The organism is Rhizobium sp. P1_E6, from assembly GCF_056405875.1.
Map to the genome: position 1 here is coordinate 56,086 of NZ_JBFUBG010000013.1, position 48,672 is coordinate 104,757.

Here is a 48,672-nt window from a genome sequence, read left to right on the forward strand (position 1 = left end):
GGATACCGTCAGCGCCGAGCTTTCCGGCCATGCTCTTTGTCAGGCCGACCACTGCGGCTTTGGCCGCAGCATAGGCGGGGAAAACGCCCATGTTCAATTTGAAGGCGATAGACGACATGTTGATGATCGCCCCGCCGCCGGCCGCCCGCATCGAAGGTACAACTGCCTGCGAGGTGAAGAAGACATGCCGAAGGTTGACTGCCTGGTTATTGTCCCAATAGTCCTCGGTCACATCGTCGAATTCGTGCCTGTCGTCCCAGGCTGCATTGTTGATAAGCACCCGGATCGGCCCGGACTTTTCGACAACCGCGTTCACCGTGCGCCTGATGGCGTCGATATCGCGCAGGTCCGTGTGGTAGAAGCTGACCGGATGCGCATTCTCGCGGGAAAGCCGCCCAGCCAGTTCCCGGCTTTCAGCCTCGGCGATGTCGAGGAAGGAAACCTTCGCGCCCTGCCTTGCGAAACCCTCGACGAGGGCAGCACCGATGCCGGAACCGCCGCCGCTCACCAGCACCGTGCGGTCCTTGAATTCGGGGAATTGTGCAGACATAGCGCTCACCGTTTCTCCTCCCGGCATGCTGTGAATTCCATTATTTGGAACTTAATTTGACTATATGGAATTATCCGATTAGGCTGCCGTTCCTGTCAAGGGCGGGAAAGGCGATGATATCAAGCGGCGACAGCATGGCGCAGGCAGATGACGAAAGCATGTTGCGCGACACCGGCACGCCGCGTGACACCGGCACGCTCGGCAAGCTGATGGTGCTGCTCGATCTCGTCACCCATGCCGATGCTCCCTTGCGCTTCACCGATATCCTCGCGCTTGCCAACCAGCCGCGCGGCACACTGCACCGCCAGCTCGGTCATCTCTTGGAGGAGGGACTTCTCGAGCTCGATGCCGAGGGGCGTTATGCGCCCGGCCTGCGGTTGCTCGACTTTGCCTCACGAAGCTGGGCGCGCAACGAATTCCGCCTGATTGCCGCGCCGCATCTCGCCGCCCTCCATCGGAGGACCGGTGAGACCGTCCATCTCGGCGTGCTGCGCGGCTCCTCCATCATCTACCTCGACAAGGTCGAAGGGCACCAGCCGGTGCGCATGTATTCACAGATCGGCAATGCTTCGCCCTGCTATTGCACCGGTGTCGGCAAAGCTGCCCTTTCAATTCTGCCATCAGACAAACTCCGCGAATTGCTTCCGAGCCTGCGCTTCACCCGCTTCACTCCGGCGACGCATGTGAACGCTGAAACCCTGCTGGTAGAGATCGGCGAAATCGCCTCAGCCGGTCATGCTTTCGACCGGGAGGAGCATGAGGCGGGTATCTGCTGTGTCGCCGCTCCCATCTGGTCGGACGACGGCTCCTTCATCGGTGGGGTTTCTGTCACCGGTCCAGCTTACCGCCTGTCGATGGAACTTCTTCACGAATGGGCCGTTCCGGTTCAGGTGACAGCACGGAAAATCATAGACGAAATGCGCATCCGCCTCGGGCCGAGGCGTTGAAACCGATTTGACCCCGGGCAATTGCTGGACGTCGTATACATAGCATGCTTATGATGAGTGCGTTATTGAGATTTGACGGCGAATCACGCCAACTGGGGTCGTCCGCGAAATCATCGACAAATCACCGGCCGACCGCGCTGCGCGCCGAGGCTGATCCTATTGATCTGACGGGCGTTGTGTAACCCACCCTGTACCTGACCTCCCAAACAGGCTGCCAGCGGTTTACCCAAAGCCCGGTTCGAAGGCGAAAAAATCTGATGGCAAGCTTACCGCAAACTTCGGTGGAAGACGCCTATGTCCAGGAGGTCGCCAGTCTAAAGACGCAGTTCGACATCTTCCGCTTCATGAAGCGGGTGACGGAGGCCTATCGGGGCCGGGCCTTCATGGTTCTGAACCTGCCCCCGATCACCTCCTTCGACCTCCAGGGCAATACGATCATCACGAGCTGGCCGGCCGAACTGCTGTCCATCTATGATCAGGAGGGACTGATGATGAACAGTCCGGTCCTGCGACGGCTGCGCACCTCGACCTTACCTTTCTTCCACGACACGGCACGGGCCAACTGGCCGCGCGACGACGGTAAGTCGGGCCTCGTGGCAACCCTTTTCGAACGCTTCAAGATGATGCGCTGCGCCTATTTTCCGACCCACGAACCGTCTGGCGCGCGCGGCGCGGTCTCCTTCGCCGGCGATCGCGAACCTTATACGCCTGCCGAGATGCGCGAACTCAGCTACATCGCCATCCACGTCTTCGACCGGCTCGCCGAGATCCGCAATCTCGATACGCGCATGACCGATACACTGACCGACCGCGAGATCGATTGCCTCAACTGGACCGCAGCAGGAAAGACGAGCGCCGAGATAGCCGAAATCCTCGAACTCTCGGAACACACGGTCAATCACTATCTGAACCGCGCTACCAAGAAGCTTGATACGGTCAACCGCACGCAGGCGGTCGCCAAGGCGCTGCGCATCGGCCTTATCAAGTAGCTCCATTAGTGGCTCCGGATTAGTAGGCATGCCGGCCTAAAATAACGTCAGTAGCTGCCATCGTGCTCAATATGTGAGCGCCATTCCCTTTGCAGGCGGTCCCGGACTGACAATTATCATCTTTATCACCGGATTCCGCAGTTGGCATGCTTCGTGCATCATTACCTGCAGAGGTCCAGAGGGGACTTTAACAGCGCCAGTTCAATGGTGCGACCGACACGCCGCCGTCTGATGTCGTTGCCGCTTTTCTCCCGGCTCTACGATGTTGGCGGCGGTTGTTGCGTTTAGGCAACCGCCTTTAGCCGCTGTTCCGAAACCGGACGATTTCTTTCGATTTTTTCTGGCGTTTTTTTCCGCTTGCTCTACTTCGCCCCGAATTGCGCCGGTTCTCGGGGAGCCGTTGCGGCCATCAGGGCGAAAGCCCGGCGGACTTGGTGGCCGCAACGGAGAGAGAACCCGTTGCCTTTCCTTAAATATGAGATGTGCCTGCCACTCGATTTTGTTTGGCGAAGCTGCCGGCCTCCACTATTTACTGACAAGGAAAAGCAGTGAGGGTGGTATGACCGAGGTCACCAAGGAACAGGTTCTGGAAACGCTGAAGACCGTGCGCGGGCCGGATCTGGAGCACAATATTGTCGAACTCGGCATGATCTCCGACGTCTTCATTTCCGACGGCAAGGTCTATTTCTCCATCACCGTGCCGGCCGAACGCGCCAAGGAGCTGGAGCCGCTGCGGCTCGCCGCCGAGCGTGTCATCAAGGAAATGCCGGGTGTGAAAGGTGCGCTTGTGGCGCTGACGGCAGACAAGAAGGCCGCCGCAAATGCACCTGCAGCGCGCCCCGCACCGCAGGCTGACCATAGCCATCACGGCCACTCCCATGCCCCCCAGCAACAGCCGCCGCGCACGGCCAAGATCGGCGTTCCCGGCATCGGCTCCATTATCGCCGTCGCATCGGGCAAGGGCGGCGTCGGCAAGTCGACAACTGCGGTCAATCTGGCACTCGGCCTCCTTGCGAATGGTTTGCGCGTCGGCATCCTCGATGCCGATATCTACGGCCCTTCCATGCCGCGCCTCCTGAAGATATCCGGCCGCCCGACGCAGATCGATGGCCGCATCATCAATCCGATGGAAAATTACGGCCTCAAGGTCATGTCCATGGGCTTCCTCGTCGATGAGGAAACCGCGATGATCTGGCGCGGGCCGATGGTTCAGTCGGCGCTGCTGCAGATGCTGCGAGAAGTCGCCTGGGGTGAGCTTGACGTTCTCGTCGTCGACATGCCGCCCGGCACCGGCGATGCCCAGCTCACCATGGCCCAGCAGGTGCCGCTCGCCGGCGCCGTGATTGTCTCCACGCCGCAGGATCTGGCGCTGATCGATGCCCGCAAGGGCCTCAACATGTTCCGCAAGGTCGAAGTGCCGGTTCTAGGCATCGTCGAGAACATGAGCTATTTCGTCGCACCAGATACCGGCACGCGCTACGATATCTTCGGCCACGGCGGTGCACGCAAGGAAGCCGAGCGCATCGGCGTGCCCTTCCTCGGCGAAGTGCCGCTGACGATGAACATCCGTGAGACTTCGGATGCCGGAACGCCGCTCGTTGCCTCCGATCCGAACGGCATCGTGGCCGGAATCTACCGTGCTATCGCCGCCAAGGTCTGGGAACAGGTCGGCGAAAAACCGCTGCGCGCCGCACCTGCGATCATCTTCGAATAGTGCGAATCACAAGCCGGTCACCTCAAATTGTGGGCGAAATGAGATGAATAGGCGCCGTTCACGTAAGATGTCTTGATTATTTTCAGGCTTTGCTTCATATGCCGCCGGCGTCATGATGGCGCGTCTGCGAATGCTCTATGGTGGCCGCCTGTCGATGAAGGTTCCGGCCTCTCTGCATGTTCAGAGTTGACTTGTCGATCGAAGGATTGGTGACTGCGATGCGGTGGAGCAACCCGGCCGGAAAGGCCGGATATGGCCGGAGTTGTATGAACTTTCTTTATCCGCTTCCGTTACGGTCGATGACGAGCGCCCCGGGCGTATCCCTGCTCGCGCCTATATGGCGCCGGAGATGCGGACTGTGATTACCGCATACTGTTCCAACTGCAAGTCKGTCGAGCTTCGTGATCTGGCGAACCCTCCGGAGTTTCCGGCGGATGTGGTATGGATCGACATGATCGAGCCGACTCGCGAGGAGGAACTCCATGTCGAAAAGATCCTTGGCATCGAAGTGCCGACCAGGGACGATCTCAGGGCAATCGAGCCGTCGGCACGCCTCTACGTCGAAAATAATGCCGTCTACATGACCGCTTCGCTGATATGGAAAGCGGAAACGGAAGCCCCGACCCTGACGGATGTGGCCTTCATTCTCGCGGGCGGCAAGCTGGTAACCATCCGTTACGCCCATCCGAAATCCTTCGCGCTCTTCATCGCCGCCCTGCATCGCATACCCGAGCAATGGCGCAGCGGCGCGGCCCTTCTTGCCAAGCTGCTGGAAACGATTGTCGACCGTACGGCAGAAGTGCTGGAAGTCTCGATTTCCCGGCTGGATATCCTGTCGGTCCACGTCTTCGGCGACCGTGCCAAGAAGGTGCGCAAGCCCTCGAACTACCTCGAAGAGAAACTGAAGGACATTGCCGGCCATCACCGGATGATCAGCAAGCTGCGCGACAGTCTCGGTTCGCTCTCGCGCCTTCTCACCTTCTTCTACACGATCCCTGCCGTGCAGCACGACCAGGAGACCAAGGAACTCTGCCGCACCGTTTCGCGCGATATCCAGTCCCTTTCGGAACATGCTTCCTTCGTCGCCGGCAACATCACCTTCCTGCTCGACGCCTCGCTCGGCCTCATCAACATTGAGCAGAACGCCATCATCAAGATTTTTTCGATCGCTTCTGTCGTGTTCTTGCCGCCGACGCTGGTCGCCTCCATCTACGGCATGAATTTCGAGTTCATGCCGGAGTTGCACCTGACCGCGGGTTATCCTTACTCGCTGGGCCTTATGGTGATCTCCGCCGTCATTCCCTTCTTCTTTTTCCGCTGGAAAGGCTGGCTCTGAGGAGCCTGTAATTGCTTCATGTCTGAAGAAAGCCATTCTCAAGAACGCAACCTCACGCCGCGCAAGCTCTTTTATCTCGCGCTAGGCTCCGTAGGTGTCGTTTACGGGGATATCGGCACGAGCCCGCTTTACGCGTTCCGCGAAGCGCTGAAGCCGGTTGCTCATGATGGTCTTACCCGTTTCGAGGTGATCAGCCTCATTTCCCTGATGATCTGGGCGCTGACCATCATCGTCACCATCAAATACGTGCTCTTCCTGTTGCGCGCCGACAACGACGGCGAAGGCGGCACGCTGTCGCTGCTCGCCCTGCTGATGAAAACCGCCAATGGCCACACCGCGCTCTTGATGCTGCTCGGCCTCATGGGCGCGGCGMTCTTTCTTGGCGACGCCATGATCACCCCGGCGCTCTCGGTTCTGTCAGCGGTCGAAGGTATCAAGCTCGTCACGCCGCAGCTGTCGGAATATATCGTGCCCATATCGGTAGCAATTCTGGCACTGCTCTTCGTCGTGCAGTCGCATGGCACGGGGGCGGTCGCGCGATTCTTCGGCCCCATCACGGCGCTTTGGTTCCTCGTCATGGCCGCCGCCGGTATCGCTCATATCTCCGATGACTACGGCATCCTCGCCGCCTTCAACCCCTATTATGCAATCAGCTTCCTGCTACACGAGGGTTTCTATGGCGTCGTCGTTCTCGGTGCCGTCTTCCTGACCGTCACCGGCGCGGAAGCCCTCTATGCAGATCTCGGCCACTTCGGCCGCCGCCCGATCCAGTGGGCATGGTTCGCGCTGGTCTTCCCGTCGCTGACGCTGAACTATTTGGGGCAGGGCGCGCTTGTTCTGGGCAATCCGATGACGATGTCCGATCCCTTCTACCTCATGTATCCGAAGTGGGCGCTACTGCCGGTGGTCATCCTCGCGACCTGCGCGACGATCATCGCCAGCCAAGCCGTCATCACCGGCGCCTTCTCGCTCGTACGTCAGGGAATCAACCTCGGCTTCCTGCCGCGCATGGAAATTCTCTTCACGTCTGAGACCAATACCGGGCAGATCTTCGTGCCTTCGGTCAACGCGGTGCTGTTCTTCGGCGTCATCTTCCTCGTGCTCGGCTTCAAGACCTCGGATTCTCTGGCGACCGCCTACGGCATCTCGGTCACCGGCGCGATGGTCGTCACTTCAATCATGGCCTTCGAATTCGTCCGCGTCCGTTGGAACTGGTCGCTTCCGGTTGCCATCATCGCGCTGCTGCCGCTGGTCATTCTCGAGCTGATCTTCTTGGGCGCCAACCTCCTGAAGATCCATGATGGCGGCTACATCCCGATCATGATTGCGACCGCTTTCACCGTCATCATGTGGACCTGGCGTCGCGGCACGGCGATCCTGACGGAAAAGACCCGTCATACGGATATTCCGCTTGCCTCCTTCGTCAGCTCCATCGAGCGCAAGAGCGAGCATTCGCCGGCCCATGTTCCGGGCACCGCGATCTTCCTGACCAGCGATCCGGATTCCGCACCCGCCGCATTGCTGCACAATCTCAAGCACAATCACGTGCTCCATGACCGCAACGTCATCCTGACGATCCGCACGGTCAACAAACCGCGTGTCTCGCCGCAGGAGCGCTACAAGGTCGAGCAGATCTCCGAGCGTTTCTCGCGTGTAGAACTGCTCTTCGGCTTCATGGAATCGCAGAATGTCTCGCAGGCGCTGGCGGCATTGCGCAAGACGGGCCTGAAGTTCGACATTATGACGACGTCCTTCTATCTCGGCCGCCGCAAGCTGGTGCCCGATGCCAAGTCCGGCATGCCATACTGGCAGGACCGCCTTTACATCGCGCTCGCCAACGCTGCCGCCAACCCCTCCGACTACTTCCGCCTGCCGGCCAACCGCGTGGTGGAATTGGGTTCGCACGTCATTATTTGATGGGACGGAAGGAGAGGGCGCCATCTTGCCCTCTCCGATTTCTGTGACCGGCATGGGAAGCACCCGGGTGAGGTGGTCCATCTCACGAAAATATCAGCCGCATTAGAACATGCGAAAATCCTCATGGGCATATTCCGGCATGGCTCGTTAACCAGCTATCAAGGTTAATGCGAGATTTTCTTGGGACTGTTCCTGCGTCCCATGCCTGGAGTCCGCGTTGCGTCGAAATGGCCGCTCCCGCAGCAAGCTGCGTCTCTTGCCCCAGAACTGGGTCTCTCCAGCGATTTTCGGCATGGCCGGATGGCTGATCTTCCCGAGCGTTGCTTCTCACGCCGATCTTGCCACTATGCTCGCCGGTCTCGACAATGACGGCGAAAGCTGGCGCATGGTTCTGACCAATTCGCCGGCTGGCTCAATCCACCAGGCTGAACTTGCCTTTGCTGATCCCGCTGCTACCGGCTCGATCGCAGCCGGTGCCGGCATGGTGCTGCCCGACGGCCGCAAGGTTGCCTTCGTTGCTGGTGAGAAGGGCAATGAGGAGACCCCGGACGAGGATCGAGTCAATCGCAATGCCAAGAAGGGGCGTGTCGTCGCCGTGGAAAAGATGCAGCCGCCGAAGGATTTCTCGGCTGGCTCTATCCTTCAGCGCACCAAGCTTCTCTTCCGCCCGGACTTCGATCTCAAGGACAAATCCGCTTTCGTGAAGCCCAAGATCATGGGCAAGGAAATCGAAATCGCCACGGCCTTCTATAAGAAGGAGCCGGTTCCGCAGCAGGACAATGCCATGCCGGCCATGCTGGCAAGCCTCGTGACCAGCAACAAGGCGGATGTGCTGGCGACGGCCTATGCGCCTGCAGCGCCGGATTATTCCCGCCAGTCGCCCTTCGATTCGATCCTGACCGACACGGATGAAGGCCGTTTCGTGCCGCAGATCGGCCCGAAGGACCATGCCTGGGCCGCGAGCGTCCTGCCGCCCGGTGTCTTTTCTGCCGGCGAGCAGCAATGCCTGGCTTCAGGCATCTATTTCGAGGCGCGCGGTGAATCCGTGAAAGGGCAGGCGGCTGTCGCGCAGGTCATCCTCAACCGCGTCCGTAACCCGGCCTATCCCAAGACCATCTGCGGCGTCGTCTATCAGAACGAAGATTGGCGCAACCGCTGCCAGTTTTCCTTCGCCTGCGACAGCATCAAGGACCGTGTGAATTCGCAGTATCACTGGCGCGTCGCCCGCGATGTGGCGATGGCCGTAACCRCCGGCAGGATCTGGCTGCCGCAGGTCGGTTCGGCCACGCATTATCATGCTGTCTACGTCCGGCCGAATTGGGCCGGAAGCATGGAAAAAGTCGGCCGCATCGGCATGCATGTCTTCTATCGCACCTATGGCGGTGGCTGGAGTTGAGGCAAAACGGCCGCTGATTGCCGATTTTTTGCCGTCCGGCGCCGTTCGAAGACGGATTCTTTCGGTGAAATCGGCTCAGAGTGACAAAATTCCGTTTAAGGCTTTGATTTCTTTTGGTTATTTTATGGCTGGACACAAGCTCTCTACGCCTTGACTATGCTAATCCCTAAAACTATGTTGCGCGCGACTTCAGAACGGGCCGGAAGGTTCTTTAACCTTTGCGTCCGTGGTCCGGAAAACCGGGGTAGCGGGATTGCGGGCGACGGGAGCGGAGGAGAGCACGATGGCGGATGACCGCGAAGAAAGTCTTGAGCAGCGCCGTCGGCAGCTGGGAGCGGAACTCGCCTCCAAGCGTGTCGATGACAGGAAAGAAGAGGCAAGAGAGGCGAGCGCCGAGCAGAGCCGTAAAGGTTATGCCCAGGCGATGAAACTCTCCAGCGAATTCATTTCCGCCATCGTTGTCGGTGCTGTGCTCGGCTATCTCTTCGACCATTTTGTTGGCACGACGCCTTGGGGGTTGATTGTTCTTCTGCTTCTTGGATTCTGTGCCGGCGTTTTGAATGTTTTGCGCGCTGCGGGGAAGGTTGCCCAACCCCTTGATCGCCAAAACGCTGATAAATAGGGCCGTCTGGCCCAGTGCAATTTCCGCCTCTCGGGCGGGCCAAAGAGAGAGAGCAACCGGTGTCAAACGATCCGACTCATCAGTTCCAGATCTTCAAGATTGTGCCGATCGAGATCGGCGGGATTGATTTCTCGTTCACCAACGCATCTCTCTTCATGGTGGCTTCGGCTGCCGTCGCTGCTGGCTTCCTTTATTTCTCGACCACGAATCGCGCCATTGTTCCGGGCCGTTCGCAGTCGCTCGCCGAAATGTCCTATGAGTTCATCGCCGGCATGCTGAAGGAAGGCGCAGGCACCAAGGGAATGAAGTTCTTCCCGCTGGTCTTCTCGCTCTTCATGTTCGTGTTGACGGCAAACCTGCTCGGCATGTTCCCGTATTTCTTCACGATTACCAGCCAGATCATCGTCACCTTTGCGCTGGCGATCCTCGTCATCGGCACGGTTCTCGTCTACGGCTTCTATAAGCACGGCTTCCACTTCTTCAATGTTTTCGTGCCCTCGGGCGTGCCGGGCATTTTGTTGCCGCTGGTCGTCTCGATCGAAATCATTTCCTTCCTGTCCCGCCCGATTTCGCTCTCTGTTCGTCTTTTCGCAAACATGCTCGCTGGTCACATCACATTGAAGGTGTTCGCAGGCTTTGTCGCCTCGCTTGGAGCCCTCGGTGCAGTCGGTGTCGGTGGAGCCGTACTTCCTCTCATCATGACCGTCGCCCTGACCGGTCTCGAGTTCCTCGTCGCCTTCCTTCAGGCTTACGTCTTTGCGGTGCTGACTTGCATGTACCTCAATGACGCGATCCATCCGGGCGGGCACTAAGGATAACGACATCGACGTCAAAGGGCGTCAGTCATTCGCCGCAACAACCATTTAAAGGAGTTCAACATGGACGCGGAAGCAGCAAAGTTCATCGGTGCAGGTCTGGCTTGCTTTGGTATGGCCGGTACGGCTCTTGGCCTCGGCAACATCTTCGGCAGCTACCTCTCCGGCGCTCTGCGCAATCCGTCTGCCGCTGACAGCCAGTTCGGCCGTCTGGTATTCGGCTTCGCCGTTACGGAAGCTCTGGGCATCTTCTCGCTGCTCGTCGCTCTTCTCCTCCTCTTCGCCGTTTAATATCGGTGGATTGATGGATCACGGCCTGCGAACAGCGAGCCGTGATCCTTTGCATTTGCAGTACACCTGGAGGTGAGCATGTACTTTGTGACCCCGGCCTACGCTGAAGAGGCACCGGCGGGAACCGCGACGGATGCGCATGCCGCTCCGGCTGCCGGCGAGGTCCATACCGAGACTGGCGTCGCCGAAGGCGGCCACGCACGCGGACCTTTCCCGCCTTTCGATACGTCGACCTATGCATCACAGCTTCTCTGGCTGGTGATCACGTTCGTCATTTTCTACCTGCTCATGCAAAAGGTCATCGCACCGCGCATCGGTGCCATCCTCGAGCAGCGTCACAACCGCATCTCGCAGGATGTCGAAGAAGCCGGCCGCCTGAAGGCGGAAGCTGATGCCGCAGTCGCAACCTATGAAGGCGAACTCGCCGCTGCCCGTTCCAAGGCAAACTCGATCGGCACTGCCGCTCGCGATGCTGCCAAGGTAAAGGCTGAGGGCGATCGTCGCGCGGTCGAAGCAAGCCTGACCGAAAAGCTGAAGGCCGCCGAAGCCCGTATCGCCGACGTGAAGACAAAGGCCTTTGCCGATGTCGGTGCCATCGCCGAAGAAACCGCAGCAGCTGTTGTCGAGCAGCTCATCGGCGGCTCGGTTGCCCAGTCTGATGTCACTGCTGCCGTTGCAGCAGTCAAGAAGGAGGCTTGATCGATGGAATTTGCTTTTGATGCAACTTTCTTCGCCTTCGTTGGCCTCGTTCTCTTCCTGGCGCTGATTGTTTACCTGAAGGTTCCGGGCTTGATGGCGAAGTCGCTTGACGATCGCGCCGACCAGATCCGCAACGAGCTGGCTGAAGCCAAGCGTCTGCGCGAGGAAGCCCAGCACCTGCTCGCCGAATACCAGCGCAAGCGCAAGGAAGCCGAAGCTGAAGCCGCGCACATCGTGGCAGCTGCCGAGCGCGAAGCCGAAATGCTGACCGCTGAAGCGAAGAAGAAAACGGAAGAATTCGTCGCCAATCGCACGGCTCTTTCCGAGCAGAAGATCAAGCAGGCCGAAGCCGACGCAATGAAGGCTGTTCGCTCTGCTGCAGTCGATCTCGCCATCGCAGCCGCTGAATCCGTTATCGGCAAACAGGCTGATGGCAAGGTTCAGTCCGAGCTTTTCGGTCAGGCCGTCGGCGAAGTGAAAACTCGTCTGAACTGAGCTACAGCTCTGATAGGATTGGAAAGCCCCGCTTCGGTGGGGCTTTTTGTTTTTGGCAGATGCTGCGTGATTGGCGTGATGTGTGAGCTTATAATGGCTGCGCCGCGCCGCAAAGAGAGCCGCTCCGTAGGAACCTACCTCAGAAACGCTCTATATGATGCAAATGGTGTCCCGCCCCCTGTGGTTCGCAAAGACGAGGCGGATATCGCACTGGAGTTTACTCCTCCAGCATTCCCCCATTCACGTCTCCCACGACGCCGTCCTTGCGGAGTGGCCGGAAGCTCAGTCGGTGTAGGGTGCACGGCCCGTGCTTCTCGATGCCGGAACGATGCTGCGCCGTGCCATATCCGACATGAGCGGCAAAACCATATTCGGGAAACACCAGATGCGCCCGCGCCATCATTCGGTCGCGCGTAACCTTTGCCACGATGGAGGCGGCCGCGATCGAAACGGATCGCGCGTCACCCTTCACCACGGCCTGCCCAGGGCAGTCGAGCCCTGTCGGCACATCCAGCCCATCCGTCAGCACATAACCTGCCTGTATGGCAAGGCCGCAGATCGCGCGGCGCATGGCGTCAAGGCTTGCCTTGCGGATATCGGTTTCGTCGATGCGTGTGGAGCTGGAGGAGGCGATGGAGACTGTTGCGGTCGCAAGAATTTGGACGAACAACTCCTCGCGCCGCTGCGCCGAAAGCTGCTTGGAATCGTTAAGCCCCTCGGGGATACGCTTGGGATCGAGGATCACGGCTGCAGCAACGACAGGTCCGGCAAGCGGTCCGCGTCCGGCCTCATCTGCGCCCGCGACAGGCCAGTGGCCAGCCTTGCGGGCTTTCAACTCAAGCCGGAAATCCGGCACGAGGGGGACCTCTTCAAAGAGCAGAGGAGAATCGGGTGACGTGCGACGTTTCATGCGGTTGAACCTCGCACGCCAACCCGATTTCCTGCAAGCCCCCGGATCAGGGCGGCGACGGCCGGGGGCGGTCCGGCGGATGGTGCGGTCAGGGCCATCCGCGGGAATTGCGCAAGGCAGAAGACGCAGGGCAGGTCTTCCTTCACGCCTTACGCAAGCTCATAAGCAATTCCAGCAAAAGTGCGCAGCGGTTTCGCGTCCGGAATTGCGTGAAAACAATCAGTCAGAGCAGCGAAAGCTGCACGCCGCTGCCATTGGGCGGCACAAACAAGTCGTCGCGCAGAGCAAGGCTTCGACGGGTCAGCCCAAGCCGCTTTGCCGCCATCTCGAAACGGCGGGCGATCTGCCAGGCATAGGGTCCCGCACCCTTCATGCGCTTGCCGAACTCTGCGTCATAATCCTTGCCGCCGCGCATCGAGCGCACCAGTGACATGACATGGCGATAACGATCAGGGTAATTCTGCAGCAGCCAGTCACGGAACAGCGGGCTCACCTCGAGCGGCAGCCGCAGCAGCACATAGCTCGCTTCTTCAGCACCCGCCGCCTTGGCGGCATCGAGGATGCGTTCCAGCTCGTGGTCGTTGAGCGCGGGGATGACCGGCGCGGCCATCACTGACGTGCGCACGCCAGCTTCGGAAAGCATACGGATCGCCTCCAGCCTGCGCGTCGGTGTCGATGCCCGCGGCTCCATAAGGCGCGCAAGCTTGCGGTCGAGCGTCGTCACCGAAATGCCGACACGAACGAGGTTCTTTGCCGCCATCTCCGTGAGGATATCGAGGTCGCGCAGGATCATCGCCGACTTGGTGACGATCGCCACGGGATGATTGGCCTTGTTCAGCACTTCGAGGAGCTGCCGCATGACGCGCCATTCCTTCTCTATCGGCTGATACGGGTCGGTATTGGTGCCGATCGCGATGACGCGGACCTTATAGCCCGGCTTGGCGAGTTCGCGCTCCAGAAGCTTCGGCGCATCCGGCTTGGCGAAGAGCTTGCTTTCGAAATCCAGCCCTGCCGAAAGACCCATATAAGCATGCGTCGGTCGGGCAAAGCAGTAGATACAGCCATGCTCGCAGCCCCGGTAGGGGTTGATCGATCGGTCAAAGGAAAGATCGGGAGACTCATTGCGGGTGATAGCGGTGCGTGGCTTTTCGATCTGCACTTCGGTCCTGAAGGGCGGCAGTTCTTCCAGGCTCTGCCAGCCGTCGTCGAAGGTCTCGCGCTGCATGGGCTCGAAGCGGCCGCTGGGGTTCAATCCCGCGCCACGACCGCGCCGTCGGTCAACCTCGATGCGCAGCCCGGAGGTCGCGATCATCGCGTCGGCAATATCTGCCGTATTGGCAGGCGCAAATGCGTCCTGCCCTGCAAGGGACTCTGGTCTCATCGGATTCTCCAGCGGCGGAAAACGCTCGATCCCGCTCGTTTTGATGATTAAATTCCTATCCGCAAAACGTGAACAATACAAGAACAAAATGGGGAAAGTCGCGCTGGCAAAATTTTGTGCGGCGCTCTATAAACAGGCAATGTTGACCGTCGTTCTTGAATGCCAGGATCAGGAACCTGAGCTGGCCCAGACTCTATCGGCATTGGTGGCAGGCGCCGTGGAAGGCCTCGTCAGCGATGTGGTCGTGCTCGATCACGGCTCGCGCGACGGCACCTCGCGGGTGGCGGATGCAGCCGGCTGCCGTTTCCATTCGCAGTGGGATATCAAGGATATCATCCGTTCAGCCCGCGGCGAATGGCTGCTCTTCGTCGAGCCGGGTGCGAGGCCGCAAGCGGGGTGGATCGATGAGGTCTCGGAATATGTGGCGTTGAACAAGGTCCCCGCACGCTTTACCGCCTCGCGCGGCTATCGCCGCCCCTTCTTCCAGCGAGTCGGTCGTGTTAGGCCGCCACTGGAACTCGGCCTGCTCATTCCGAAGAAACTTGCCATTTCAGCCGCAACGAGCGGCATGCGCCTTACCGAATTCGTCAAGGCACAGAAGCCGCACCGGCTCTCCAGCGAATTGATTCCCTCGTGGGTCGCCCGCGCTGCGCGGTAGCTGCTGTATTCCTCGACATTGCGAAAAGATGGCGCCCAATAGGGTTTCGCGCTATAATTTGGCTATGGCGCCGCCGAAGCGCCTCGCTTCGTAACGGATGGCCATGGATGCCGGTGAACGGCGGAACAGGTCAGCGAAAATCTCCTCTTCTGCCGGGTTCCCGGCGAAAGGAGGTGCGTCATGCTACGCGATATGGTCCACGGCCTGCTGGCGGTCATGTTGACGATGTTGGTGATCGCGCACCCGCATCCGGCAGCATCGCAGATGATGCGCAGTTGCGCAGGCCGATCCGAGATCGTCAATTTCCTGAACAGCAATTTTGCTGAAAAGCTCACGGCCGTCGGATTGATCGACCAGAACGCCGTTCTTGAGGTATATGCCGCCGAAAGCGGCACCTGGACGCTCGTCGTCACGGATGTTCACGGCATAAGCTGCGTGYTGCTGTCTGGTGACAGCTGGGAAACGATGCCCACCCTGCCGGGCCTTGCGACATAGGGAATGCCGCACTTGTAGCCGGTCTATTTCGTCGCGCCGCGCTTCAGGTGCTCGCCCAGACGCGGCATGATCTCCACGAAATTGCAGGGCATCTGCCGGTAGTCGAGCTGCGCCTTCAAGATGCCGTCCCACGCGTCCTTGCAGGCACCCGGCGAGCCCGGCAGCACGAAGATGAAGGTGGCATTGGCGACACCTGCCGTGGCGCGCGACTGGATCGTCGAAGTGCCGATCTTGTCGTAGGAAATACGATGGAACACGGCCGAAAACCCGTCCATCCGCTTTTCGAAGAGCGGTTCCAGCGCGTCGGGCGTCACGTCGCGACCGGTGAAGCCGGTCCCGCCCGTGGTGATGACGACGTCGATCTCCTTGGCTTCAGTCCAGGCGCGTACGCGTGCGGTGATCCTCTCGCGGTCGTCAGGCACGATATCGCGGTCGACCAATTGATGCCCGGCTTCCGCAATCCGTGCCACCAGCGTATCGCCGGATTTGTCGTCAGCCAGCGTGCGCGTATCCGAAACGGTCAGAACCGCAATGCCGAGGGGTACAAAAGCTCGTTTTTCGTCCAGGCCTGCCATCATGCACCTCCTGCGAAAGTCTCCGTCGACTGGAAATACCAGTCCGGGCGGGCCGCGTGAAGATGCTCAGCGGCGCGCAGCGCAGCAACGGGTGTCTCGAAGATGCCGAAGCAGGTCGCGCCAGAGCCGGACATGCGGGTGAAAAGCGCGCCTTCTGCCGCGAGCATGTCTGAAATCTCCGCGATTTCGGGAACCATTTCCCGTGCTGGCAGCTCAAGATCATTGCGTGTCGCCCGTATGGCTTCCATCCAGTGCGGCGTCTTCATCAGGACCAGCGGAGGATTATTCTTGCTGACAAGCCGCCGGAAGATCTCGGGTGTGGAAACGCCTTTCAGCGGATTGGCGAGCACCATGGCGAAGGAGGGCAGGGCATCGGCCGTCTCTATCTTTTCGCCGATACCGCGTGCGATCAGCGGCGTGCTTTTCAGGCACATCGGCACGTCGGCCCCAAGTTTCAGCGCCAGGGTGGCGATGATTTCGGCCGGTAGCGCCACATCCCACAAGCGCATCAGCCCGCGCAGCGTCGCTGCCGCATCGGCTGAACCGCCACCGATGCCGGAGGCGACTGGCAGGTTCTTCTCCAGATGGATGCGCACGGGCGGAGCACCGCCTGCCGCCTCCCGCAGCAGGTCGCGCGCCTTCAGCACGAGATTGGTGCCGGGATCATCGGCCAGCGCATCGGCGAACTGGCCGGAAAGCGTAAAATCGTCGGCGTCTGCGAGCGCAAAGTTCAGCCGGTCGCCATACCGCGCAAATGTCACCAGCATTTCGAGAAGATGATAGCCATCAGGCCTCTGGCCCGTCACATGCAGGGCCAGATTGATTTTTGCGCAGGCATCTTCGGTAACGGCGAAATCGCCTGTTACGGAAAGCAGTATGCCCGTTTCAGGCATGCGGCCTCAGGATTTCTTGTCGACCGGCGGCGGCGGCACCGGCTGAGGGTCCGGCTGCTTCTTGTCAGCAGCCTTGGAGTCGTCATCCTGGGCCGGCAGGCCGTTGGCGATCTTTTCCTTGATCTTCGGGATCTCGGCCTCCTCGGGTTCGGAGGCGAGAGCGCGGTTCCACTGGTAGACGGCTTCGAGCTTGCGGCCGACACGCCAGTAGGCGTCGCCGAGATGGTTGTTGATCGTCGCGTCGCCTGCCTTGATCTGGGCGGCACGCTCCAGCTCATCGACAGCATCGTCGAAGCGGTTGAGGCGGAAATAGGCCCAGCCGAGCGAGTCGATGATGTAACCGTCGTCAGGGCGCAGCTCGACGGCCTTCTTGATCATCTCAAGACCTTCGTCGAGGTTGCGGTTCATGTCGATCCAGGAATAGCCGAGATAGTTCAGAACCTGCGGCTGGTTGGGATTAAGGTCCAGCGCCTTGCGGAAGCTCGGCTCCGCCTGATCCCACTTCTTCAGCCGCTCATAGGCGATGCCGCGCTGGAAGAAGACGCTCCAGTCGGCGCGGCCCGGCAGCGGTCCAATCACCTCGACGGCCTTGTCATAATTGTCGGCCATCGCCTGATAGTCCTTGGCGTCGGACAGTACGCTGCCATAGGCAAGATAGCTTCTGATATCCTTCGGGTCGGAGACGATCAGCGCTTGCAGATGCTTGCGGGCGTCATCCACCTTGCCGCCCTGGGCCAGCGCCAGGCCGAGCTGCAGTTCGGAGATGCGGCGCATCGGAGAATTCGCCGGCACTTTCTGATAAAGCGCGATGGCGCGGTCCATCTGGCTCTGCTTTTCGGCAATGCCGCCGAGCAATACCAGCGTGTCGGCGCTGTTGGGATCAAGCGCGTTGGCGGTCTGCAGGTAGAGCGAGACGATGTCTTCGGCGCCGTCACGGTTCAGCGCACCGCCGACCGAGAAGAGCACGCCGGCAGCACCTTCTTCGGCGCTCTTGACCTGCTGTTCCTGCTTTTCGCCCTTCTCGATGCTGTCGCGCAAGGCATTCAACGGTGCGTAGTTTGGCAGCAGGTTATCGCCGACCGAGACGGCGTCGAGCGCCTTCTGCTTGTTGCCCTGCGAGGCTTCGAGGCGGGCGAGCGCCATGATGGCGCGCATGAAGGTATCAGGCGCAGTGGCGCCGCCTTCCTTGTCAAGCACGGCATCGTTCAGGTGCTGGCGGGCGGATTTGACGTCGCCATTGACGACTGCGATCGCGCCGGCATTGTAATTCTGGAAGATGCGGACCCAATCCGGCCCCTTCATCTTCTCGACCATGGCGAGCCCTTCCTTGCCGCGGCCTGCGCCGACGCGTGCCCAGGCCAGCAAAAGGTCGTTCATCATGCGGTCGAGATCGTTCGGCCCGTCATATTTCAGGATTGATTCCGCGGTCTTGAATTCGCCGCGGCGCATCGCATCCATGCCGCGCACGATCGTGGTGATGCGCTCGACGGTCGGGTCACCCTTCAGGTCGTTGGCATATTTCACGCCATCCTTGATGTCGCCGTTGAGCAGCAGCGAGATCATCAGGCGCTGACGGATTTCCGGATTGCCCGGCTCGATCTGCAAGGCTTTCTTGTAGAGCTCGATCGCGGTCGGATAGTCGTGATCCACATCGGCCGTGCGGGCAGCGAGGAACGCACCCGAGAAGGTGGAAACGCTGTCCGGATCGAAGGTCACGGTCTTGCCGGCATCATCCGCCTTGGCCGCGTCTTCGGCGTTCACGCCGCCGATTCCGCCGAGCGAAAGGACCGCCGCCAGGGCTGCGCTCGAAAGGAGACGGGTGACAAATCTCTGCCGCATTAGAAAACCTTTCTTCAGGGACGGCCAGCTGAACACGTCGACCGCAAAATCAGTTGCAAACACTGATTCATAACAGGATGGCTTTTTTGAAGCGGCCCTGCAAGAAATTCAGCCCTCGTTCAAGGACGTTTGATTAAAGCGCGCGCGCAAGAGGGCGCGGCGGTTTTGCGATAACGACATACGTCAAGCAAATCCCGGATATCGTGACACGCTTTAGTTCACGCGCTCGATGCAGAAGTCGATGACTTCCATCAGCGCCGATTTCCAGGCACTGTCCGGCAGCGGTGCGAGCGCATCCCGGGCGATCGTGCCGTAATGGACGGCACGCTGGATCGTGTCGTTGAGCGTACCGTATTTGGTGATCAGGCCGAGAGCCTTTTCCAGATTGGCATCGCTGCTGTTGCCGCCTTCGATCGCATCGCGCCAGAAAGCGCGCTCTTCCTGCGTGCCGCGGCGATAGGCGAGGATGACGGGCAGGGTGATCTTGCCCTCGCGGAAGTCGTCGCCGACATTCTTGCCGAGATCGGCCGCCTTGCCGCCGTAGTCCAGCGCATCGTCGACGAGCTGGAAGGCGAGGCCGAGGTTCATGCCGTAGGATTTCAGCGCATTGCGGCCGGACTTGTTGGTCTCGGCAACGATCGGTCCGACTTCGGCAGCGGCCGCAAAGAGGGCTGCCGTCTTGGCGCGGATGACGGAGAGGTAGTCGTCTTCAGTCGTTTCCATGTTCTTGGCAACGGACAGCTGCAGCACCTCGCCCTCGGCGATGACGCAGGCCGCGGAAGAAAGCACGTCGAGCGCTTCCAGCGAGCCGACTTCCACCATCATGCGGAAGGCCTGGCCGAGCAGGAAGTCGCCGACGAGAACGCTTGCCTGGTTGCCCCAGATCGTGCGGGCGGTCGATTTTCCGCGGCGCAGGTCGCTTTCGTCCACGACATCGTCGTGCAGCAGCGTTGCCGTGTGCATGAACTCGACTGATGTGGCGAGCTTGATGTGGTTCTCGCCCTTGTAGCCGAAGAGCGAGGCCGTAGCGAGCGTCAGCATTGGCCGAAGGCGCTTGCCGCCGGAGGAGATAAGATGGTTTGCCACCTCCGGGATCATCTGGACATCGGAGCCGGCCTTAGAAAGGATAAGCTGGTTCACCCGCTCCATATCCGTCTTGGTGAGGTCCACCAGCGGCTTTATGGAAGCCAGTTTGTTTTTGTTTTCTTCAAGCGGTATGACCACGCCCAACGACCCGGACTCCTGTTCATTCGTTGCCTTTGACAATAGAAAGGGGCGATGGAGGCGGCAAGGGGTGAATTGTCGCTGCAAGCAAATTCGGAAGGGAAAATGACGGCAAATGCATGAGCTTATCCGCGCAAACGATCCCGTTCTGCTCTCTTTTGCCGAGAGCCTCATGAAGGATGCGGGAATTGCGTGCTTCATCGCCGATCAGGGCATGAGCGTGCTGGAAGGCTCGCTCGGCATGCTGCCGCGCCGCCTTTTGGTCGACGAGAAGATGGCCGATCAAGCCCGCCGCATCCTGATCGACGCCGGTCTCGGCGACGAACTTCGCGAGCGGAAGTGAAAAGATGACGCAGGCGGCGACCGAAACCATAGATGCCTTCCATCGCGGCCTCTTCCATATCGTCCAGCCCAGGGGCAGGGGACATCGCGCCGGCATGGATGCGATGCTGCTGGCCGCCCTCGTTGCCGATGATCGCCCCGTAAAGGTGGCTGATCTCGGCGCCGGTGCAGGCGCGGCCGGTCTTGCAGTCGCCTCCCGTCTTCCGAAGGCCGAGGTTGTGCTTTTCGAGCGCTCGGCGGAGATGGCAAGCTACGCCCGCCGCAGCATCGAGCTGCCTGACAATGCCCATATGACCGGCCGCGTCTCAGTCGTCGAAGCCGACGTGACGCTGACCGCCAAGGCACGTAACGATGCCGGCCTGATCGACGAGAGCTTCGATCACGTTATGATGAACCCACCTTTCAACGATGCCGGCGACCGCAGGACTCCGGATGCGCTGAAGGCCGAGGCCCATGCCATGACCGATGGTTTGTTCGAAAGCTGGATCCGCACCGCCGGTGCCATCATGGTACCGGGCGGACAACTGTCGCTGATCGCCCGGCCGGAATCGATCGCCGAGATCATCGCCGCCTGCGGCAGGCGGTTCGGCGGCATCGAGATCACCGCCATTCATCCACGTGAAGGCGAGAATGCCGTCCGCATTCTCGTCACGGCGATCAAGGGCTCGCGGGCAAGGCTTTCGCTGCGCGCGCCCCTCATCATGCACGAAGAGGGGAGCCACAAGTTCTCCCCTCTCGTCGATGATTTCAACAATGGCCGCGTGGCCTATGCCAGGCTTTAAAGCAGTTCCACGAAAAGTGTGCTGCGGTTTTCCGTTCGGAATTGCGCGAGAACAAAAACAATTCCGGGAAACTAGCCGCCAGTTACGAAGTCCAAGAGCAGCTTGACGTTCAGGCCGGCGATCACGATAGCGACCACATAGGCAATGCCGCTGAGCCACTTCGGGGCAACTAGTTCGCCCATCTTCGCCTTGCTGGCTGTGAACATCACCAGCGGGAAGACGGCGAAGGAAAGCTGCAGGCTGAGCACCACCTGGGTGAGGATCAGCAGCTCAGCCGTACCCTGGTCGCCATACCAGATCGTCACGAAGGCGGCGGGGACGATGGCGATGGCGCGAGTGATCAACCGCCGTACCCACGGCTTCAGGCGAATCTTCAGGAAGCCTTCCATGACGATCTGACCGGCAAGCGTGGCGGTGACCGTGGAATTCAGGCCGCAGCAGAGTAGCGCAATACCGAAGAGCGTGGGCGCAATCGCAAGGCCGAGCAGCGGCGAAAGCAGCGAATGCGCTTCGCCCAGTTCCACCACATCCGTCTTGCCGTTGGCATTGAAGGCGGCTGCGGCAAGGATCAGGATGGAGGCGTTGATCAGGAGTGCGAAGCAGAGCGCCACGGTGGAGTCGATGGTCGCAAAGGTCAGCGCTTCCTTCTTCTCAGGCACGGTATGGCCGTAGGAGCGTGTCTGCACGATGCCGGAGTGAAGGTAGAGGTTGTGTGGCATCACGGTCGCGCCGAGAATACCGAGCGCCAGATAGAGCATTTCCGGATTTGTGACGACTTCGGGCGTAGGCAGGAAGCCTCTGATGACGGAGCCCCATTGCGGGTCGGCAAGGAAGATCTGGATCGCAAAGCAGACTGCGATGACGCCGAGCAGTGTGATGATGAAGGCCTCGATCCAGCGGAAGCCGAGCCTCTGCAGGAGAAGGATGACGAACACGTCGAGCGCTGTTATCAACACGCCGATTTCCAGCGGAATGCCGAAGAGCAAATTGAGGCCGATCGCCGTGCCGATCACCTCGGCAATATCGGTTGCGATGATGGCGATTTCAGCAAAAGCCCAAAGCGGCACGGCGACATAGCTCGGATACGCATCGCGGCAGGCCTGCGCCAGATCGCGGCCGGAGCCTATTGCAAGACGCGCGCAGAGCGATTGCAGCACGATGGCCATGATGTTCGAAAGCAGTGCGACGGTGAGAAGCGCATAACCGAACTTTGATCCGCCGGCGAGCGAGGTCGCCCAGTTGCCGGGGTCCATGTAGCCGACCGCTACCATGTAACCGGGGCCGAGGAAGGCGGCAGCGCGCCGCCATTTGGAGCTGTGCGGCCCCGTGCCAACCGTACGGTAGACGTCGGAGAGTGAAGCTTCCCCGCGCTCGCTCCGCCAGCCGCCCTTTGCATTCGGATTTATGATGTCCATGCCATTTTCACCTGTTTGCCATGCCGGCACTATGACTGATTAGAATGATAATGCAAGTCATTCGCAACAGGAAAGTGGAGAGGCGATGTTTTGGGAGCGTAGCCATTGCGTTTGTCGTTGCAGCGCATACATGCAATGCCCTTGTAATGTGCATGTGCATGCTGGCGCCGCCGATTATGTTAAGGAAGAGAAATGGCTGGATTTTTGAGAAAGCTGATGCCGAAGCGGTTTCGCAGGGATGGGATCGTCATCCCCGTCGTCAGGCTGCAAGGCGCGATCATCAGCGGCGGTGGTCAGTTCCGTCCGACCCTTAATCTCGCCAATGTCGCGCCGGTCCTGGAAAAGGCCTTTTCCATGAAGGACACGCCCGCCGTTGCCATCTCCATCAATTCACCGGGCGGTTCGCCCGTCCAGTCGCGGCTCATCTTCGGGCGCATCCGCGAGCTAGCGCGCGAAAAGCAGAAGAAGGTGCTGGTCTTCGTGGAGGACGTTGCGGCCTCTGGCGGCTATATGATTGCGCTGGCGGGCGATGAGATCATTGCCGACCCGACTTCCATCGTTGGCTCGATCGGCGTCGTCTCGGGCGGCTTCGGTTTTCCGGAACTTCTGAAGAAGATCGGTGTCGAGCGTCGTGTCTATACGGCAGGCGAAAACAAGGTGATCCTCGATCCCTTCCAGCCGGAGAAGGAAAAGGACATCGAATATCTGAAGAGCCTGCAGCTCGAAATCCACCAGGTCTTCATTTCCATGGTGCGCGAGCGCCGCGCTGGCAAGCTGACGGATGATGCGACGGTTTTCTCCGGTCTCTTCTGGAGCGGTACGCGCGGCCTGGAGCTCGGCCTCGTTGACGGGCTCGGCGACATGCGCCAGGAACTGAAGAAACGCTACGGCCAGAAAACGAAGCTGCAGCTCGTCACGGCCGCCCGCGGGCTGCTCGGCCGCCGCATTCCCGGTGTCTCGCCGGTCTCGCTTGAAGGCGCGGCGTCCGGTCTTGCATCGGGGCTTGTCGAAGCGGCGGAAGAGAGGGCATTGTGGAGCCGTTTCGGGCTTTGAGGGGGAGAAACGAGGGGACATGGCACAGCTTATCACGTTATTGATCCTCGTCTGCGCGGCGTGGTGGCTCTACCGTCGCTTCGTCTCCGATGCGCGCAAGCTTGCCGAAAAGTCCCGTCGCGCCGAAAAGGAGCGCCAGACCGGTGCGATCGGCACGCTGGTGAAGGATCCGACAACCGGTGAATACCGCCTGAAACGAGAAGAGGAGTAGGCCGAAAGCATGTTCTGTGCGCTGTCGGCGATGATCGATAGCGTCGACAGGCGTGATGCTTGCTGGCCTTGTCAGGACAAAATGCAAAAGTCTTGACCCCTGCGGTGCTCCGTGGCACCTGTCGCGCACATATTTCAAGCAATCGGTGCCGTTCCATGTCCGCGACTATTCCTGACCATATGAACCCGAAGCGCTCCTTCCAGGCGCTGATCCTGACCCTGCATAACTACTGGGCGGACAAGGGTTGTGCGGTTCTGCAGCCCTATGACATGGAAGTGGGTGCCGGCACCTTCCACCCGGCCACCACGCTGCGCGCGCTTGGGCCCAAGCCGTGGAAGGCCGCCTACGTCCAGCCGTCCCGCCGCCCCTCCGACGGCCGCTACGGCGAAAACCCGAACCGCCTTCAGCACTACTATCAGTATCAGGTCATCCTGAAGCCGAACCCGCCGAACCTGCAGGGACTCTATCTCGGTTCACTGTCAGCAATCGGCCTCGACCCGCTGCTGCACGATATCCGCTTCGTCGAGGACGATTGGGAAAGCCCGACGCTCGGCGCCTGGGGTCTCGGCTGGGAATGCTGGTGCGACGGTATGGAAGTCTCCCAGTTCACCTATTTCCAGCAGATTTGCGGTATCGAATGCTCGCCGGTTGCGGGTGAACTGACCTACGGTCTCGAGCGCCTTGCCATGTATGTGCAGGGCGTCGACAATGTCTACGACCTGAACTTCAACGGCCGTGAAGGCGACGAGAAGATCAGCTATGGAGATGTCTTCCTGCAGGCAGAGCAGGAATATTCCCGCCACAACTTCGAATTCGCCAATACCGAGATGCTGCATCGCCATTTCATCGATGCCGAGAAGGAATGCCAGGCGCTTCTCGCCGCCGGCGCGCCCGGTGGCGACGCCAACCAGCGCCTGCACAAATGCGTCTTCCCGGCTTACGACCAGTGCATCAAGGCCAGCCACGTCTTCAACCTGCTTGATGCCCGCGGTGTGATCTCCGTGACAGAGCGCCAGAGCTACATCCTGCGGGTGCGCACGCTCGCCAAGGCGTGCGGCGAAGCCTTCCTGCTGACGGATGCGGGTGGTTTTAACCTCCCCAAAGAAGCGGCCTAAAAGCAGTCCCGAAAAAAACTCTGGTTCTTGAACCATGCTTCTTTTGCGTTGCATGGACCGCTCTTACATTGTCTCGTTGTGCGGTAAAATTGAAGTATAGATTCGGGACGCCCTTTGAAGAGCAAGCCTGTTTGTTTTAGAATTTCATCTGCGAGTTGTCCGAGCGGACTGCTCCGAGTGCTCTCATCGTGGACTATTTTATGCGTGTTTTCCGCATTGCTGACGTCATGCGGCAATTTTGACGCAGAGTTCGTTGTCAAATCCGTAAAGACGACGGTCGAAGTGTCCGATGACGGCAGTGCTGAAGTGTCGGAAAACTTCGCCATCGCCGTCAAGAAGTCGACCAATTACGGTGGCGTCTACACTGATATACCGCAACGCTTCAAGGATGCGTCAGGTAACGTTCACCGGCGAGATTTCGAGCTTTTTTCTACCCAACACGACGGGCGTGAAGAACATCATTTTGTAGAACAGAATGTACCGGGCTACTCGATCTATATCGGCAGGAAGCATTGTAAGCGCTGCCCTACCAACATTCCAGTCGGCGTCAGCTATATCAAGATCATCTACAAATTAGGCCGTCTGGTGCGTGAAGAGGGCGATCGCCAGGTTCTTGTCCTGCCTGCCTATATGGGCCGTGTTCATGACTGGAGCGCCGAGAAGACTGTTGTTCTGACGATTCCGCCCGGGGGAGTGCTGCGCCCTTTGAAGCTTGACCTTCCAGCTTATGAAATGACGCAAAATGTACCCGGCGAGATCGAAGTATCTATTGCTGCAGGTGAGCCCGACCGGGTGCTACCTGATATTGAGATCGAATATCCGAAAGGAACTTTTCGGCAGGCGACGATCGGGACGCAAGCGCGCTGGTGGCTCTCCGATCATTTTTTGATCTTCATAAGCATTGCGGGGCCGTTGATTGCAGGCCTGTTCGTCGCATTGAGATTGCGATCCAAGTGGCAGTTGCCTGGGAACTTGGCGGACGTCGATACCAAAGTGGTACGGACCACATCTCCTGCTCTGGCCGCCTATCTGTTCTGGAATTGGAAGGAGGACGCGGCAAAGACCGCGTTTCTGGCTTCTGTCTGCCATCTCGCGGTGAAGCGAAAGTTCCGCATTTCCGGCCTGAATGAAGACGCCGAGGCTTCGGAATTGTCCGCCAAGAAAGCACGAAAAGGCAAGGTGACTGGTGTCAGGTGGTATAGTCTTCCGGCCGCCAGCCGTCTGGTCTTCGAGCAGATCGAGAAAGAAAAGCCTGTCGATGATCGGCGCAGAATTATGCGCGCTTGGAACAATTTGAACGGAGAGCTGCACAAGAAAGTTGTCGAGGAATACGGGCGCTTAAGTAGTGGGGTGGATCGCAGTAAATTGTTGACTGTACTTTCTGTCCTGGTTCTTAGCGTTGGGGTTGCGTATTTTTCGGGTCTATTGCTCTATTCTGTGGCAGTATGCGGTATATTGCTGATGTCTCTTTTTGTCGCGATGGGAATCCTGCGCCCGGAGCGGATCAATTGGCCCAACAATTTTAAGGACGCGTTCGGTTTATATGTAGGTCTACCGGTGTTAGCGATTATTGCGCTGTACCACATCACCACGGCCGAGCTTGTCAGCGAACAGTGGCCATATGTGCTGGCCATTCTCGTTGATATTGCCGCACTTGTTGTCGCTCTCAGGATGAAGCGCATGCCAACACCGACACAACGTCAGCTCCGTAACAAACTGTTGGCGCTAAATCGTTATTTTCTCGGCAAGATAGATGGGCCGAAAATGTCGATAGAACGCTACGAGCGTTGCCTTCCATTCGCCATAGCATTTGGCGCAGACAAACGCTGGACCGAGCGTTTCAATCAGTGGCTGGCGAGCGAGAACATGGATGCCTACGCTCCTGATTGGTTGAAAAAATCCTAGAACTAGCTCTCAGCCTTCAAAGTCTCACGAAATCGGCAGAAGCATTCCCGTGCCATCATGACTTTACTGCGTCGAAGCATTAACGTCCGACCATCAGAGCTGGGAGCGCATTCGCATGTACATAATACTCGCTGTTGTTGTCCTCATCGCACTCTACGTCATCTTCATCTACAACGGCCTCGTCCGTTCCCGGCAGATGGCCGAAGAGGCCTGGTCCGGCATCGATGTACAGCTGAAGCGTCGTGCTGATCTGATCCCGAACCTGATCGAGACCGTCAAGGGCTACGCCGCCCATGAAAAGACCACGCTCGAGGAGGTCGTCGAGCTCCGCAACAGGGCGCAGGCCGTTCCCGCTGGCGATGTTGCCGGCAGGGCGCAGGCGGAAGGTCTGCTCGGCCAGGCGCTCGGCCGGGTGATGGCGCTCGCCGAAGCCTATCCCGACCTCAAGGCCAACCAGAATTTCTCCGAGCTTCAGGCCTCGCTCGAAACGATGGAAAGCGAAATCCAGATGGCGCGCCGCTATTACAACGGCGCGGCCCGCGATCTGAACGTCAAGGTCGAGAGCTTCCCCTCGAACCTCGTCGCCGGCCAGTTCGGCTTCGCCAAGCGCGAATATTTCGAAATCGCCAACGAGGCCGATCGCGCCGTACCATCAGTCAAGTTCTGACCTTTGTCTTTGCACAAAAACTGCTATGAGCAGTCCAACATGGCCGTGCACGGCCGCTGCAATGGACAAAAGAGACAAGCGCAATGAGTAAAGCCAAGCTCACCATCATCCCGCCGGGCAAGCCGCTGGCCGGTCGTGCCGTGCCGCCGGGCTCCAAGTCGATTACCAACCGCGCCCTGCTGCTGGCGGGCCTCGCCAAGGGTACGAGCCGGCTGACCGGCGCGCTGAAGAGCGACGACACGAAATATATGGCCGAGGCGCTCAGGGCCATGGGTGTGCAGATCGACGAGCCCGACGACACGACCTTCGTGGTGACCGGCAGCGGCAAGCTTCATCAGCCGAAAGTGCCGCTCTTTCTCGGCAATGCCGGCACGGCGACACGCTTTTTGACGGCTGCCGTTGCCGCCGTCGAGGGTACTGTTGTAGTCGATGGCGACGAGCATATGCGCAAGCGGCCGATCGGCCCGCTGGTCGCAGCGCTTAAATCGCTGGGCCTGGATGCCGAAGCCCCGACCGGCTGCCCGCCGGTGACCGTGCGCGGCAACGGCCATTTCGCCTCCGGCCGCGTCGAGATCGATGCCGGGCTGTCGAGCCAGTACGTTTCGGCGCTTTTGATGGCTGCACCGCTCGCCAAGCAGGGCGCCAACGCACCTGTCACGATTGCGCTTGCCGGCACTGACATCGGCGCCCGCGGGTATGTCGATCTCACTCTTGCCGCCATGGAAGCCTTCGGCGCCAAGGTTGATCAACTCGATGCCRCGACCTGGCGTGTCGAGCCGACCGGCTATACTGCAGCCGAGTTCGTCATCGAGCCCGATGCATCTGCTGCAACCTATCTCTGGGCGGCCGAAGTGCTGAGCGGCGGCAAGATCGATCTCGGCGTGCCGAGTGATGCTTTCACCCAGCCGGATGCCAAGGCCTACGAGACGATCGCCAAGTTCCCGAACCTGCCGGCCGAAATCGACGGTTCGCAAATGCAGGACGCTGTCCCGACGATCGCCGTGCTCGCCGCTTTCAACGAGACGCCGGTCCGTTTCGTCGGCATTGCCAACCTGCGCGTCAAGGAATGCGACCGTATCCGTGCCCTGTCCACGGGGCTCAACAACATCCGCGAAGGTCTGGCGGTTGAGGAAGGCGACGATCTGATCGTCCATTCCGATCCTGACCTTGCGGGTCAAACGTTGCCGGCCGAAATCGACACCTTCGCCGATCACCGCATCGCCATGAGTTTCGCGCTTGCCGGCCTGAAGATCGATGGCATTACCATTCTCGATCCCGATTGTGTCGGCAAGACCTTCCCTGCTTACTGGCGCACGCTCGCGGAGCTGGGGGTTACCTACAAGGACGAGCCCTGAACAAATCAGGGCTGAGCCGCAACCGGGGGAGGGGACATGGTCCGGCGGTTTTTCGGCATTTGTTTCGTACTGCTGATCGCGCTTTCGGCACGGGCAGCCATAGGCGCCGAATTCATCGCCTCCTTCGATTCCGCCATCCAGCTGGAAAAGAGCGGGGCGATGACGGTGTCGGAAACGATCACCGTCAATGCCGAGGGCGACCGTATCCGGCGAGGCATCTTCCGCGATTTTCCGCTGACCTTCAGGGATGCGGGCGGCCGACGCCGCAGCGTCGATTTCAGCGTCGTCTCGGTCAAGCGCGACGGCCAGGACGAACCCTGGCATACGGAATCCATTTCCGGCGGAATACGCATCTATGCCGGCTCCGAAGACGTCACGATCTCTCCCGGCCGCCACCAATATGTCTTCACCTACAAAACGAACCGTCAGATCCGCTACTTCGACGATCATGACGAGCTCTATTGGAACGTGACCGGCAACGGCTGGATTTTTCCGATCCGCTCTGCAGTAGCGACGGTCACCTTTCCACAGGGCGTTGTGCCCGAAGATGTCACCTTCTTCACTGGCCCCGTCGGTGCAACCGGCAAGAATGCTCGAGCGAGCGTAGACGACGGCCGCCTGGTCGTCGCGACCACCGCGCCCCTCGGCGAAGAGGAGGGGCTGACCTTTGCCGCAAAACTCCCGAAGGGTGCGATCGATCCGCCGAGCGCCGATCAGGAAAGCAGCTGGTGGTTCAGCGACAACCGAGACTATTTCATCGGTTTTGGCGGTCTCATCCTCGTCTTCCTCTATTACACGCGCTCCTGGCTGAAGGTTGGCCGCGATCCGGCGCGTGAGATCGTCGTGCCGCGCTGGGATCCGCCATCCGGCATCTCTCCGGCCCTCGTCAATTACATCGACAACAGAGGCTTTTCCGGCCAGGGCTGGACGGCTCTTTCGGCCACGGCGCTCGATCTTGCCGTGCGCGGTTATGTCAGGCTCGACGACCTCAAGGACTCCATCATCATTCGCCGCACCGACAAGCCGCTCGGCAAGGAGAAGCTCCAGGCTGGCGAGGCGGAACTCCTGAAGGCCGTCGGCGGCAGCGGCGATGCACTCACTATCGACAAGGCCAACGGCGAGAAGGTCAAATCCGTAGGCCAGAGCTTCCGCTCCTCGATCGAACGGGAGCATCGCGGCAAATATTACAATTCCAATGCCGGCTACATCACCGGCGGCGTGATCCTGAGTGCCGCGGCCCYGGTGGCGCTCTTCGTCTTTGGCTCGCTGGAGCCGGATACGATCGCGCTGATGATCATCCCCATCGGCATCTCCGTTTTCCTGTCCGTCTTCGTCGCAGGTTTTGCGAAGGCGCTGCACCGTGGCCGCTCGCTTGTAGGCAAGATTTTCGTGGTCATTGCGATCGCGATTGCGGTCTTCGTAGGATTGAGCATTCTCTCGACCGTCGTGCTGGCGCTCGGCTCTTCGCTAATGGAATTCCACGAAACGCCCATGCTTTTTGCGGTGGGCGGCATCGTGCTGTTCAACATCCTCTATTTCTTCATCATGGGAGCGCCGACGCCGCTCGGCGCCAAGATGACCGCCGGTGTCGACGGCCTGCGGCAATATCTGACACTCGCCGAAAAAGACCGCATGAACATGGCCGGGGCGCCGCAAATGTCGCCGCAGCATTTCGAAACGCTGCTGCCTTATGCCGTAGCGCTCGGTGTCGAAAAGCCGTGGTCGCGCACCTTCGAGACCTGGCTGGCTGCCGCTGCCGCAGGGGCCGCTGCAGCAGCCTATAGCCCCGGCTGGTATTCCGGCAATTTCAACAGCGGCAGCTTTTCGGATCGCATTGGCGGCTTCTCGTCATCGATGGCCTCGACGATCGCCTCCACCATTCCGTCGCCGCCGCCCTCCAGCTCGTCCTCGGGTTTTTCAGGTGGCGGTTCGTCCGGTGGGGGTGGCGGAGGCGGCGGAGGTGGGGGCTGGTAAGCTTTCCTGCTTGACCTTTCGGGCCTTCATGCTTAACCGCCAGACCAACAGGCCAGGCCAACAGGCCAGACCAGCAGCAAGGGGATCAGGCATGAAGGTTCTGTTGATCGGATCGGGTGGACGCGAGCACGCACTCGCCTGGAAGCTGGCGCAATCGTCGCTGATGACGGAATTCTACGCCGCCCCCGGCAATCCCGGCATCGCCGAACATGCGGCACTGGTTGAGCTTGATATCGACGACCACGATGCCGTCATCGCCTTCTGCCGCGAAAAGACGATCGATTTCGTCGTCGTCGGCCCGGAAGCCCCGCTGGTCGCCGGTATTGCCGACGACTTGCGGGCCGCAGGTTTTGCGGTCTTCGGCCCGTCGGCGGGCGCTGCCCAACTCGAAGGCTCCAAAGGTTTCACCAAGGACATCTGCGCGCGGTACAATATCCCTACCGGTGCCTATCAGCGCTTCAACAATGCCCCGAAGGCAAAGGCCTATATCCGTGAGCAGGGTGCCCCTATCGTCGTCAAGGCTGATGGCCTCGCTGCCGGCAAGGGCGTGACCGTCGCCATGACGCTGGACGAGGCACTGGCTGCGGTGGACGATTGCTTCGAGGGTGCCTTCGGCGAGGCCGGGGCCGAAGTCGTCGTCGAAGCCTATCTGGATGGCGAGGAGGCGAGCTTCTTTTGCCTCTGCGACGGGCAGAGCGCTCTGCCGCTCGCGACCGCGCAGGATCACAAGCGCGTCGGTGAAGGCGATACCGGCCCGAACACCGGCGGCATGGGCGCTTATTCGCCAGCACCCGTCATGACAGCCGAGATGACCGAGCGCACGATGAAGGAAATCATCGAGCCGACCATCCGCGGCATGGCCGAAAGCGGCCATGCCTTCAGCGGGGTTTTCTTCGCGGGCCTGATGATCACCGCCAAGGGGCCGGAACTCATCGAATACAATGTCCGCTTCGGCGATCCGGAATGCCAGGTGCTGATGATGCGGCTGAAGAGCGATCTCCTKCCGCTGCTGCTTGCCTGTGCCAACGGCACGCTGGACCAGGTCAAGGCGGAATGGAGCGATGATCCCGCCCTGACCGTCGTCATGGCCTCGAAAGGTTATCCGGGCTCCTATGAGAAGAACACCCCGATCCTCGCACTGCCGGAAGCCGGCGAGGGCGGGAAGGTGTTTCATGCCGGCACATCGCTGAAGGATGGCGCGCTCGTTGCCACCGGCGGCCGCGTCCTGAACGTGACGGCAACGGGCCGCACGGTCGGCGAGGCGAAGGACCGCGCCTATGCCCTGCTGGGCGGGGTGAAATGGGAAAACGGTTTCTGCCGCCGCGATATCGGCTGGCGCGCGGTTGAACGCGAAAAGGCATAGGAAACGGGCAGACAACGGCCTGTTTCGCTAAATTTTTACCCTTTCTTCTGACGGGATGGAAACAAAGCTGCGTTAATCTTGGCTCCTGATGCATCGGACCGAAAAGTGTGAAACGGTTTTCGGACAATCCGATGCTTGAACAAAAACGGAGAGTGGTGGACCGTTTTCCGGCCGCTGCTGTCAAGTGAGACCGGGGTAGCGTTGATGCGTCAGATTTTCCTCAGTGCAGTGTTCCTGCTGGCGGCTGGTTCCGCCATGGCCGCCTCGATCGAAGTGATCGGGCCGAGCAAGCCGAAGGAAGCCGGCAGCATCATCATTGAAACTTGCGGCCATTGCCCGCCGCCTCAGACCGAAGCCTCCAAGAGGGAGTATTCGGTACCGGAGCTGCGCCCCGGCGCTTTCCAGCAGGCCGAAGTCCGTGACATCGACGGCGAGAAGAAGATTTATCGCACCGAAAACTGGATGGGCGGCTCTCCCGTTCTCTTTGTGAGCAAAGCCACCCCAGAACAGATGCTGGCTCTCGCTCCGGTCGTGCCCGCAGAAGGTATCGACAACGAGGCAACGGCGGCCGTGGTCAGCGGCGGTGCGAAACCCATAGCTGCCGGCATGGAACAACCCGTTCCTCTCGACGCTTCCGCCTTCCAGCTCCGTTTCTGACCCGGTTTATCGCATCCACCCGATCAGAGTTTGATCGTTGCACGGACCCACCATGGTGGACTGAAAGTGCCCCTGAAGAGACGCAGGTGTGTTGTTCTCTGTTCAATAAGTATGCGCTAATTTATTTGATTGCAACTATTGATGGTTGCAACCTGTACAAGTCTGCAAGAAGATACCTGTCAATTCTACTAGGCGCGCCGAGTAGAAGTCCTGTGTTTGTTAAAAGATAATTTAATCATTCATTATAATTTTACTTACGGAGGACCGGAGAGTGCATGATTGCGCTAGCTGGGCGCGCGACTCTCGCGCGCAGGTCGGGAGTTGACCGATCCGGGATATTGCTTTTCACCTTTTCCGTGAGGTCAATCATGAAGAAGCTCAAGATTGCCCATCAGCTTTTCGCGCTGGTCGGTGTTTTGATGGCCGCATTTGCAGTCGCAACCTATTTTGAAATCCGTACATCCGAGCAGGCGATCTATGATGAGCGCTTCGATATGCTTCGCACGCAGGTCGAATCGGGCATCTCCGTCCTTAACACCTTCTACGAACGCGAGAAGGCTGGGCAGATGACACATGAGGCTGCCCAAGCCGAAGCCTTCGACATCCTGAAGCGCGTGACCTTCCAGCCATCAGGCTATCTCTTCGGCTTCGACTACAACGTCATCCAGATCTTCCATCCGAGCCCGGTCAATCTCGGCAAGGATATGAGTGGTCAGGTCGACAAGACAGGCGCGAAATTCAGCCAGGCCCTCGTCGACCATGGCAAGGCCGGCGGCGGCCGTACCTACTACTACTGGACCAAGCCCGGTCAGCCGGAAAACCAGGTCTTTCTCAAGGGCGGCTATTCAAAGGCTTTCGAGCCCTGGAAGATTGTCGTCGGCACAGGCGTTTATCTCGATGACCTGCAGGCCAAGGTCAACGAGACGATGTGGAAGGCTCTCACGGCCTGCGCCATCGTCTTCGTCGCCGGCATTGGTGCCGCCTTCTACTTCATCCGCGGCATATCGAACCCGTTGAAGGACGTGCACAACGCGCTTCAGGCGGTTGCCGACGAGAATGTTTCCCTTGATATCCCGCATACCGGCATGAACAACGAAGTCGGCATGATGGCGAAGGCGACGCAGTCGCTGCAGGAAAAGATCCGGGAACGCCACGCGATGTCCGATCGCGAGGCTGCCCAGCAACTGGCTCTCGAAAGCGAGCGCGAAAGCAACCAGCGTCATCAGCAGGACGAGGCGACCGTTCAGGCTCGCGTCGTCAGCACCATCGGCCAGGCGCTTGAGCAGATCGCCCGCGGCGACCTGACGGTGCGCTGCGCCGATATCGGCCAGAAGTATGCGGCCCTGCGCGACAACTTCAACGATGCGCTCTCGCATCTGGAGGCCGCCATGGCCCAGGTCAGCGCCAAGGGCGGTGATATCGGCGTGGCCAAGGAAGAAATCCGCCGCGCCTCCAACGAACTGTCGCAGCGCACCGAGCGCCAGGCCGCAAGCCTGGAAGAAACCTCGGCTGCTCTCGATGAGCTGACCGTTGCCGTCCGCCAGACGGCCGACGGTGCCCATGAAGCCAGCAAGCGGGTTCACTCGGTCTCGACCGAAGCCACCCACAGCGATGCGATCGTCACCCAGGCCATCGAAGCCATGAGCGGCATCGAAAAGTCCTCGTCTGAGATCACCAAGATCATCGGCGTCATCGACGAGATCGCTTTCCAGACGAACCTGCTGGCGCTCAACGCTGGTGTCGAGGCAGCGCGTGCCGGCGAAAGCGGCAAGGGCTTTGCCGTCGTCGCCCAGGAAGTGCGCGAACTGGCCCAGCGCTCTGCCGCTGCTGCCAAGGAGATCAAGGATCAGATCGCCCGTTCTTCCAGCCAGGTCGACCATGGTGTCCGTCTCGTCGGCGAGGCAGGCGAAGCGCTGAAGCGCATCTCCGACCAGATCAAGGCTGCCAACGAGATCGTCGCCAAGATCGCCCACAGCGCCTCCGAACAGGATACGACGCTGCGCTCGATCTCGTCCTCGATGAACCAGCTCGATGCCGCCACCCAGCAGAACGCCGCCATGGCCGAAGAGACCACGGCATCGGCCGAAACGCTGGCTGCCGACACCGACGAACTGCTCGGCCTTATCAGAGGCTTCCGCATCAGCTCTACCGGTGTCGCCCCCGCCATGCATCAGGGTCGCCGCGCCGCTTAAAGACGGCGCGCAGACATCAGGCCTTTTCATCACCAAAATATTAGCGGCCGCCGGTTTCCCCGGCGGCCGTGTTCTTTTGTGCGAAGATGCTCGGAAAGCGCCCCATGCTCGGCGCCGCATCGGAAATGCACGTCCGGAACCAGCGCTGCGCTGGATGGGTATCGTTGCGCCGATGCCATGACATGACAAAGGGGATGCTGCCGAGCGAGAGGGGCGGCTCCAGCAAGACGAGTTCGTCCAAATGGCCCGAGGCCGCCACGACGCCAGCCATCAAGGTGGCAATCATATCCGAGCGGGCGATCAGCAGCGGCGCGGCATACATATTGGGAAGGGTCAGCGCGAGCCGCCGTTGAAGCCCTTTTTTCGCCAGCGCCGCATCGACATGGCCGAAGCGCTCGTTCTCCGGCGAGACCAACAGGTGCGGCAGAGCCAGAAAAGCATCGAGATCCAGCGGGTTCTTCGCCGTCGGATGATCTTTCCTGACAATGCAGATGAAGCGCTCTTCGAATAGCGACTGGGTCAGAATGCGGCCCGTCTTGGTCGAGGGCACGCCGACCGTTACATCGACCTCTCCGGCATCCAGCAGATCGATGGCGTCATCACGGGCACTGAAATTCCTGACATGCAACGTGGCACTCGGAGCCGCCTCGGCCAGCCGGGCAACGAGCTGCGGCAGAAGCGCGAAGGTCGGGTGATCGGAGAGGCCGACCGTGAAGGCGGCAGATGAGGTCGAGGGGTCGAATGCCTGGGTGAAATCGAGGGTGCGCTGGATCTCGGCAAGCGCCCGCGACAGCGGCTCGGCGAGATCAAGAGCTCGCGGCGTCGGCTGTAGACCCTGCGGTCCACGCACCAGCAGCTCGTCTTTCAGAAGACCGCGCAATCGCGCCAGCGCAGCACTCATGGCCGGCTGCGTCCGGCCGATGCGGATGCCGGCCTTCGTTACGCTGCGCTCCTTCATCAAGGCGTCGAAGGCGACAAGCAGATTGAGATCGATGCCGTGTAAATCCATGACATGGATGAATGCATATACTTGATATCAATTTCAAGCATGTTCCTCATGCCGTTAGGCTTGCCGGGTCGCAACGCAAACCAGGCAGGAGTTCATCATGCCATTCGCAAACTACAAGTTTCCCGAGGGTACTCTGACTGCAGAGCAGAAGGAGGATATCATCCTCAGGACGACGGCCATGTTCGTCGATTTTTTCGGAGAGGGCGTTCGCCCCTACACAATGGTTCTGGTCGATGAAGTCGTCGATGGCGGTTATGGCCGAGCCGGCGAAACCCTGACCATCGCCAAGATGCGAAAGGAACGATGAGCGCAAAGCAAAATGGGGCCGGAAGGCCCCATTTTTGTTATCGGCTGGCTCAGCCGGCGATCTTCGAAAAGTCTGCAACCGTTCCGGTCGCCGCACGGATCATCCGCAGCAGAGCGAGACGGTTGGCGCGGATCGCGGCATCCTCGTCATTGACCAGCACATCGGTGAAGAAGCGGTCGACGGGAGCGCGCAGCTTCGACAGCGCTTCCATCGCCGAGCGGAAGTCTTCATGCGCAACGGCGCCGGCAGCTTCCGACGAAGCCTTGGTGATGGCGGCGAACAGTTCCTTCTCGGCGTCGAGCTTCAAGAGCGCGCTCGAAACGCCATCGGCAACCACGGTGCCCTTCTTCTCCTCGGCGGCCAGAAGCTGTGTGGCGCGCTTGGTGCCGGCAAGCAGATTGATGCCGTCCTCTGACGTGATGAAGGCCGTCAGTGCCTCTACCCGGCGGGCAACCATCAGGAGGTCGTCGGCCTCAGGCGTCAGCACCGCATCAATGAGATCGTGACGCGCGCCCTGTTCGCGCAGATAGACCTTCAGGCGGTCGTGGAAGAAGGAAAGCAGATCGAACTGCCGCGACAGGTCATCGATGGCAACATTGGCGCCGATATCCATATCGATACGCTGCATATGCGAGATGATGCGCGGCAAAAGCGTCACGCGGGCGCGCTTTTCTAGCAGGATGCGGATGATGCCGAGCGCCGCACGGCGAAGCGCAAACGGGTCCTTCGAGCCGGTAGGCTTCTCGTCGATTGCCCAGAAACCGATGAGCGTATCGAGCTTGTCGGCCAGCGCTACTGATATCGCCACCTTGTCGTCGGGAACGCGGTCGGACGGACCCTGCGGCTTGTAATGGTCTTCGATCGCGGTGGAAACGGAAATGTCTTCGCCCTGCAGCGCCGCATACTTGCGACCCATCACGCCTTGCAGTTCCGGGAATTCGCCGACAGCTTCGGTGCGCAGGTCCGCCTTGCAGAGAACGGCGGCGCGATCCACCACCTTGTAGTCGGCGCCAACAGGCATGGCGATCTTGGCGGCCATTGCCCGGATGCGTTCGACGCGATCTCCCTGTGTACCGAGCTTGGCATGGAAGGTGACGTTTAGTGCATCGAGCTTGGCCATGCGCTGGTCGAGCGGCTTGGAAAGGTCGAGGCCGAATTTCTTGGCGGAAGCTTCCAGCGTTTCGAGGTCCGGCAGATTGCCCTGGTCGCGCTTCCAGAAATGCAGCGCGTCCGACAGGCGCGCGCGCACGACCTTGCCGTTGCCGTGAACGATTTCCTTGCCGCCATCCGTCGCCTGGATATTCGAGACGAGAATGAACTTGTTCGAAAGCGTCTCTTCACCCTGTTTGCGAGTGACGAAGCACTTCTGGTTGGTCTTGATGGTTAGGCGAATGATCTCCGACGGGATCGAAAGATAGTCCTCCTCGAAGGAGCCCATCAGCACCTGCGGCCATTCGACGAGGCCGGAGACTTCTTCCAGCAGGCCCTCGTCCTCGACCAGTTCCAGCCCGCTCGCAAAGGCGATGTCGCGGGCGTCATGCAGGATGATGTCCTTGCGCCGCTCTGCATCGAGGATGACCTTCGCCTTTTCGAGGCTCGCGACGTAATCGTCGAAGCGCTTGACGGTGATGGCTTCGGGCGCATGGAAGCGGTGGCCGTAGGTCACGTTGGAAGCGACGATGCCGTCGATTTCGAAGGGAATGACGACCGTTTCTTCATGTTCGGTGCCGAAGGTGCAGACGATCGACTGCAGCGGGCGAACCCAGCGCAGTGAACCTGGCTGCGAGGAGGCCTTGCCCCAGCGCATCGACTTCGGCCACGGGAAATCCTTGATGATACCGGGCATCACGTCGGCGATGATATCTTCAGCGCCGCGACCGGGCTTGGAGATGACGGCGACGTAGAAATCGCCCTTCTTAGGATCGCTGACGACCTGTGTTTCGGACACGGAGGAAAGGCCGGCGCCGCGCAGGAAGCCTTCGATCGCCTTTTCGTTGGCGTCGGTGCGCGGTCCCTTGCGCTCTTCGCGGATATCGGCGGAGCGTGCCGTCAGGCCGTGAATGTCGAGCGTCAGGCGGCGCGGCGTCCAGTATTCGCGCGCACCCTCATAGGTCAGTCCTGCTTCCACCAGTGCATCGGTCAAGAGCTTCTTGAGATCGCCGGCGGCCTTGCGCTGCATGCGGGCGGGGATCTCTTCGGAGCGAAGTTCGAGAAGCAGGTTCGGCATGGTACTCTTTTCCTAGCGCCCGCAGGGCAGGGCGATCCAAAATGGTCGCCTCTGCTACCAAAGAATGCCGCATCTGCACAACCGCAAAAACAGGAAGAAGAAAGCTCAATTGTGCCTCAGTCGTCATGCTTAAATCGGCCCAAGGGCTGTCTTGCGCTGTGGAAAGCGGCGGCAGGCATTGCCTTGCCGCTTTTCGCCGCTATGGTCCGCCAACCCTAATAAGTGCAGGAAATCTCATGGCCGCTGATCTTCGTTCGCTCGCAGCAAGTATCTCCGCCGAAATCAACGCCCGGCCCGATCAGGCCAAGGCGGCGATCGAGCTGCTGGACGAGGGCTCGACGGTGCCGTTCATCGCGCGCTACCGCAAGGAAGTGACGGGCGGGCTGGATGATACGCAACTCCGCACGCTGGCCGAGCGTCTCGTCTATCYGCGTGAGCTCGAAGCCCGCCGCGATGCGATCATCGGATCCATCACCGGCCAGGACAAGATGAGCGCGGAGGTGATGGGGAAGCTCACCGCCGCCACGACCAAGGCCGAGCTTGAGGACCTCTATCTTCCCTACAAGCCGAAGCGCCGCACCCGCGCCGAGATTGCCCGCGAGCGCGGCCTCGGTCCGCTTGCAGAAGCCATCCTCGCTGACCGCAGCAAGGAGCCGGCAGCACTGGCCGAAGCTTCCATCACCGCCGACGTGCCCGACGTGAAGACGGCACTCGAAGGCGCGCGTGACATCGTTGCGGAAGGTTTTGCGGAAAATGCCGACCTGCTCGGCAAGCTGCGCGCCCATATGCGCGGTGCAGCCCTTCTCAAGGCCAGGGTCGTGGATGGCAAGCAGGCGACCGGCGAAAAATTCTCCGACTATTTCGATCATTCCGAACGTTGGGCGACCGCGCCCGGCCACCGCGCGCTTGCCATGCTGCGCGGTTGGAACGAGGAGGTGCTGACGCTGACGATCGAGGCGGATGCCGAGATCGCCTCGCCGAACAAGCCGGTCGAGCGCATGATCGCCGCCGCCTACGAGATTGGCGCCAGCCGCCCCGGCGATCGCTGGCTGATGGATGTCGCAAGCTGGACTTGGCGCGTGAAGCTTTCCATGTCTCTTTCGCTCGACCTGATGCGCGAACTGCGCGAAAGGGCGGAGGAAGAGGCGATCCACGTTTTTGCCCGCAATCTCAAGGATCTGCTGCTGGCAGCACCCGCCGGCTCCCGCGCTACGATGGGCCTCGATCCGGGCATCCGCACCGGCGTCAAGGTCGCGATCATCGACGGTACCGGCAAGCTGCTCGATACGACCACCGTCTATCCGTTCCCGCCGAAGAATGATGTGCGTGGCACGCAGGCCGAGCTTGCCTCCCTCATTCGCAAGCACAATGTCGATCTGATTGCGATTGGCAACGGCACCGGCAGCCGCGAGACGGAAAAGCTGGTGGCCGATATGCTGGCGGCACTTCCGGCGCCGAAGCCCACCAAGGTCATCGTTTCGGAAGCCGGTGCTTCGGTCTATTCAGCCTCGGAAACCGCTGCTGCAGAATTCCCGCAGCTCGACGTTTCGCTGCGCGGCGCCGTCTCCATCGCCCGCCGCCTGCAGGATCCGCTGGCCGAGCTCGTCAAGATCGAGCCGAAATCGATCGGCGTCGGTCAGTATCAGCATGATGTCGATCAGACGAAGCTCTCCCGCTCGCTCGATGCAGTCGTGGAAGATGCCGTGAATGCCGTTGGCGTCGATCTCAACACCGCTTCCGCGCCACTCTTGGCGCGCGTTTCCGGTCTCGGACGCTCGATCGCCGATGCGATCGTTCTGCATCGCGACGAGAACGGCGCTTTCGAAAGCCGCAAGGATCTGTTGAAGGTCGCCCGCCTCGGCCAGCGCACCTTCGAGCAGGCGGCGGGCTTCCTGCGCATCCGTGACGGCAAGGAGCCGCTCGATGCCTCTTCCGTGCATCCGGAAGCCTATGGCGTGGCAAAGAAGATCGTCGCCGCTTGCGGCCGTGATCTGCGGTCGCTGATGGGCGACAGCGCCGCCCTGAAGGCGCTCGATCCACGCAAGTTTATCGACGAGAAGTTCGGCTTGCCGACGGTCAAGGATATCATTGCCGAGCTGGATAAGCCGGGCCGCGACCCGCGCCCGAGCTTCAAGACTGCGACCTTCGCGGAAGGCATCGATGAAATCAGCGACCTGAAGCCGGGCATGGTGCTGGAAGGCACCGTCACCAATGTCGCGGCCTTCGGCGCCTTCGTCGATATCGGCGTGCATCAGGATGGCCTGGTACATGTTTCGCAGCTTGCCGACCGCTTCATCAAGGATCCTCACGAAATCGTGAAGGCGGGCGATGTGGTCAAGGTTCGCGTCGTCGAAGTCGATGTAAAACGCAAGCGCATCGGCCTTTCGATGCGCAAGGATGACGGCGCTCCGACGGGTTCTCCGCGTGGTGAGTCGCGCGGAAATGCAGGCTCGCCTCCGCAGCAGGACCGCCGTCCCGCATCGGCGAAGCCGCAGAGCCAGGGCGCCTTCGGCGCGGCGCTTGCTGAAGCCATGAAGCGAAAATAAGGGCTTAGCCCTCAAGTTTGCAAAAATGTCACACTTTGGCAATTGAATTTGCGGAGTGCTAAATCCGGCGCTTGTAAGGCAGCGAAGAGCTATTAAGTTGATGTGACCATCCTGTCACATTTGCGAGGCGTCCATGGCGTCGGCATTCTTATCGATTGTCCAAAAAATTGTCCGAAAGGGTTCTTTGGCCCTTACTCTTGCCAATGGCGAGACCCACACGATTGGCAATGGCACCGGTAATCCGGTTGCCGTTCGTCTTGCCGATCAGGAAGCCGAGGATGCGATCCGTCGCGATCCGACGCTGAAGCTCGGCGAAATGTATATGGAAGGCCGGTTCATTCTCGAACAGGGCAACATTTACGACTTTCTCTCTCTGGTGAAGCAGAACACCACCAACGAAATCTTCGATTTCAAGATGGCTGCCCTGCTGATGGGGCGCATCGCCATGCAGCAATTAAAGAGCCGCATGCCGGTCAACCATAACAAGCGTAATGTCGCCCACCATTACGACCTCTCCGAAAAGCTCTTCGAGCTCTTCCTTGATGAGGACTGGCAGTATTCCTGCGCCTATTTCGATCCGCCTGATATCAGCCTGGAGGAGGCGCAGGTTGCCAAGAAGCGCCATATCGCGGCAAAGCTTATGCCGCAGCCGAACCAGCGAGTGCTGGAGATCGGTTCGGGCTGGGGCGGGATGGCGATGTATCTGGCGGAATCGACGCCCGGCCTCGATGTCACCGGCATCACGCTCAGCGAAGAGCAGCTGAAGATCTCACGTGAACGGGCGCAGGCACGCGGCCTTGCCGATCGTGTCCGCTTCGAGCTGCAGGACTATCGCTACCTGACCGGCAGGAAGTTCGACCGCATTGTCTCGGTCGGCATGTTCGAACATGTCGGCATCGGCAATTACGGCAGCTTCTTCAAGAAGGTGCATGAGCTCCTGGATGACAACGGCATCATGCTGCTGCATTCGATCGCGCGTCCGAAGCCGAGCTTTGCCACAAACGCCTTCATCGAGAAGTACATCTTCCCGCAAGGCTATATTCCCTCGATCGCCGAGACGCTGGTGCCGGTCGAAAAGGCTGGACTGCTGACCCGCGATGTCGAAGTGCTGCCGCTGCATTACGCCTATACGCTGCGCCACTGGCGGGAGCGCTTCGTGGCCCGCAAGGCGGAAGCCGTCGCACTTTACGACGAGAACTTCTTCCGCATGTGGGAGTTCTATCTGGCCGGTTCCGAGATCGGCTTCCGCTGGGACGAACTCTTCATCGAGCAGATCCAGATCACCAAGAACCAGTTCGCGACGCCCGATAACCGGAACTATATTCCGGAGAACGAGGCGAAGCTGAAGGAATTCGAGGCGACGCGGCCACCCCTGGAGAAGTTCACCTTCTGACATCAAAAGCGCGGCTCGGCCGCGTTTTTTCTTTTGGAGAGACGGACATGAGCAGCGCATTTCCAGAAATCACCCTCGTGCGCCACGGCGAAACGGCATGGTCGCTATCCGGCCAGCACACCGGCCGCAGCGATATTCCGCTCACCGCCAATGGCGAGGCGGCGGCCCGCGCGCTCGCTCCGCGGCTCGCAGGTCTTTCCGTCTCCGCCGTCTGGTCCAGTCCCTCCCAACGGGCGCGCAACACCTGCACGCTCTCCGGGTTCGGGGAGGGGGCGATCATCAAGCCCGATCTCGCCGAATGGGATTACGGTGCCTATGAGGGCATTACGACCAGGGAAATCCTCTCGAAGCGCCCCGGCTGGCAGCTTTTCCGCGATGGTTGCCCGGATGGAGAAGCCGTAAAGGATATCGGCGCCCGGGCGGATCGCATCATCGCCGAACTGCGCCAACTCAATGCGCCGGTCCTGATCTTTTCGAGCTCGCATTTCCTGCGCGTGCTCGGCGCGCGCTGGCTCGGCCTGCCGCCGGAAGACGGCTCGCGCTTTATTCTCGATACGACGAGCATCAGCGTTCTCGGCTACGAGCACGATCTGACGGAACCGGTCATCCGCCGCTGGAACCAGAAGTAATTTCCGATCCCCTCGATCTCGCTCTCTTGGTTAAGAATGAGGTAACACCCTCTCTATAAATGTACCGATCGCCGCCGTCCGCGGCCGTTCTTGTATTGCGTTTTCTGGAGTGCGGATGTGTTTAATCGATCAGTCGTATCGATCTCTTTAGTTATTGCCCTTGCCTCTTTCGGCACTGCCTCCGCCCAGGAAGGCGGTCACTGGTGGTCCGGCGACTGGTATTTGAAGGTCGGCGTATCAGGCTTTTCCGCACCGAAGTTCGAGGGTGCGTCGAGCAACGAATTCAAGTTCAGCCCGCTGATCTCGATCGGCCGGCAGGGCACCGGCCCGCGCTTTTCCTCGCGCAACGACAATCCCTCCTTCGCTCTTGTCGACAATGGCGGCTTCCGCGCCGGTATCGTCGGCCGCTATGTGCCGGAGCGTGACGAAGGCGACGACAAGGATCTGCGCGGCCTGAAGAAGGTCAAGTGGGGCGCCGAAATCGGCGGCTTCGCGGAAGTCTACCCGACCGACTGGTTGCGCGCCCGCGCCGAAGTTCGTCAGGGCATCCGCTCCCATGACGGCCTCGTGGCCGACGTTGCGATCGACGCCTTTACCGATATCGCACCCGACCTGCAGCTTTCCGGTGGTCCGCGCGCCACCTTCGCAACGGGCGGCTATTTCGACTCCTATTACGGCGTCAACGACCAGCAGGCGGCTGCAAGCGGTCTGACGCCCTACGATCCCTCGGCCGGCCTGCAGTCTTATGGCGTAGGCACAGCGCTGACCTGGAATGCGACGGAGAATCTCTCGACGAGCGCCTTCGCGGAATACAAGCGCCTTGCCGGTCCGGCCGCGGATAGCAGCCTTGTTCGCGAGAAAGGTTCGAAGAACCAGTTCCTGATCGGCTTGTCTGCGAGCTACAAGTTCAATTTCACGCTGAACTAAGCGGGTTGGGTGATCATACCCAACCGCCATCGACGATGAACTGCTGGCTGGTGCACATGGCGCTGTCGTCAGCGGCGAGAAACAGTGCCATGCGGGCGATGTCGGAAGGCTGCAGCCTGTCGGGCAGGCACTGGCGCTCGGCGATCTGTCGTTCGCCGGCTTCCGTCAGCCACAGGCGCATCTGCCGCTCGGTCATGACCCAGCCGGGCACCATGCAGTTGACGCGGATGCGTTCGGGGCCGAACTCCCGTGCAAGCGCCCGCGTCATCCCCCAGATCGCCGCTTTTGCCGTCACATAGGCCGGGCAATCCGGATCGCCCACCATCCAGGTGATCGAGCCGAAATTGATGATCGAGCCGCCGCCGAGCACCTTCATGAAGGGCCGGGCGGCCTGAGCGGCGAAGAATTGATGGCGTAGGTTGATCGCCATGCGGTCATCCCAATAGGCGACGGTCACGTCCTCTGTCTGGTGTCGGTCGTCGTTGCCGGCATTGTTGCAGAGCACCTGAAGCGGGCCGTTCTGCGCGACGGCTTTTGCGATCGCGCGCTTAAGCGAGTCGATATCGCGCAGGTCGCAGGCAAGAAAGAGCGGTGCGGTGTGACCATCAGCCTCTATCGCACCGACGAGTTCACGGCCGCTCTCCTCAGCAATGTCGACGAAGGCGACCCGGCTGCCCTGGGCGCAGAAGTGCCGTACGAGGCTTTCGCCGATGCCGCTCGCCCCGCCGGTGATAAACACGCTTCGGCCTCGGAGGCTCGGATAGCTGGCATAGGTCGCAAGGTTGTTGCTGGCATCTGGGCTCATCGGGGATCTCCGGAAAGTGTCGTAAGGCTGGTGGGCCGCGCACGAAGGTGCTGCCCGACTGTATCAAACGGAAGACGCCGCAGGCACCCGGGAGGCGCTGCGGCGTCTTTTTTCAACGGTGTCCGGAGCGCGACCTGCGGCGGACTTCAGGTCCGGCTCAGAAGCTCACGTTGAAATTGACCTTCAAGGCATGATCCTGGGTCTCGCCTGCGATCTGACCGGCATAGGATGCGCCGATCGTCGCGTTTTTCGCGAGGTTGAAGTCCAGGCCGGCTTCCATGGTCAGCGCATTCTCGGCAATCGGCGCACCGACGGAATCGAAGCTTGCGCCGGTGTTGAAGGCGAGCTTGGAGCTCGGCGTGACATCGCCATAGGCGTGCCGCCAGCCGAGCATGCCGCGCACGGTCGCCTTGGTATCCTGCAGATCGATAGCGGTCGAAGCGCGAATGCCGAACGTGGTGAAAGCGGTGTCCATAGTGGACGATCCGGTTGACAGTGCTGCGATCGTGCCGCCTTCTTCCGAGAAGGCGTCGCTCTTCAGGCGGGCATAAGCGAGGTTGGCGAAGGGCTCGAAAGCGGTATCTTCAAAATCCATCCGGTAGGCCAGTTCCGCGAAAGCCTGGGTGGTGCGGGCGTCGTAGTCGGCCGACAGGGTCTCGTTGAAGGCTGGGAACACGACATGGCGCTTGGTGCTGATGTCATGCGAAGTATAGAAGACGCCCGTTCGGAAGCCGAGCGGTCCCCATTGCGTGCCGCCATAGACACCGAGATGGACGTTGTCGCTCGAGCCGGATGACGTGCGGGCGTCGACATCGAAACTGGTATTGCTGTAGCCGGCCATCGCCCCGAAACGCCATGTCCCGGCCGCCGCGTCGGCGCCGAAGACGATGCCGCCGGTCGAGTGGTCGAAATCGGCGGCGTAGCCCGCTCCCTCGGTCGTGCTCTTGGCGCCGATCGCCTGGCTCCAGATGGCGAGGCCTTCGGTGTTGCTGATCGCGCCTGTCAAACCGTTCTCGTCGTAAGAGGTGACCTCCGACGTCGGCGTGCCCACTGCGCTGAACGCTGAGCGGAGGCGCTGGCCGACCGCATCGTCGAGATAGAGGCTGTCCTGGATGAAGGCGCCCTTGACGCTGGAATGCACCTCGCCGGAGAGCGCATTGCCGTAGGGCCGCAGATAACGATAGAAGCCGATGGACTCGTCGAGCAGCGGATCGGGCTGTTCGCGGTTGATGACATAAAGCGACCAGCCATCCTTGGTCCAGCCGAAAGAGAGACCCTCGACTTCCTGGTCGCCGGGAGTGTCGAGCTGGCCGATCTCTTCCACTTCGCCTGTCGTCAGATTGGCGCGGTAGAGCGATTTTGTATCGCTTTCGGTGGAGAAATACATCCAGCCGTCGAGGATCTTGCCGCCCTGTGCCTGGTCGATCGTCCTCGAAAGGGGGATGTACTGCTTGAAGGAGCCGTCGGAGAGATTGTAGACCGCGATCTCCGTGGAATTGTCATAGGCCATGCCGTAGAGGAGGCCCTTCTTGGCATCCACGGCCACCCAGCTCGCAACGTCATGCGTGCCGTGCGGAGGGGTCAGGGCGAAATACTTGCCCGTGTAGGTCATGTCGCTCGCGTTATAGATCGCAAAGACCGGCGTGTTGTATTTCTCGCCGGTGACGGGATCGCGGGTGCTGGTGTCCAGCGAGATGTAAAGGTATCCGTCGGCGTAATCGATGTCGCCGATATGGTTGAGGCCTCTGGGCGCACCGGCAAACGGGTTGGCGAGAGCCGGGTCGATCGCACTGTTGTCGCGCGTTATCGTGTTGAAGTTGCCGTCCACCTTGTCCAGCGCGTTCGTGCCGGAAAAGTACCAGTTCTTGCCGTCGGTCGTCACACCCTGACCGCGATAAGTGATGGGATCATCGGTGAATGTAAACTTCTCGACCATGATCCAGGGCTCGACGGCATAAGCGGGCATGGCCGTCGTACAGAGGAGGGCGGTGAGGAGGAGCGGTCTTGCCGCTTGCGCCATGGGCGCCCTGGTTGAGGGACCTCTGGTCATAAATGGCATTTCGAGTTTCCTTTTCGTAGGGCAAAGGCTGCCTGATCGCAGCCGAGAAGGACCGCCGACCTGATGCGGGCAGCGGCGGTGAAGGCGGCGTGATGAAAGCGCAGTGATCCGATCGACGGGCCTCGAGGGCCGGTCGGTCGCGATGCTTTCATGGAGAATGGGGCGCGTGCTGGTTCAGCGCGCGCAGTCGAACCTATCGAAAATGCGATTATACATTTGCGATATTCGATTTATAAATCGCGTCATTTTCGATTTTCGAAAATATATACGCTGAAGTAATAAATAAAAGTCGAGATCTAGGCTCGAGATATTGTCAGTAAATCCATAATAAAGCTTCCATTTATTGGTTTTTTATTCTAATTAAACATGAGTATTAGGGTTTATTTGTATATTGTGAGTTGACGTCACTGAAGCGACTGTTCTATGAGGGCGGTAATAGGGGAGCGATGTGACAATAGTATGAATAGTATGAAGAATAGGAAGAATGCGAAAGCTCGATCTGCGGCTTTCGTGGCGCCATCGCGCATGGAGGGGATGACCGGCAGCAGCCTTCACACGAGGGTGCTCAACGAGATCGGCCAGAGCATCGTGCGAGGCGATCTTTTGCCCGGCGATCCGTTGCCGAATGCGGATGATTGGAGTGCCGCGCATGGAGTGAGCCGCACCGTGCTGCGTGAAGTGATCAAGGTCCTGGCAGGCAAGGGCATGGTGGAATCGCGCCCGAAGATCGGCACCCGCGTGCGTCCACGCAAGGATTGGAATTTTCTCGATCCGGATGTGCTCTTGTGGCGCTACGGCGGAAGAACCACAGCCGAAGACGCCCGCTCGCTTTTCGAGTTGCGTCGTGCGATCGAGCCGACGGCTGGTGCGCTGGCGGCCGAACGCGCCACTCCGGCAGAGATCGAGCATTTGCGTGGTCTGCTCGCCGATATGGAGCGGGCGGGCGATGATGGCGCGCGGTTTGCGGTGCCGGACCTCGCGTTTCATCAGGCGATCCTGCGCATGTCCGGCAATGAATTGATCGGTTCGCTGGCGGCGCTGATCGAGACAGCGCTGGTGATCAGTTTTCGGCTTTCCGACGACAATCCGCAGGGGCAGAGTCATTCGCTGCCCCTGCATCAGCAGGTCGTGGAGAGCATGGCAAATCGCGATTCCGCCGGCGCGAGCAAGGCCCTGGTTTCTTTACTGGATGGAGCCGAAAACGACGTGAAGCGTGCGCTGGCTGCGCGTCAGCGATAGATATGCCGGCCGACCGGTGATCCGATGAACTCTCCTTCGTTCCACAGGGCAGGAGCCTTGCGACATGAAGCGGATACGATCGGGCCGCAGATGGCGCAGCTCGCCGGCGATGGAGTCTTGACCATATGTGCTGCCCGTCGCTAGATGGCCGCATGCAACAGATTGACGGTCTTAACGGGCGCGTTGCCGATGCGCCCTCGGATAATTGGGTTTATCGCATCCTGCCGCCCTGGCTGTGGCCTTATGCGCAACTGGCCCGTTGGGACCGGCCGATCGGCTGGCAGCTCCTCATGTGGCCGTGCTTCTGGTCGGCGACGCTCGCTGCCAACGCCGCAATCGAGCCGCGGGTCTTCTCCGGCGCCCTGCTGCTCTACCATCTGCTCCTGTATTTCCTCGGAGCTGTCGCCATGCGCGGGGCCGGCTGCACCTATAATGACCTTGTCGACCACGAGATCGACATGCAGGTGGCGCGCACCCGCTCGCGTCCGCTGCCCTCGGGTCGTGTGACGCATCGGCAGGCAAAGATATTCATCGGGCTACAGGCGCTGGTCGGCCTGTTCGTGCTGTTGCAGTTCAACTGGTTTGCCGTGCTCCTTGGCGTGTTGTCACTTGGCATCGTTGCGCTCTATCCCTTTGCCAAGCGCTTTACCGACTGGCCTCAATTCTTCCTCGGCCTTGCCTTTTCCTGGGGCGCGCTCATGGGCTGGGCAGGGATTTTCGGCAGCCTCTCCTTCTCTGCCTTCCTGCTTTACCT

44 protein-coding genes (1 of these 44 only partly in view) are annotated in these 48,672 nt (G+C 60.2%); 32 read left to right on the forward strand and 12 right to left on the reverse strand.

The features are described from left to right. A protein-coding gene (locus AC1D35_RS09800; protein ID WP_113308187.1) for an SDR family oxidoreductase crosses the window boundary here: on the reverse strand, positions 1-550 show its 5' portion. It extends 212 nt beyond the left edge of the window; 550 of the gene's 762 nt are visible here — the first part of the coding sequence; the start codon lies at positions 548-550; the stop codon falls past the left edge of the window. 134 nt (positions 551-684) lie between these two features. On the opposite strand from AC1D35_RS09800, the gene AC1D35_RS09805 reads away from it, so the two are divergent. From AC1D35_RS09805 to AC1D35_RS09855, 11 genes are all read left to right on the forward strand, one after another. Then, on the forward strand, positions 685-1,497 hold the full coding sequence (locus tag AC1D35_RS09805) for an IclR family transcriptional regulator (protein WP_113308208.1): 813 nt from the start codon (positions 685-687) through the stop codon (positions 1,495-1,497). A gap of 257 nt (positions 1,498-1,754) precedes the next feature. Then, positions 1,755-2,486, forward strand: coding sequence for a helix-turn-helix transcriptional regulator (locus AC1D35_RS09810; RefSeq protein ID WP_113308188.1), 732 nt, complete (start codon positions 1,755-1,757; stop codon positions 2,484-2,486). A 559-nt stretch (positions 2,487-3,045) separates the two neighbouring features. Beyond that, positions 3,046-4,200 (forward strand): Mrp/NBP35 family ATP-binding protein, encoded by a 1,155-nt coding sequence (locus AC1D35_RS09815; protein ID WP_113308189.1) that lies wholly within the window; start codon positions 3,046-3,048, stop codon positions 4,198-4,200. Positions 4,201-4,558: 358 nt separating this feature from the next. After that, on the forward strand, positions 4,559-5,536 hold the full coding sequence (locus AC1D35_RS09820; RefSeq protein ID WP_113295179.1) for a magnesium transporter CorA family protein: 978 nt from the start codon (positions 4,559-4,561) through the stop codon (positions 5,534-5,536). Between the two features lie 18 nt (positions 5,537-5,554). Continuing rightward, positions 5,555-7,453 carry a potassium transporter Kup gene (locus AC1D35_RS09825; RefSeq protein WP_477938557.1) on the forward strand — a complete coding sequence of 633 codons (1,899 nt, stop codon included), beginning with the start codon at positions 5,555-5,557 and terminating at the stop codon, positions 7,451-7,453. 217 nt (positions 7,454-7,670) lie between these two features. After that, entirely contained in the window at positions 7,671-8,849 is a 1,179-nt protein-coding gene (locus AC1D35_RS09830; RefSeq protein ID WP_477938558.1) for a cell wall hydrolase, read from the forward strand. A gap of 283 nt (positions 8,850-9,132) precedes the next feature. Next, entirely contained in the window at positions 9,133-9,471 is a 339-nt protein-coding gene (locus AC1D35_RS09835) for an AtpZ/AtpI family protein (RefSeq protein WP_113295155.1), read from the forward strand. A gap of 59 nt (positions 9,472-9,530) precedes the next feature. Then, positions 9,531-10,283 carry a F0F1 ATP synthase subunit A gene (locus tag AC1D35_RS09840; RefSeq protein ID WP_113295156.1) on the forward strand — a complete coding sequence of 251 codons (753 nt, stop codon included), beginning with the start codon at positions 9,531-9,533 and terminating at the stop codon, positions 10,281-10,283. A gap of 66 nt (positions 10,284-10,349) precedes the next feature. Beyond that, positions 10,350-10,577, forward strand: a complete 228-nt coding sequence (locus tag AC1D35_RS09845; protein ID WP_015338972.1) for a F0F1 ATP synthase subunit C — start codon at positions 10,350-10,352, stop codon at positions 10,575-10,577. Positions 10,578-10,655: 78 nt separating this feature from the next. Next, complete coding sequence (locus tag AC1D35_RS09850) at positions 10,656-11,276, forward strand: F0F1 ATP synthase subunit B (RefSeq protein ID WP_113308191.1); 621 nt, start codon at positions 10,656-10,658, stop codon at positions 11,274-11,276. A gap of 3 nt (positions 11,277-11,279) precedes the next feature. Further along, a complete protein-coding gene (locus tag AC1D35_RS09855; RefSeq protein WP_113308192.1) occupies positions 11,280-11,771 on the forward strand; it encodes a F0F1 ATP synthase subunit B in 492 nt (163 codons plus the stop codon). Between the two features lie 217 nt (positions 11,772-11,988). Here AC1D35_RS09855 and AC1D35_RS09860 read toward each other — a convergent pair whose 3' ends face one another. Beyond that, complete coding sequence (locus AC1D35_RS09860) at positions 11,989-12,681, reverse strand: ribonuclease HII (RefSeq protein WP_113308193.1); 693 nt, start codon at positions 12,679-12,681, stop codon at positions 11,989-11,991. A 223-nt stretch (positions 12,682-12,904) separates the two neighbouring features. Next, the gene (locus AC1D35_RS09865; protein WP_113308194.1) at positions 12,905-14,062 is read right to left on the reverse strand and encodes a PA0069 family radical SAM protein; all 1,158 of its coding nucleotides are present in this window, start codon (positions 14,060-14,062) and stop codon (positions 12,905-12,907) included. Positions 14,063-14,201: 139 nt separating this feature from the next. On the opposite strand from AC1D35_RS09865, the gene AC1D35_RS09870 reads away from it, so the two are divergent. Both AC1D35_RS09870 and AC1D35_RS09875 read left to right on the forward strand, forming a co-directional pair. Next, on the forward strand, positions 14,202-14,720 hold the full coding sequence (locus AC1D35_RS09870; protein WP_113308195.1) for a glycosyltransferase family protein: 519 nt from the start codon (positions 14,202-14,204) through the stop codon (positions 14,718-14,720). Positions 14,721-14,900: 180 nt separating this feature from the next. Then, the gene (locus tag AC1D35_RS09875) at positions 14,901-15,215 is read left to right on the forward strand and encodes a hypothetical protein (RefSeq protein ID WP_113308196.1); all 315 of its coding nucleotides are present in this window, start codon (positions 14,901-14,903) and stop codon (positions 15,213-15,215) included. Between the two features lie 23 nt (positions 15,216-15,238). On the opposite strand, the gene moaB is transcribed toward AC1D35_RS09875, so the two are convergent. From moaB to AC1D35_RS09895, 4 genes are all read right to left on the reverse strand, one after another. Beyond that, positions 15,239-15,790 carry a molybdenum cofactor biosynthesis protein B gene (gene moaB, locus AC1D35_RS09880; protein ID WP_113308197.1) on the reverse strand — a complete coding sequence of 184 codons (552 nt, stop codon included), beginning with the start codon at positions 15,788-15,790 and terminating at the stop codon, positions 15,239-15,241. After that, positions 15,790-16,683, reverse strand: a complete 894-nt coding sequence (locus AC1D35_RS09885; RefSeq protein ID WP_113308198.1) for a 4-(cytidine 5'-diphospho)-2-C-methyl-D-erythritol kinase — start codon at positions 16,681-16,683, stop codon at positions 15,790-15,792. Before AC1D35_RS09885 ends, moaB begins: the two co-directional genes overlap by 1 nt. A 6-nt stretch (positions 16,684-16,689) precedes the next feature. After that, positions 16,690-18,522: a tetratricopeptide repeat protein gene (locus AC1D35_RS09890; RefSeq protein ID WP_113308199.1), complete on the reverse strand. Its 1,833-nt coding sequence runs from the start codon at positions 18,520-18,522 to the stop codon at positions 16,690-16,692. 213 nt (positions 18,523-18,735) lie between these two features. Next, on the reverse strand, positions 18,736-19,752 hold the full coding sequence (locus AC1D35_RS09895) for a polyprenyl synthetase family protein (protein ID WP_113295165.1): 1,017 nt from the start codon (positions 19,750-19,752) through the stop codon (positions 18,736-18,738). A gap of 109 nt (positions 19,753-19,861) precedes the next feature. On the opposite strand from AC1D35_RS09895, the gene AC1D35_RS09900 reads away from it, so the two are divergent. Both AC1D35_RS09900 and AC1D35_RS09905 read left to right on the forward strand, forming a co-directional pair. After that, positions 19,862-20,089 carry a putative signal transducing protein gene (locus AC1D35_RS09900; RefSeq protein ID WP_113295166.1) on the forward strand — a complete coding sequence of 76 codons (228 nt, stop codon included), beginning with the start codon at positions 19,862-19,864 and terminating at the stop codon, positions 20,087-20,089. A gap of 4 nt (positions 20,090-20,093) precedes the next feature. Continuing rightward, a complete protein-coding gene (locus tag AC1D35_RS09905; RefSeq protein ID WP_113308200.1) occupies positions 20,094-20,870 on the forward strand; it encodes a methyltransferase in 777 nt (258 codons plus the stop codon). Between the two features lie 71 nt (positions 20,871-20,941). Here the strand turns inward: AC1D35_RS09905 and AC1D35_RS09910 are convergent, their stop codons facing one another. Further along, positions 20,942-22,285, reverse strand: coding sequence for an Nramp family divalent metal transporter (locus tag AC1D35_RS09910; protein ID WP_113308201.1), 1,344 nt, complete (start codon positions 22,283-22,285; stop codon positions 20,942-20,944). 192 nt (positions 22,286-22,477) lie between these two features. Between AC1D35_RS09910 and AC1D35_RS09915 the strand changes: the two genes are divergently transcribed. The 10 genes from AC1D35_RS09915 (at position 22,478) to AC1D35_RS09960 (ending at position 34,777) form a co-directional block, all read left to right on the forward strand. Beyond that, a complete protein-coding gene (locus tag AC1D35_RS09915) occupies positions 22,478-23,338 on the forward strand; it encodes a S49 family peptidase (RefSeq protein WP_113308202.1) in 861 nt (286 codons plus the stop codon). 19 nt (positions 23,339-23,357) lie between these two features. Beyond that, complete coding sequence (locus AC1D35_RS09920) at positions 23,358-23,549, forward strand: hypothetical protein (RefSeq protein WP_113295170.1); 192 nt, start codon at positions 23,358-23,360, stop codon at positions 23,547-23,549. Positions 23,550-23,704: 155 nt separating this feature from the next. Continuing rightward, on the forward strand, positions 23,705-24,664 hold the full coding sequence (locus AC1D35_RS09925; RefSeq protein WP_113308203.1) for a glycine--tRNA ligase subunit alpha: 960 nt from the start codon (positions 23,705-23,707) through the stop codon (positions 24,662-24,664). A gap of 204 nt (positions 24,665-24,868) precedes the next feature. Further along, entirely contained in the window at positions 24,869-26,569 is a 1,701-nt protein-coding gene (locus AC1D35_RS09930; RefSeq protein ID WP_477855677.1) for a DUF2207 family protein, read from the forward strand. Positions 26,570-26,684: 115 nt separating this feature from the next. Next, entirely contained in the window at positions 26,685-27,236 is a 552-nt protein-coding gene (locus tag AC1D35_RS09935) for a LemA family protein (protein ID WP_113295172.1), read from the forward strand. Between the two features lie 83 nt (positions 27,237-27,319). Further along, positions 27,320-28,591 carry a 3-phosphoshikimate 1-carboxyvinyltransferase gene (gene aroA, locus AC1D35_RS09940; RefSeq protein WP_477938559.1) on the forward strand — a complete coding sequence of 424 codons (1,272 nt, stop codon included), beginning with the start codon at positions 27,320-27,322 and terminating at the stop codon, positions 28,589-28,591. Positions 28,592-28,627: 36 nt separating this feature from the next. Then, positions 28,628-30,565, forward strand: a complete 1,938-nt coding sequence (locus AC1D35_RS09945) for a DUF2207 domain-containing protein (protein ID WP_477938560.1) — start codon at positions 28,628-28,630, stop codon at positions 30,563-30,565. 91 nt (positions 30,566-30,656) lie between these two features. Then, positions 30,657-31,928 (forward strand): phosphoribosylamine--glycine ligase, encoded by a 1,272-nt coding sequence (gene purD, locus AC1D35_RS09950; protein ID WP_113312131.1) that lies wholly within the window; start codon positions 30,657-30,659, stop codon positions 31,926-31,928. A gap of 204 nt (positions 31,929-32,132) precedes the next feature. After that, positions 32,133-32,585, forward strand: coding sequence for a plant virulence effector HPE1-like domain-containing protein (locus tag AC1D35_RS09955; RefSeq protein WP_113312130.1), 453 nt, complete (start codon positions 32,133-32,135; stop codon positions 32,583-32,585). Positions 32,586-32,953: 368 nt separating this feature from the next. After that, the gene (locus AC1D35_RS09960) at positions 32,954-34,777 is read left to right on the forward strand and encodes a methyl-accepting chemotaxis protein (RefSeq protein WP_115035621.1); all 1,824 of its coding nucleotides are present in this window, start codon (positions 32,954-32,956) and stop codon (positions 34,775-34,777) included. Positions 34,778-34,817: 40 nt separating this feature from the next. Here AC1D35_RS09960 and AC1D35_RS09965 read toward each other — a convergent pair whose 3' ends face one another. Continuing rightward, entirely contained in the window at positions 34,818-35,786 is a 969-nt protein-coding gene (locus tag AC1D35_RS09965; RefSeq protein ID WP_113310702.1) for a LysR family transcriptional regulator, read from the reverse strand. Positions 35,787-35,883: 97 nt separating this feature from the next. On the opposite strand from AC1D35_RS09965, the gene AC1D35_RS09970 reads away from it, so the two are divergent. Beyond that, the gene (locus AC1D35_RS09970) at positions 35,884-36,093 is read left to right on the forward strand and encodes a tautomerase family protein (protein WP_113297249.1); all 210 of its coding nucleotides are present in this window, start codon (positions 35,884-35,886) and stop codon (positions 36,091-36,093) included. 49 nt (positions 36,094-36,142) lie between these two features. On the opposite strand, the gene glyS is transcribed toward AC1D35_RS09970, so the two are convergent. Beyond that, positions 36,143-38,320 (reverse strand): glycine--tRNA ligase subunit beta, encoded by a 2,178-nt coding sequence (gene glyS, locus AC1D35_RS09975; protein WP_113310703.1) that lies wholly within the window; start codon positions 38,318-38,320, stop codon positions 36,143-36,145. A 236-nt stretch (positions 38,321-38,556) separates the two neighbouring features. Here glyS and AC1D35_RS09980 point away from each other — a divergent pair, with 236 nt between their 5' ends. The 4 genes from AC1D35_RS09980 to AC1D35_RS09995 all read left to right on the forward strand — a co-directional run bounded on the left by AC1D35_RS09980 (position 38,557) and on the right by AC1D35_RS09995 (position 43,815). After that, on the forward strand, positions 38,557-40,866 hold the full coding sequence (locus AC1D35_RS09980; RefSeq protein WP_477938561.1) for a Tex family protein: 2,310 nt from the start codon (positions 38,557-38,559) through the stop codon (positions 40,864-40,866). Between the two features lie 133 nt (positions 40,867-40,999). After that, positions 41,000-42,259, forward strand: coding sequence for an SAM-dependent methyltransferase (locus tag AC1D35_RS09985; RefSeq protein WP_113297246.1), 1,260 nt, complete (start codon positions 41,000-41,002; stop codon positions 42,257-42,259). 47 nt (positions 42,260-42,306) lie between these two features. Beyond that, positions 42,307-42,888 carry a histidine phosphatase family protein gene (locus AC1D35_RS09990; RefSeq protein ID WP_113310705.1) on the forward strand — a complete coding sequence of 194 codons (582 nt, stop codon included), beginning with the start codon at positions 42,307-42,309 and terminating at the stop codon, positions 42,886-42,888. 117 nt (positions 42,889-43,005) lie between these two features. Beyond that, positions 43,006-43,815, forward strand: a complete 810-nt coding sequence (locus AC1D35_RS09995) for a MipA/OmpV family protein (protein WP_113310706.1) — start codon at positions 43,006-43,008, stop codon at positions 43,813-43,815. A 13-nt stretch (positions 43,816-43,828) separates the two neighbouring features. On the opposite strand, the gene AC1D35_RS10000 is transcribed toward AC1D35_RS09995, so the two are convergent. Both AC1D35_RS10000 and AC1D35_RS10005 read right to left on the reverse strand, forming a co-directional pair. Then, the gene (locus AC1D35_RS10000) at positions 43,829-44,620 is read right to left on the reverse strand and encodes an SDR family oxidoreductase (RefSeq protein WP_113310707.1); all 792 of its coding nucleotides are present in this window, start codon (positions 44,618-44,620) and stop codon (positions 43,829-43,831) included. Positions 44,621-44,777: 157 nt separating this feature from the next. Then, entirely contained in the window at positions 44,778-46,679 is a 1,902-nt protein-coding gene (locus AC1D35_RS10005) for an autotransporter domain-containing protein (protein ID WP_113310708.1), read from the reverse strand. Positions 46,680-47,213: 534 nt separating this feature from the next. Between AC1D35_RS10005 and AC1D35_RS10010 the strand changes: the two genes are divergently transcribed. Further along, positions 47,214-47,918: a FadR/GntR family transcriptional regulator gene (locus AC1D35_RS10010; protein WP_477853984.1), complete on the forward strand. Its 705-nt coding sequence runs from the start codon at positions 47,214-47,216 to the stop codon at positions 47,916-47,918. 152 nt (positions 47,919-48,070) lie between these two features. Then, positions 48,071-48,672 (forward strand): UbiA family prenyltransferase (locus AC1D35_RS10015; protein ID WP_477938562.1); only part of this gene is annotated, 602 nt, incomplete at its 3' end.

Bases quoted from the DNA above. Each gene is read 5' to 3' on its own strand.
- AC1D35_RS09915 (WP_113308202.1), top strand. From the start codon at position 22,478: ATGGCTGGATTTTTGAGAAAGCTGATGCCGAAGCGGTTTCGCAGGGAT.
- AC1D35_RS09850 (WP_113308191.1), top strand. From the start codon at position 10,656: ATGTACTTTGTGACCCCGGCCTACGCTGAAGAGGCACCGGCGGGAACC.
- AC1D35_RS09860 (WP_113308193.1), bottom strand. From the start codon at position 12,681: ATGAAACGTCGCACGTCACCCGATTCTCCTCTGCTCTTTGAAGAGGTC.
- AC1D35_RS09835 (WP_113295155.1), top strand. From the start codon at position 9,133: ATGGCGGATGACCGCGAAGAAAGTCTTGAGCAGCGCCGTCGGCAGCTG.
- AC1D35_RS09990 (WP_113310705.1), top strand. From the start codon at position 42,307: ATGAGCAGCGCATTTCCAGAAATCACCCTCGTGCGCCACGGCGAAACG.
- AC1D35_RS09865 (WP_113308194.1), bottom strand. From the start codon at position 14,062: ATGAGACCAGAGTCCCTTGCAGGGCAGGACGCATTTGCGCCTGCCAAT.
- AC1D35_RS09970 (WP_113297249.1), top strand. From the start codon at position 35,884: ATGCCATTCGCAAACTACAAGTTTCCCGAGGGTACTCTGACTGCAGAG.
- AC1D35_RS09905 (WP_113308200.1), top strand. From the start codon at position 20,094: ATGACGCAGGCGGCGACCGAAACCATAGATGCCTTCCATCGCGGCCTC.
- AC1D35_RS10005 (WP_113310708.1), bottom strand. From the start codon at position 46,679: ATGCCATTTATGACCAGAGGTCCCTCAACCAGGGCGCCCATGGCGCAA.
- AC1D35_RS09810 (WP_113308188.1), top strand. From the start codon at position 1,755: ATGGCAAGCTTACCGCAAACTTCGGTGGAAGACGCCTATGTCCAGGAG.
- AC1D35_RS09805 (WP_113308208.1), top strand. From the start codon at position 685: ATGGCGCAGGCAGATGACGAAAGCATGTTGCGCGACACCGGCACGCCG.
- AC1D35_RS09910 (WP_113308201.1), bottom strand. From the start codon at position 22,285: ATGGACATCATAAATCCGAATGCAAAGGGCGGCTGGCGGAGCGAGCGC.
- AC1D35_RS09855 (WP_113308192.1), top strand. From the start codon at position 11,280: ATGGAATTTGCTTTTGATGCAACTTTCTTCGCCTTCGTTGGCCTCGTT.
- AC1D35_RS10000 (WP_113310707.1), bottom strand. From the start codon at position 44,620: ATGAGCCCAGATGCCAGCAACAACCTTGCGACCTATGCCAGCTATCCG.
- AC1D35_RS09960 (WP_115035621.1), top strand. From the start codon at position 32,954: ATGAAGAAGCTCAAGATTGCCCATCAGCTTTTCGCGCTGGTCGGTGTT.
- AC1D35_RS09920 (WP_113295170.1), top strand. From the start codon at position 23,358: ATGGCACAGCTTATCACGTTATTGATCCTCGTCTGCGCGGCGTGGTGG.
- AC1D35_RS09870 (WP_113308195.1), top strand. From the start codon at position 14,202: ATGTTGACCGTCGTTCTTGAATGCCAGGATCAGGAACCTGAGCTGGCC.
- AC1D35_RS09985 (WP_113297246.1), top strand. From the start codon at position 41,000: ATGGCGTCGGCATTCTTATCGATTGTCCAAAAAATTGTCCGAAAGGGT.
- AC1D35_RS09965 (WP_113310702.1), bottom strand. From the start codon at position 35,786: ATGGATTTACACGGCATCGATCTCAATCTGCTTGTCGCCTTCGACGCC.
- AC1D35_RS10010 (WP_477853984.1), top strand. From the start codon at position 47,214: ATGACCGGCAGCAGCCTTCACACGAGGGTGCTCAACGAGATCGGCCAG.
- AC1D35_RS09885 (WP_113308198.1), bottom strand. From the start codon at position 16,683: ATGCCTGAAACGGGCATACTGCTTTCCGTAACAGGCGATTTCGCCGTT.
- AC1D35_RS09890 (WP_113308199.1), bottom strand. From the start codon at position 18,522: ATGCGGCAGAGATTTGTCACCCGTCTCCTTTCGAGCGCAGCCCTGGCG.
- AC1D35_RS09900 (WP_113295166.1), top strand. From the start codon at position 19,862: ATGCATGAGCTTATCCGCGCAAACGATCCCGTTCTGCTCTCTTTTGCC.
- moaB (WP_113308197.1), bottom strand. From the start codon at position 15,790: ATGGCAGGCCTGGACGAAAAACGAGCTTTTGTACCCCTCGGCATTGCG.
- glyS (WP_113310703.1), bottom strand. From the start codon at position 38,320: ATGCCGAACCTGCTTCTCGAACTTCGCTCCGAAGAGATCCCCGCCCGC.
- AC1D35_RS09955 (WP_113312130.1), top strand. From the start codon at position 32,133: ATGCGTCAGATTTTCCTCAGTGCAGTGTTCCTGCTGGCGGCTGGTTCC.
- AC1D35_RS09925 (WP_113308203.1), top strand. From the start codon at position 23,705: ATGTCCGCGACTATTCCTGACCATATGAACCCGAAGCGCTCCTTCCAG.
- AC1D35_RS09935 (WP_113295172.1), top strand. From the start codon at position 26,685: ATGTACATAATACTCGCTGTTGTTGTCCTCATCGCACTCTACGTCATC.
- AC1D35_RS09845 (WP_015338972.1), top strand. From the start codon at position 10,350: ATGGACGCGGAAGCAGCAAAGTTCATCGGTGCAGGTCTGGCTTGCTTT.
- AC1D35_RS09815 (WP_113308189.1), top strand. From the start codon at position 3,046: ATGACCGAGGTCACCAAGGAACAGGTTCTGGAAACGCTGAAGACCGTG.